Origin of the sequence: Phenylobacterium sp. (genome assembly GCF_041691455.1) — a bacterium.
Taxonomy (GTDB): domain Bacteria; phylum Pseudomonadota; class Alphaproteobacteria; order Caulobacterales; family Caulobacteraceae; genus Phenylobacterium.
The window spans coordinates 1-53628 of record NZ_JBEPUO010000002.1 but is presented as its reverse complement, the minus strand read 5'-3'; the positions used below and the strand labels follow the sequence as shown (position 1 = coordinate 53628).

The 53628-nt window shown below is 69.5% G+C and carries 58 protein-coding genes and 1 pseudogene (1 of these 59 only partly in view); 28 read left to right on the top strand and 31 right to left on the bottom strand.

Annotated elements, in window-relative coordinates; translation table 11 throughout:
* A protein-coding gene (locus tag ACESMY_RS03930) for a TetR/AcrR family transcriptional regulator (RefSeq protein WP_372782425.1) crosses the window boundary here: on the bottom strand, positions 1 to 5 show its 5' end (the start). The gene continues 649 nt to the left of window position 1, outside the view; only the first 5 of its 654 coding nucleotides appear in the window; it begins with the start codon at positions 3 to 5; its stop codon lies off the left edge, out of view.
* Between the two features lie 59 nt (positions 6 to 64).
* On the bottom strand, positions 65 to 712 hold the full coding sequence (locus ACESMY_RS03925; RefSeq protein WP_372782423.1) for a TetR/AcrR family transcriptional regulator: 648 nt from the start codon (positions 710 to 712) through the stop codon (positions 65 to 67).
* A 319-nt stretch (positions 713 to 1031) separates the two neighbouring features.
* Here ACESMY_RS03925 and ACESMY_RS03920 point away from each other — a divergent pair, with 319 nt between their 5' ends.
* Both ACESMY_RS03920 and ACESMY_RS03915 read left to right on the top strand, forming a co-directional pair.
* Positions 1032 to 1229 (top strand): twin transmembrane helix small protein, encoded by a 198-nt coding sequence (locus ACESMY_RS03920; protein WP_372782421.1) that lies wholly within the window; start codon positions 1032 to 1034, stop codon positions 1227 to 1229.
* 7 nt (positions 1230 to 1236) lie between these two features.
* Positions 1237 to 1812: a cob(I)yrinic acid a,c-diamide adenosyltransferase gene (locus ACESMY_RS03915; protein ID WP_372782419.1), complete on the top strand. Its 576-nt coding sequence runs from the start codon at positions 1237 to 1239 to the stop codon at positions 1810 to 1812.
* Here ACESMY_RS03915 and ACESMY_RS03910 read toward each other — a convergent pair.
* Positions 1809 to 2084 carry a hypothetical protein gene (locus tag ACESMY_RS03910; RefSeq protein ID WP_372782417.1) on the bottom strand — a complete coding sequence of 92 codons (276 nt, stop codon included), beginning with the start codon at positions 2082 to 2084 and terminating at the stop codon, positions 1809 to 1811. The genes ACESMY_RS03915 and ACESMY_RS03910 overlap by 4 nt on opposite strands.
* Positions 2085 to 2271: 187 nt before the next feature.
* On the opposite strand from ACESMY_RS03910, the gene ACESMY_RS03905 reads away from it, so the two are divergent.
* Both ACESMY_RS03905 and ACESMY_RS03900 read left to right on the top strand, forming a co-directional pair.
* Entirely contained in the window at positions 2272 to 3021 is a 750-nt protein-coding gene (locus ACESMY_RS03905; protein ID WP_372782415.1) for an electron transfer flavoprotein subunit beta/FixA family protein, read from the top strand.
* The gene (locus tag ACESMY_RS03900; protein WP_372782413.1) at positions 3021 to 3965 is read left to right on the top strand and encodes an electron transfer flavoprotein subunit alpha/FixB family protein; all 945 of its coding nucleotides are present in this window, start codon (positions 3021 to 3023) and stop codon (positions 3963 to 3965) included. The genes ACESMY_RS03905 and ACESMY_RS03900 overlap by 1 nt, the downstream gene beginning before the upstream one ends.
* 72 nt (positions 3966 to 4037) lie before the next feature.
* On the opposite strand, the gene ACESMY_RS03895 is transcribed toward ACESMY_RS03900, so the two are convergent.
* A complete protein-coding gene (locus ACESMY_RS03895) occupies positions 4038 to 4619 on the bottom strand; it encodes an RNA polymerase sigma factor (protein ID WP_372782411.1) in 582 nt (193 codons plus the stop codon).
* A gap of 122 nt (positions 4620 to 4741) precedes the next feature.
* Here ACESMY_RS03895 and ACESMY_RS03890 point away from each other — a divergent pair, with 122 nt between their 5' ends.
* Together ACESMY_RS03890 and ACESMY_RS03885 are read left to right on the top strand one after the other, a co-directional pair.
* Positions 4742 to 5653 (top strand): LysR substrate-binding domain-containing protein, encoded by a 912-nt coding sequence (locus tag ACESMY_RS03890; protein WP_372782409.1) that lies wholly within the window; start codon positions 4742 to 4744, stop codon positions 5651 to 5653.
* Between the two features lie 138 nt (positions 5654 to 5791).
* The gene (locus ACESMY_RS03885) at positions 5792 to 6670 is read left to right on the top strand and encodes a 3-hydroxybutyryl-CoA dehydrogenase (protein ID WP_372782407.1); all 879 of its coding nucleotides are present in this window, start codon (positions 5792 to 5794) and stop codon (positions 6668 to 6670) included.
* A gap of 135 nt (positions 6671 to 6805) precedes the next feature.
* On the opposite strand, the gene ACESMY_RS03880 is transcribed toward ACESMY_RS03885, so the two are convergent.
* From ACESMY_RS03880 to ACESMY_RS03850, 7 genes are all read right to left on the bottom strand, one after another.
* Positions 6806 to 7297, bottom strand: coding sequence for an SRPBCC domain-containing protein (locus ACESMY_RS03880; RefSeq protein WP_372782405.1), 492 nt, complete (start codon positions 7295 to 7297; stop codon positions 6806 to 6808).
* Between the two features lie 198 nt (positions 7298 to 7495).
* A complete protein-coding gene (locus tag ACESMY_RS03875; RefSeq protein ID WP_372782403.1) occupies positions 7496 to 8392 on the bottom strand; it encodes an alpha/beta hydrolase in 897 nt (298 codons plus the stop codon).
* Positions 8393 to 8445: 53 nt separating this feature from the next.
* Positions 8446 to 9129, bottom strand: a complete 684-nt coding sequence (locus ACESMY_RS03870) for a permease prefix domain 1-containing protein (protein WP_372782401.1) — start codon at positions 9127 to 9129, stop codon at positions 8446 to 8448.
* Positions 9113 to 9460, bottom strand: coding sequence for a PadR family transcriptional regulator (locus tag ACESMY_RS03865; RefSeq protein ID WP_372782399.1), 348 nt, complete (start codon positions 9458 to 9460; stop codon positions 9113 to 9115). Before ACESMY_RS03865 ends, ACESMY_RS03870 begins: the two co-directional genes overlap by 17 nt.
* A gap of 386 nt (positions 9461 to 9846) precedes the next feature.
* Positions 9847 to 11835 (bottom strand): PAS domain S-box protein, encoded by a 1989-nt coding sequence (locus ACESMY_RS03860; protein WP_372782397.1) that lies wholly within the window; start codon positions 11833 to 11835, stop codon positions 9847 to 9849.
* 219 nt (positions 11836 to 12054) lie between these two features.
* On the bottom strand, positions 12055 to 12975 hold the full coding sequence (locus ACESMY_RS03855) for a hypothetical protein (RefSeq protein WP_372782395.1): 921 nt from the start codon (positions 12973 to 12975) through the stop codon (positions 12055 to 12057).
* A 165-nt stretch (positions 12976 to 13140) separates the two neighbouring features.
* A complete protein-coding gene (locus ACESMY_RS03850) occupies positions 13141 to 13656 on the bottom strand; it encodes an arsinothricin resistance N-acetyltransferase ArsN1 family A (RefSeq protein WP_372782393.1) in 516 nt (171 codons plus the stop codon).
* 293 nt (positions 13657 to 13949) lie between these two features.
* Here ACESMY_RS03850 and ACESMY_RS03845 point away from each other — a divergent pair, with 293 nt between their 5' ends.
* The gene (locus tag ACESMY_RS03845; protein ID WP_372782391.1) at positions 13950 to 14513 is read left to right on the top strand and encodes a nitroreductase family protein; all 564 of its coding nucleotides are present in this window, start codon (positions 13950 to 13952) and stop codon (positions 14511 to 14513) included.
* Positions 14514 to 14555: 42 nt separating this feature from the next.
* On the opposite strand, the gene ACESMY_RS03840 is transcribed toward ACESMY_RS03845, so the two are convergent.
* Entirely contained in the window at positions 14556 to 15770 is a 1215-nt protein-coding gene (locus ACESMY_RS03840) for a PQQ-dependent sugar dehydrogenase (RefSeq protein WP_372782389.1), read from the bottom strand.
* A gap of 247 nt (positions 15771 to 16017) precedes the next feature.
* Between ACESMY_RS03840 and ACESMY_RS03835 the strand changes: the two genes are divergently transcribed.
* Positions 16018 to 16857 carry a hypothetical protein gene (locus tag ACESMY_RS03835; protein WP_372782387.1) on the top strand — a complete coding sequence of 280 codons (840 nt, stop codon included), beginning with the start codon at positions 16018 to 16020 and terminating at the stop codon, positions 16855 to 16857.
* Positions 16858 to 16899: 42 nt separating this feature from the next.
* Here the strand turns inward: ACESMY_RS03835 and ACESMY_RS03830 are convergent, their stop codons facing one another.
* Entirely contained in the window at positions 16900 to 18393 is a 1494-nt protein-coding gene (locus ACESMY_RS03830; RefSeq protein ID WP_372782385.1) for a flavin-containing monooxygenase, read from the bottom strand.
* A gap of 184 nt (positions 18394 to 18577) precedes the next feature.
* On the opposite strand from ACESMY_RS03830, the gene ACESMY_RS03825 reads away from it, so the two are divergent.
* Positions 18578 to 19831, top strand: a complete 1254-nt coding sequence (locus tag ACESMY_RS03825) for an EAL domain-containing protein (protein WP_372782383.1) — start codon at positions 18578 to 18580, stop codon at positions 19829 to 19831.
* A 34-nt stretch (positions 19832 to 19865) separates the two neighbouring features.
* Entirely contained in the window at positions 19866 to 21683 is a 1818-nt protein-coding gene (locus ACESMY_RS03820; protein WP_372782381.1) for a DUF885 family protein, read from the top strand.
* 54 nt (positions 21684 to 21737) lie between these two features.
* On the opposite strand, the gene ACESMY_RS03815 is transcribed toward ACESMY_RS03820, so the two are convergent.
* Positions 21738 to 22742, bottom strand: coding sequence for a hypothetical protein (locus ACESMY_RS03815; RefSeq protein WP_372782379.1), 1005 nt, complete (start codon positions 22740 to 22742; stop codon positions 21738 to 21740).
* Between the two features lie 155 nt (positions 22743 to 22897).
* Between ACESMY_RS03815 and ACESMY_RS03810 the strand changes: the two genes are divergently transcribed.
* The 6 genes from ACESMY_RS03810 (at position 22898) to ACESMY_RS03785 (ending at position 29509) form a co-directional block, all read left to right on the top strand.
* Entirely contained in the window at positions 22898 to 23761 is an 864-nt protein-coding gene (locus ACESMY_RS03810; RefSeq protein WP_372782377.1) for a TIGR01459 family HAD-type hydrolase, read from the top strand.
* Positions 23762 to 23810: 49 nt separating this feature from the next.
* Entirely contained in the window at positions 23811 to 24245 is a 435-nt protein-coding gene (locus ACESMY_RS03805; RefSeq protein ID WP_372782375.1) for a MaoC family dehydratase, read from the top strand.
* Complete coding sequence (locus ACESMY_RS03800; RefSeq protein ID WP_372782374.1) at positions 24242 to 25192, top strand: bifunctional riboflavin kinase/FAD synthetase; 951 nt, start codon at positions 24242 to 24244, stop codon at positions 25190 to 25192. The genes ACESMY_RS03805 and ACESMY_RS03800 overlap by 4 nt, the downstream gene beginning before the upstream one ends.
* A 228-nt stretch (positions 25193 to 25420) precedes the next feature.
* The gene (ileS, locus tag ACESMY_RS03795) at positions 25421 to 28360 is read left to right on the top strand and encodes an isoleucine--tRNA ligase (RefSeq protein ID WP_372782372.1); all 2940 of its coding nucleotides are present in this window, start codon (positions 25421 to 25423) and stop codon (positions 28358 to 28360) included.
* Complete coding sequence (lspA, locus tag ACESMY_RS03790) at positions 28357 to 28872, top strand: signal peptidase II (protein WP_372782370.1); 516 nt, start codon at positions 28357 to 28359, stop codon at positions 28870 to 28872. Before ileS ends, lspA begins: the two co-directional genes overlap by 4 nt.
* Positions 28873 to 28951: 79 nt before the next feature.
* A complete protein-coding gene (locus tag ACESMY_RS03785; RefSeq protein ID WP_372782368.1) occupies positions 28952 to 29509 on the top strand; it encodes a DUF3035 domain-containing protein in 558 nt (185 codons plus the stop codon).
* On the opposite strand, the gene ACESMY_RS03780 is transcribed toward ACESMY_RS03785, so the two are convergent.
* On the bottom strand, positions 29506 to 29721 hold the full coding sequence (locus ACESMY_RS03780) for a helix-turn-helix transcriptional regulator (RefSeq protein WP_372782366.1): 216 nt from the start codon (positions 29719 to 29721) through the stop codon (positions 29506 to 29508). The two genes, ACESMY_RS03785 and ACESMY_RS03780, sit on opposite strands and share 4 nt — an antisense overlap.
* A gap of 8 nt (positions 29722 to 29729) precedes the next feature.
* Complete coding sequence (locus tag ACESMY_RS03775) at positions 29730 to 30155, bottom strand: hypothetical protein (protein ID WP_372782364.1); 426 nt, start codon at positions 30153 to 30155, stop codon at positions 29730 to 29732.
* Positions 30156 to 30251: 96 nt separating this feature from the next.
* Here ACESMY_RS03775 and ACESMY_RS03770 point away from each other — a divergent pair, with 96 nt between their 5' ends.
* Entirely contained in the window at positions 30252 to 30641 is a 390-nt protein-coding gene (locus ACESMY_RS03770) for a hypothetical protein (RefSeq protein WP_372782362.1), read from the top strand.
* Position 30642: 1 nt separating this feature from the next.
* Here the strand turns inward: ACESMY_RS03770 and ACESMY_RS03765 are convergent, their stop codons facing one another.
* Complete coding sequence (locus tag ACESMY_RS03765; RefSeq protein ID WP_372782360.1) at positions 30643 to 31611, bottom strand: TraB/GumN family protein; 969 nt, start codon at positions 31609 to 31611, stop codon at positions 30643 to 30645.
* Positions 31612 to 31660: 49 nt separating this feature from the next.
* Between ACESMY_RS03765 and mutL the strand changes: the two genes are divergently transcribed.
* Complete coding sequence (mutL, locus tag ACESMY_RS03760; protein WP_372782358.1) at positions 31661 to 33499, top strand: DNA mismatch repair endonuclease MutL; 1839 nt, start codon at positions 31661 to 31663, stop codon at positions 33497 to 33499.
* Here mutL and ACESMY_RS03755 read toward each other — a convergent pair.
* From ACESMY_RS03755 to ACESMY_RS03735, 5 genes and pseudogenes are all read right to left on the bottom strand, one after another.
* Complete coding sequence (locus ACESMY_RS03755) at positions 33496 to 34860, bottom strand: MFS transporter (RefSeq protein WP_372782356.1); 1365 nt, start codon at positions 34858 to 34860, stop codon at positions 33496 to 33498. The two genes, mutL and ACESMY_RS03755, sit on opposite strands and share 4 nt — an antisense overlap.
* Positions 34861 to 35009: 149 nt before the next feature.
* Positions 35010 to 35114 (bottom strand): annotated as a pseudogene (locus ACESMY_RS03750) (MerR family DNA-binding transcriptional regulator); the annotation flags it as partial.
* Positions 35115 to 35167: 53 nt separating this feature from the next.
* Complete coding sequence (rsmD, locus tag ACESMY_RS03745; protein ID WP_372782354.1) at positions 35168 to 35749, bottom strand: 16S rRNA (guanine(966)-N(2))-methyltransferase RsmD; 582 nt, start codon at positions 35747 to 35749, stop codon at positions 35168 to 35170.
* A gap of 12 nt (positions 35750 to 35761) precedes the next feature.
* Complete coding sequence (locus ACESMY_RS03740) at positions 35762 to 36400, bottom strand: lysophospholipid acyltransferase family protein (protein ID WP_372782352.1); 639 nt, start codon at positions 36398 to 36400, stop codon at positions 35762 to 35764.
* Positions 36400 to 37365 (bottom strand): phosphatidate cytidylyltransferase, encoded by a 966-nt coding sequence (locus ACESMY_RS03735; RefSeq protein WP_372782350.1) that lies wholly within the window; start codon positions 37363 to 37365, stop codon positions 36400 to 36402. Before ACESMY_RS03735 ends, ACESMY_RS03740 begins: the two co-directional genes overlap by 1 nt.
* 96 nt (positions 37366 to 37461) lie before the next feature.
* On the opposite strand from ACESMY_RS03735, the gene ACESMY_RS03730 reads away from it, so the two are divergent.
* Complete coding sequence (locus ACESMY_RS03730) at positions 37462 to 37860, top strand: hypothetical protein (protein ID WP_372782349.1); 399 nt, start codon at positions 37462 to 37464, stop codon at positions 37858 to 37860.
* Positions 37857 to 38537, top strand: a complete 681-nt coding sequence (locus ACESMY_RS03725; protein ID WP_372782347.1) for a CDP-alcohol phosphatidyltransferase family protein — start codon at positions 37857 to 37859, stop codon at positions 38535 to 38537. Before ACESMY_RS03730 ends, ACESMY_RS03725 begins: the two co-directional genes overlap by 4 nt.
* Here the strand turns inward: ACESMY_RS03725 and ACESMY_RS03720 are convergent.
* Positions 38534 to 39535, bottom strand: a complete 1002-nt coding sequence (locus ACESMY_RS03720; RefSeq protein WP_372783380.1) for a pseudouridine synthase — start codon at positions 39533 to 39535, stop codon at positions 38534 to 38536. The genes ACESMY_RS03725 and ACESMY_RS03720 overlap by 4 nt on opposite strands.
* Positions 39536 to 39604: 69 nt before the next feature.
* Between ACESMY_RS03720 and tadA the strand changes: the two genes are divergently transcribed.
* The 5 genes from tadA to ACESMY_RS03695 all read left to right on the top strand — a co-directional run bounded on the left by tadA (position 39605) and on the right by ACESMY_RS03695 (position 43308).
* Positions 39605 to 40099 carry a tRNA adenosine(34) deaminase TadA gene (gene tadA / locus ACESMY_RS03715; RefSeq protein ID WP_372782345.1) on the top strand — a complete coding sequence of 165 codons (495 nt, stop codon included), beginning with the start codon at positions 39605 to 39607 and terminating at the stop codon, positions 40097 to 40099.
* A gap of 67 nt (positions 40100 to 40166) precedes the next feature.
* The gene (locus tag ACESMY_RS03710) at positions 40167 to 40613 is read left to right on the top strand and encodes a DUF6265 family protein (RefSeq protein ID WP_372782343.1); all 447 of its coding nucleotides are present in this window, start codon (positions 40167 to 40169) and stop codon (positions 40611 to 40613) included.
* Between the two features lie 69 nt (positions 40614 to 40682).
* Entirely contained in the window at positions 40683 to 41558 is an 876-nt protein-coding gene (locus ACESMY_RS03705) for an SDR family NAD(P)-dependent oxidoreductase (RefSeq protein ID WP_372782341.1), read from the top strand.
* Between the two features lie 65 nt (positions 41559 to 41623).
* Positions 41624 to 42532, top strand: coding sequence for an ABC transporter ATP-binding protein (locus tag ACESMY_RS03700; RefSeq protein WP_372782339.1), 909 nt, complete (start codon positions 41624 to 41626; stop codon positions 42530 to 42532).
* A complete protein-coding gene (locus ACESMY_RS03695; protein WP_372782337.1) occupies positions 42529 to 43308 on the top strand; it encodes an ABC transporter permease in 780 nt (259 codons plus the stop codon). Before ACESMY_RS03700 ends, ACESMY_RS03695 begins: the two co-directional genes overlap by 4 nt.
* On the opposite strand, the gene ACESMY_RS03690 is transcribed toward ACESMY_RS03695, so the two are convergent.
* From ACESMY_RS03690 to ACESMY_RS03680, 3 genes are all read right to left on the bottom strand, one after another.
* The gene (locus ACESMY_RS03690) at positions 43305 to 43889 is read right to left on the bottom strand and encodes a GNAT family N-acetyltransferase (protein ID WP_372782334.1); all 585 of its coding nucleotides are present in this window, start codon (positions 43887 to 43889) and stop codon (positions 43305 to 43307) included. The genes ACESMY_RS03695 and ACESMY_RS03690 overlap by 4 nt on opposite strands.
* A 167-nt stretch (positions 43890 to 44056) precedes the next feature.
* Positions 44057 to 44809, bottom strand: coding sequence for a TSUP family transporter (locus tag ACESMY_RS03685; protein ID WP_372782332.1), 753 nt, complete (start codon positions 44807 to 44809; stop codon positions 44057 to 44059).
* A complete protein-coding gene (locus ACESMY_RS03680; RefSeq protein WP_372782330.1) occupies positions 44809 to 45066 on the bottom strand; it encodes a hypothetical protein in 258 nt (85 codons plus the stop codon). Before ACESMY_RS03680 ends, ACESMY_RS03685 begins: the two co-directional genes overlap by 1 nt.
* A 94-nt stretch (positions 45067 to 45160) precedes the next feature.
* On the opposite strand from ACESMY_RS03680, the gene ACESMY_RS03675 reads away from it, so the two are divergent.
* Entirely contained in the window at positions 45161 to 46048 is an 888-nt protein-coding gene (locus tag ACESMY_RS03675; RefSeq protein WP_372782328.1) for a LysR family transcriptional regulator, read from the top strand.
* Here ACESMY_RS03675 and ACESMY_RS03670 read toward each other — a convergent pair.
* The 5 genes from ACESMY_RS03670 to ACESMY_RS03650 all read right to left on the bottom strand — a co-directional run bounded on the left by ACESMY_RS03670 (position 46045) and on the right by ACESMY_RS03650 (position 51719).
* Positions 46045 to 46569, bottom strand: a complete 525-nt coding sequence (locus tag ACESMY_RS03670) for a GNAT family N-acetyltransferase (RefSeq protein ID WP_372782326.1) — start codon at positions 46567 to 46569, stop codon at positions 46045 to 46047. The two genes, ACESMY_RS03675 and ACESMY_RS03670, sit on opposite strands and share 4 nt — an antisense overlap.
* A gap of 58 nt (positions 46570 to 46627) precedes the next feature.
* Positions 46628 to 48088: a tannase/feruloyl esterase family alpha/beta hydrolase gene (locus ACESMY_RS03665; RefSeq protein ID WP_372782324.1), complete on the bottom strand. Its 1461-nt coding sequence runs from the start codon at positions 48086 to 48088 to the stop codon at positions 46628 to 46630.
* A gap of 2 nt (positions 48089 to 48090) precedes the next feature.
* Positions 48091 to 49587, bottom strand: a complete 1497-nt coding sequence (locus ACESMY_RS03660) for a tannase/feruloyl esterase family alpha/beta hydrolase (RefSeq protein ID WP_372782322.1) — start codon at positions 49585 to 49587, stop codon at positions 48091 to 48093.
* A 95-nt stretch (positions 49588 to 49682) separates the two neighbouring features.
* Positions 49683 to 51002, bottom strand: a complete 1320-nt coding sequence (locus ACESMY_RS03655; protein ID WP_372782320.1) for an acyl-CoA dehydrogenase family protein — start codon at positions 51000 to 51002, stop codon at positions 49683 to 49685.
* A gap of 309 nt (positions 51003 to 51311) precedes the next feature.
* Positions 51312 to 51719, bottom strand: a complete 408-nt coding sequence (locus tag ACESMY_RS03650; RefSeq protein ID WP_372782318.1) for a hypothetical protein — start codon at positions 51717 to 51719, stop codon at positions 51312 to 51314.
* A gap of 234 nt (positions 51720 to 51953) precedes the next feature.
* Between ACESMY_RS03650 and groES the strand changes: the two genes are divergently transcribed.
* Both groES and groL read left to right on the top strand, forming a co-directional pair.
* The gene (gene groES, locus ACESMY_RS03645) at positions 51954 to 52244 is read left to right on the top strand and encodes a co-chaperone GroES (RefSeq protein WP_372782316.1); all 291 of its coding nucleotides are present in this window, start codon (positions 51954 to 51956) and stop codon (positions 52242 to 52244) included.
* 54 nt (positions 52245 to 52298) lie between these two features.
* Positions 52299 to 53628: chaperonin GroEL (gene groL, locus ACESMY_RS03640; protein ID WP_372782314.1), on the top strand; the 1330-nt coding region annotated here is incomplete at its 3' end.

Genomic DNA, 53628 nt, shown 5'->3' with positions numbered 1-53628 from the left:
GTCATGTCGTCGAGGCCTGGGAGATCACTCTGCGAAGTCATGCCAGTCTGACGGCGCCAACGGTCTAGCTCCTCCGCGCGCCCGCCAGCAGGATGGTGATCTGTTCGCGGGAGCGGGCCTGCAGGTCCTCGAGGCTCCAGTTCTCGAAGATCGCCTGCGGATAGTTGGACAGATAGGCTTCGAACAGCATCTCGGCCCGCAGCGTGGCCTGGACGTCCTGGATGAGTTCGCCGCGTTCCACGCCGCGCGTCAGCTGGTCGGCGATCAGGCCGCGGAGCACCTGGACAGGGGCGGCGTTGCGCAGGGCCGGGCCGTCCTGCGGCGACCAGCCGACGCTGAACGCCGCGCGGGCGAGCGGCAGTTGGGTCTGGTAGAAGCCATAGCCCGCCGCGAACATCCGCAGGAGCGCGTCGTCGACGCCGTTGGCGTGGACGGCGGCGTCCCGCATGGCGTCGGAGAGGGCGATCATGTCGGCCACCATGATCTCGCGGAACAGGTCGGACTTGTCGGTGAAGTTGGCGAACACCGCGCCCGTCGACATGCCCGCCGCGGCGGCGATGTCACGGATGGTGGCGCCTTCGTAGCCCTGTTCGCTGAACAGCCGGCGCGCGGCGGCCAGCACCTTGGCGCGGGTCTGCTGTTTGGCGAGCGCACGGCGCGTGGGCGCCTTGCTCGGGTTTTCGTCGACGGCTTGGATTTGAGCGAATTGCATCATGGGAATCGACGGCATAGGCCGTCCTCTCTAGGTTTGGTCGGTCGAACTCGCGGGTCACGCGCGGTTCGATGAACATGTTCACAGATCGCGTTACTCGACAAGGCAATGTCAGTTTTTGACGTTGATTTGAGCAAGTTGACTGCCGGTTGAATGCCCGTTGGGGAAATGAGAACCTCGTGTGTGACCCGAGTAGGGCCGAAATTCGACATTTTCAACGAATGAGGCTCGCTGAACATGCTCACCAATAGGCCTGGTTGGCCGCCCTTACCTTGCTTGACCGTAGCCCGCAACCCCGTCGTGGCATAAGATCCGCATAATGGACATATTCAGCTACCTGATACCAGTCGCCCTCACCGCCGTGGCGGCCGTCCTGGCGTTCGGCATCTACGCCCTGTTCCGCGGTGGGGATTTCGGCCGCTCCTACTCGAACAAGCTGATGCGCTTGCGGGTGCTCATGCAGGCGATCGCCATCGCCGTCCTGATGGGCGCGGTCTGGTGGCGGGCGAGGCACTGACTGCGGCATGGTGACGCTTAATCGCATCTATACCCGCACAGGCGACGCCGGCTCGACCCGGCTGGCCACCGGCGAGACCGTGAGCAAGGCCGACCTGCGCGTCGAAACCTATGGCGCGGTCGACGAGACCAACGCCTGCCTGGGCCTCGCCCGTGTCCATACGGCCGGCGTCGAGGCCTTCGACGCGATCCTCGCCCGTGTGCAGAACGAACTCTTCGACCTGGGCGCGGACCTGGCCCAGCCGGCCAAGGCGGACGAGGCCGAGGGCTCCAAGCTGCGGATCCTGGACAGCCAGGTCGCCCGGCTGGAGGCCGAGATCGACGCGCTGAACGCCGAGCTTCCGCCGCTCGCCTCCTTCGTCCTGCCGGGAGGAACGCCGGCCGCCGCCGCCCTGCACCTGGCCCGCACCGTCTGCCGCCGCGCCGAGCGCGAAGCCGTGCGGCTGGTCGAGGCCGGCGAGCCGGTCAGCGGCCCGGCCATGCGCTACCTCAATCGGCTTTCGGACCTGCTGTTCGTGGCCGCGCGCTACGCCAACGACCGCGGCGCAAGCGAGGTCTTCTGGACGTCCGGCGCGACCCGCTAGGGCTTGGGCGCGGCCGTCGCCGGCGGCGGGACCCGCCCGATGGCCCTCAGGGCTGCGTCTCGGGCGGCCTTGTTGGTGATCATCCGGCCGGTGATGTCGGAGGTCAGGATCGGCTGGGCGCACACCCTCTCGTAGCCATCCCACCAGCGATGAGCCTCCAGGCATTTCTGTTCGGGCATGGCCCAGCCCACGGTCCAGACCAGGGTGCCAATGTTGGCCAGGGCGAAAATGCCGAGGAAAATCAGCTTCAGACGTTCGATCGTCGGGTTCATATCGGTCTTCTTGGGGCGTCGGAGTTGCGCTGGCCCCCCTTCATACGGGATCGGGCGCGAGGCTGGCTAGCCGTGAGCCCTGGCCGAAATGCGGCGCCCGAGCGGGGCCGCCGGTTTGCAAACCGCGCCGGAAACGCTATTGCCCCCCACGATCCATTTTTCCCCGAGCAGATTTGAGAGCGCCCCGATGAAGGTGTTGGTCCCGGTCAAGCGGGTGATCGATTACAACGTCAAGGCCCGGGTGAAGCCCGACCAGACGGGTGTCGACCTCGCAAATGTGAAGATGTCGATGAACCCCTTCTGCGAGATCGCGGTCGAAGAGGCCGTGCGTCTGCGCGAAAAGGGCGTCGCCACCGAAGTCGTCGCCGTCTCCATCGGCCCGCAGCAGGCGAGCGAGACGCTGCGCACGGCGCTGGCCATGGGCGCGGACCGGGCGATCCTGGTGCAGACCACCGAGGACCTGGAGCCCCTGGCGGTCGCCAAGGTGCTGAAGGCGATCATCGGCGAGGAAAGCCCCGACCTGGTGATCATGGGCAAGCAGGCCATCGACGGCGACAACAACGCCACCGGCCAGATGCTGGCGACCCTGCTCGACTGGCCCCAGGCGACCTTCGCCTCGGCGCTGGAAGTCTCCGGCAAGAAGGCCAAGGTGACCCGCGAGGTCGACGGCGGCCTGCAGACGCTGGAGATCGACCTGCCCGGCATCGTCACCGCCGACCTGCGCCTCAATGAGCCGCGCTACGCGAGCCTGCCGAACATCATGAAGGCCAAGAAGAAGGAGCTCGCCGTGAATGAGCTCGCCTCGCTCGGCGTCGACACCGCGCCCCGGCTGAAGGTGGTCAAGGTCACCGAGCCGCCGAAGCGCGCCGGCGGCGTCAAGGTCGAGACCGCCGCCGACCTCGTCTCCAAGCTCAAGACCGAAGCGGGGGTTCTCTGATGGCCGTTCTCGTCATCGCCGACCACGACAATGCGACGCTGAAGGACAACACCGAAAAGACGGTGACCGCCGCCCTGAAGCTGTCCAGCGACATCGACATCCTGGTGGCCGGCAAGGGCGCCAAGGGCGTCGCCGACGCCGCCGCCAAGATCACCGGCGTGCGCAAGGTCCTGCTGGCCGAAAGCGCCGAGCTGGGCGAGGGCCTGGCCGAGAGCATGGAAGCCCTCGTCGTCCCGCTGATGGCCAATTACGACGCGGTGCTGACGCCGGCGACCAGCCAGGGCAAGAACTTCAGCCCGCGGATCGCCGCCAAGCTCGACGTGGCCCAGATCTCCGAGATCGTCGACGTGATCGACGCCGACACCTTCGTGCGGCCGATCTACGCCGGCAACGCGCTGGAGACCATCAAGTCCTCCGACGCCAAGAAGGTGATCACCGTGCGCCCGACCGTCTTCAAGGCGGCGGCGGACGGCGGCTCGGCCAAGGTGGAGACCATCCCCGCCCCGGCCGCTCCGGCCAAGACCCACTTCGTCGACCAGAAGCTGGTGAAGTCGGCGCGTCCGGAGCTCTCGGGCGCGAAGATCGTGGTCTCCGGCGGCCGCGCCATGGGCTCGGCGGAAGAGTTCCAGAAGGTCATCGAGCCCCTGGCCGACAAGCTGGGCGCCGCGGTCGGCGCGTCGCGCGCGGCGGTCGACGCCGGCTACGCGCCCAACGACTACCAGGTCGGCCAGACCGGCAAGGTGGTCGCGCCCGAGCTCTACATCGCCATCGGCATCTCCGGCGCCATCCAGCACCTGGCCGGCATGAAGGATTCCAAGGTGATCGTGGCGATCAACAAGGACGCCGACGCACCGATCTTCCAGGTCGCCGACTACGGCCTGGTGGCCGACTACAAGACCGCCGTGCCGGAGCTGATGGCCGCCCTGACCGCCGCCGGAAAGTAGCGCCTCGGCCAGGAAGAATGAAGCAGGGGGGGCCGGCGCCGCACGGGGCCGCCCCTTTTTCTTGCGCCGCCCCTAGGCCATCGCCTGCATCAGGGTCCGGAGCGCGAGGGCGACGTGCTTCTCCACGGTGTTTTCCGAGATCCCCATCCGCCGCGCCACCTCCCGCTGCGAGAGCCCCTCGACCTTGCGCAGGGTGAAGGCCTCGCGGCGCTTCGGCGGCAGGCCGGCGACCAGTCCGGCCAGCCGGCGCAGCTGCTCGCGCGCCGAGGCCTGCTGTTCCGGCGACGGCTCGTCGAGCGCATAGCGCGACCAGCCGGCGTCGCCGACGGTCTCGAACCTGGCGACCTGGGCGCGGCGCAGATGGCGCTGGATCAGCGAGTGGGCCGTCTGGAAGGCGTAGGCGCGGGGCGAGGCGATGTGCTCCACCGACGCGAGGCCCGCCAGCAGGGCATAGGTCTCCTGGACGATGTCATCGATCTCCAGGCCGCGGACCGCGCGGCGCCGCAGCCACGATCGCAGCATCGGCTCGTGGGGCAGGACGTAACGGCCGAGCCAGCGCGCGCGGTCCCAGGTCGGGAGGCTCGCGGCCTCAGGCTCCGGGCCGGCAGAGTCGTCAGGTCCCGCCGCGCCCGCCATGGCCAGGCGCATGAGCATCGATCTACACCTTTGATTTGGTTTCGTATTCGGACCGCCGATCTGCGGATGTAGAGAACCCGGCGCGGCGTTGCGAACGATAGATTTTGCTCAGGGTTGTTACTCGCGCTAACAGGCTGGATGTGAACCGCCTGCCCCCCTTCTTCGCGCTCCGCGCCCTCGAGGCCGCCGCCCGGCACGGGAGCTACAGCCGCGCGGCCGAGGAGCTGGCGGTGACCCACGGCGCGGTCAGCCAGCAGATCCGCCGCCTGGAGACCGGACTCGGCGCGCGGCTGTTCGAGCGGCGCGGCAACCGCATGGAGCCCAGCCCCCAGGCCCTGCGGCTGGCCGGCGAGGTCGGCCGCGCATTCGAGATCCTGCGCAAGGGCGTCCGCGACTTCACCGGCGCCGACGTGCGCGAACCCCTGGTGGTCAGCGTCGGCGGCTACATGGCCCGCCGCTGGCTGCCGGCCCGCCTGCCGCGGCTGATAACCCACCCGGCGGGCGCCAACCTGGATATACGCGTCGAAAACCGGCACGTCGACCTCGTCGCCGAGGGCGTGGACGTCGGGGTGCGCTCCGGCACGGGGCGCTGGCCGGACCTGGAGTCGCGCCACCTGTTCGGCGAGATCATGGTCCCGGTCTGCAGCCCTGCCCTAGCGGCCGCCCATCCGATCCGCACGCCGCGAGACCTGCTGAGCGTACCCCTGCTCCACTCCATCATTCGTCCCTGGAGCCTTTGGTTCGCCAAGTTCGGCCTGGAGAGCCCGCCGCAGGAAGGCGGCAGGTTCGACGATCCCCTGATGGTCCTGGAGGCCGCGGCGCAGGGGCTGGGCGTGGCGCTCGCCGTCGACGGCCTGATGGGCGAGCACCTGGAGGCCGGGCGCCTGGTCAAGCCGCTTGGCAGCGAGGTCGGCGCCGAGCGCGGCATGTTCCTGGTCTGGCGGGCGGACAACCCCAAGCTGGCGCGAATCCATGCGCTTCGGGACTGGTTCGTCGCCGAGGCAACGGAAGAGCGCGTGGCGGCGGGGGCCGCAACCCAGCCGGAGGCCTAGGCTGCGATGCAACCAGCCTGGCGCTACGGTCACGCTGCGGCGCAGCAAAAGCCTTGCGGCAGGACGGCACCGTTATGTTAGAACGCCGACACAAAAATGGCCGCCCAAGCTTACGGCCGATCATCGAGGCTCTGCTGAATGGTTCAGATTAAGTCGGTCGGCGTCATCGGCGCGGGCCAGATGGGGACCGGTATCGCCCATGTGGTGGCGCTGGGCGGCTACGACGTCCTGCTGCATGACGTGAGTCCCGAGCGGCTGGAGGCCGGCATGGGCCTGATCGTCCGCAACCTGACCCGCCAGGTGTCCCGCGGCATCATCAAGCAGGACGAGATGGACGCCGCCCTCGGCCATATCAAGCCGGCCCCGGAGCTGCAGGCGATCGGCGCCACGGACCTGGCCATCGAGGCGGCCACCGAAAACGAAGAGACCAAGAAGCAGATCTTCAAGGCGCTGGGCCCGCACCTCTCCGACACGACCCTGCTGGCGTCCAACACCTCGTCGATCTCGATCACCCGGCTGGCCGCGGCGACCGACCGGCCCGACCGGTTCATCGGCCTGCACTTCATGAACCCGGCGCCCTTGATGAAGCTCGTGGAGATCATCCGCGGCATCGCCACCGGCCCGGAGACCTACGAGACCGCCGTCCTGTTCGCCCAGTCGCTGGGCAAGACCACCGCCAACGCCGAGGACTTCCCGGCCTTCATCGTCAACCGCGTGCTGGTGCCGATGATCAACGAGGCGATCTACACCCTCTACGAGGGAGTCGGCACGGTGGAGGCCATCGACACGGCCATGAAGCTCGGCGCCAACCACCCGATGGGGCCCCTCGAACTGGGAGACTTCATCGGGCTGGATACGGTGCTGTCGATCATGAACGTGCTCTATGAGGGCCTGGCCGACAGCAAGTACCGGCCCTGTCCGCTGCTGGTGAAGTACGTCGAGGCCGGCTGGCTCGGCCGCAAGGCCGACCGCGGCTTCTACGACTACCGCGGCGAACACCCTGTCCCGACGCGGTAGCCGGCTGCAAGGTCCTTCGTCCCTTGTTCGAGAGGGACCTGGGGAGCGGACCTTGTCGCTCTGTGAAAACCGACGCGGCTCCAAGCTCGCCTAAAAACGGACCTTCCGAACGTCAGGCAGGGGTGGATTACGGACCTAAGCACGCCACACTGCGGCGTACCTGCGGTAGTGCATGGCAGCCTGCTCAGCGTCGAATGGAGTGTGCTTGTCGAGGATTGCAGTCGGGAGGGCATCAAGGTGCGTGTGCCAACCGGCGGCGACATCCGGCACATGCTGGGTCGGCAAGTCAGTCTGCACGAGGGTCAGTCGAGATCTCTCACGGTCGAGCGCGACAATCGTGATCTCTACCTGGGAACGCGGATGGTCAGGGTGGGGCCAAGTCCAAATCAACATCGAGCCGGGCGTAACCTCCAAGATAACGCCGTCGACATTGCACTGTCCGCGAAGGCGGAACTCACCCCCGGGCTCAAGCTTCACCTCTGCTTCTGACAGCCAGTGTCCGAGAGCTAGCGGCGAGGTAACAGCTCTCCAAACGTCCTGTGACGGGTGCGGCAGCTCTCGTTCGAAACGTAGCTCGTTTCGACCGTCAGGTAAGGTGCGCACCGCGCCCAGCGGAGCTTCTTCCATTGCTCGTCACCGCTTAGGGCCGGTGGGCTTGACGATACGGCTTTGGAACGCGCCTTCCAAGCCAGTGTGCGCCAAGGGTCGAAGGGGGTCGTCGGCGTTCCGCCTGCAAGCCGACCTTCGGCCACACGGCCCGACACCGGACGCTGCGAACGTCACCTTGGGGTGGTTAGCGGACGTCAACGAACCGGGTGATGAAACCTAACTGCCAAGCTTTAGGCGGAGCCATCCTGAAATTCTCGAGAGCACCTCGGACAGGTGCGAGACGCCGCTGCTGTCGACCATCGCGTGGTCGTAGTCGGGATACTCCCAGTAGGTGAGATTGCCTCGATGACGCGTCGCGAACTGGTCCCGAAACGCTCTCGCTGAGGATACGGGGTTGGATCTGTCGCGCGCGCCCTGGACCACCAGCAGAGCGCCCCTGGCTCTCAGGGCGTCCTCCCACAAAGGCCGGTCGGCGATGTCCGCCCACCACCGCAGGGAATTCCCGCTCCAGACCTCCGGACTCAACGGATTGCGGCGAGCCCGTTCGAGCTGTGATGGCGCTTGCACCGCCAGCTCGGGCGGGATGACCTGGACGAACGCGTCCCGGAACGGAATGCCGGTCGCGGACGAGAAGATGACGGAGGCGTCCGCGTTCACCCTGGCGGCGAGGATCTGGACGACCGCACCGCCCTCGGATCCGCCGAAGAGGACGAGCTTGCCGTTCCACCAAGCCGCCTTCTTCAGGCGCCCGATCACCTCGGAATAGTCTTCGACCCGCTGGGTGACCGTGTGGTGAGCCCAATAGGCCTGCGAACAATCGTCCTGACCGCCTGGCGCCGCACTTGAGGCCACTCCGTACTTCTCGACCGTGACGACCGTGAAGTCCGGCAGCAAGCTCTTCGCCGCCTCCACATTTCGATTGTTCACAACCGAAGCGCAGCCGGACCCCTGGGCGATGACCAGGATCCCCTGCTTGCCAGAGGCGCTCTGTCTGTCGAGGTACCAGTCAACGGGGGGACCGCTTGGCCGCCCCAGCGTGAAATGCGCGGGCGCGGCGGTCGCGCATGACGCGACGGCCGTAAGGATCAGTGGCAGCCACGACAGTCGAGACATTGTTCATCGGCGCTCCTGGAGCTCAATAGGCTCGGCGGCAAGCGTGGCCTTAGTCAGCCGGTCTGGCGCTCCCGCGCGCTGCGCCAGACCAACAGCGCCGCGTAGGGCAAGGCCGCGACCGCCAGCAGCACCGCGAACCCGGCGATCCCGTCCGGCGAGATCGAGACCTCGCCATGCGTCGTGGCGGTCGGCAGCGTCAGCGTCGGGTGGACGGTCTCGCCCAGGGCCACCAGGGCGACGATCCCCAATGCCGGCCAGAGCGGCGCCGAGCGGCTGCGGTAGGCGACGACGCCCAGGGTCCAGGCCAGCAGCACCGGCAGGATCGCATGGCTGAAGAACATCATCCCGGCGGCGAACTCACTCAGCCACGCCGGCAGCGCGGCGGCCTGGCCGGCGCCATGCACCTGTTTCACGGTCATCACCACGCCCACCACGGTCAGCGCCGTGGTCACCGCGAGCGCGAGCGCCGGCGCGATCAGGTAGGTCGCGAAGGGCGCCTTGTGCGCCCACGTCTGGAACTCGCGGCGTTCAATCATAGCGTCGGCCAGCATGTCGAAACTCCCTAGTCTGGAAAGCGCCCGGGTCTCCGCCTCGCGCGGATCTGTCATCGCCCGGCGCTCTTCGGCGATGAGGTCGTCCAGATGGTCCCTCAGCTCGGCAAGGTAGCGGCGGGCCGGCCGGCGGCGCACCCCGCCGTGCAGCAGCCGCCGCCATAGGGGGTCAAACGAGGCCTGCACGCCCGCCTCCCACCAAGACCTGCTGCACGGCGCCGGTGATCTTCGACCAGAGCTCGGTGAGCTCGGTCAGCCGCGCCGCGCCCTTGGGCGACAGCGCGTAGTAGATGCGGCTGCGGCCCCCGACCGGGCGGCGCTCGGAGGTTATCGCGCCGCTGCGCTCCAGCGCGTGCAGGACCGGATAGACCACGCCTTCGCCGAGGCTGACGACGTCGCCGGTCTCCTCGCGTATCGCCTGGACGATCTCGTAGCCGTACATCTCGCGGCCCCACAGCAGGCGCAGCACGAGCAGCTCCGGCACGCCGTTCATGAAACTGGGATTGCTCGTCGCCATTGTCGCGCGGCTTTATGCCTAGAACCGAGAGGTATAATGCCTAGAACTACGAGGTATGCAAGTCCGCTCTAAAGTCCGGCCGTCGCCAGCAGGGCGTCGAGCGCGACCGGATCGTTGAACACCGCGCGCACCGGCCAGGCGGCGACCCTGGCGCGCCAGGCGGAATGTCCGCAACGGGTGGAGGCTGTGTAAAAACTCGGAGCGCGTAGTTTTCAGCGCAACATTTTGCCTCCGAGCGCGCGCATCAGATCAGTTGGCGAACGACATTTCTGGGAAGGCCGGTTCTGGCAGCAGAACCTTGCGCGAGATTGTCGCCGAGGCGAGTTTTTACACAGCCTCGGTGGAAAGCGGACGCTTCTTCGTTCGCGGGCAGCCCGCCGTACGCGTCAGCTCCTTGGCCCGGCGGTCGGCTCGTCAATAACTTCGCGCACTCTCGCCGCTAGCTGATCGAAGGTGAACGGCTTTTGCAGCAGGTTTACTCCGGCGTCGAGGCGGCCGTGATGCACGATCGCGTTGCGTGAATAGCCGGTGGTGAACAGCACCTTCAGGCTCGGCCTGAGTTGGCGCGCTTCCTCGGCGAGGACGCGTCCGGTCTGCCCGGGCAAGACCACGTCGGTGAACAGAAGGTCGATCTTCTGGTCGGAGCGCAAGATCACCAGGGCGCGTTCGGCGTCCGACGCCTGCAGCACGTCGTAACCGAGCTCTGACAGGCACATGACGCTGAATGCGCGCACGTCCGGATTATCTTCGACGACCAGCACGACCTCCTCTTCGCTGGCCTGCGCGAATGCCTCCTCAGGCCCGTCTGCGGACTCCTCCTGTTCGGAGTAGTGCCGGGGGAAGTAGAGCCGCACCGTCGTGCCCTGGCCTTCTTCGCTGTAGATCGTCACATGGCCGCCGGACTGTTTGACGAAACCATAGACCATGCTGAGGCCAAGGCCGGTGCCACGGCCGACCTCCTTGGTGGTGAAGAAGGGCTCGAAGACACGGGCGAGGGTCTCAGCGGGCATGCCCGACCCGGTGTCGCTGACGCTGACCGCCACATACTGGCCGGGCCTGACCTCGGCGTCCTTCGCGATGTAGCTCTCGTCGAGATAGGTGTTCTCCGTCTCGATGGTGAGCTTGCCGCCCTCCGGCATCGCATCGCGCGCATTCACCGCGAGGTTGAGGAGCGCGCTTTCCAGCTGGTTCTGGTCGACCTCAATCGTCCAGATGCGCGGTGACAGCACGCTCTCCAAGTCGATCTGTTCGCCAAGCGTCCGATAGAGCATGTCGGCCATGGTGCGGACGAGGTTGTTGAGGTTGGCGGGGGTCGGCGCCAACGGCTGCCTGCGCGAGAAGGCCAGCAAACGGGAGGTGAGGCCAGCAGCACGTTCGGCGGCATGCTTGGCCATTTCCAGGGCGCGTTTCATCCGAGCCGCGTCCGTGGGTTTGCTACGGCCAATGGTGTCCAACCCGCCAATGATCACTGTCAGCAGATTGTTGAAGTCGTGGGCGACGCCGCCGGTGAGCTGGCCCACGGCTTCGATCTTCTGGGTTTGGAAGAGCGCCTGGCGCGCGGCCTCCAGGTCCTCTTCCGACTTCTTCTTTTCCGTGACGTCCCGAGTCACCTTCGCGAAGCCGATGTGTTCGCCATCGTCGTTGCGGATTGCGTCCACCACGACATGCGCCCAGAAGCGGCTGCCGTCCTTACGGACGCGCCATCCCTCAGTTTCCCAGCGCCCTTCGGCAGCTGCGCATTCCAGGCCCTTCTGGGGAACGCCGGCCTCCCGTTCTTCCTCGGTATAAAAGCGGGAGAAATGCTGACCTAGAATCTCGTCGCGGGTGTAGCCCTTGATGCGCTGGGCGCCAGCGTTCCAGCTGCTGACGCAGCCGTCGAGATCGAGCATATAAATCGCGTAGTCGGTCACGCCTTGGACGAGCAGCCGCAGCTGCTCCTGGCTCTCGCGAAGTTGCCGCTCCGCCTCGCGCCGCTCGGTGAGATCGCGGGTGATCTTCGCGAAAGCGACCACGTTGCCGTCGGGGCCGCGGATGGGGTCGATTACCACGTGCGCCCAAAACCGGCTCCCGTCCTTCCGCAGCCGCCACCCCTCGCGTTCGAACCGGCCCTCCTCCGTGGCGGTCCGCAGGGCTGTGGCGGGTAAATCTATCGCCCGGTCTTCTTCCGTATAGAAGCGCGAGAAGTGCTCACCGATGATCTCGTCGGCGGTGTAACCCTTGAACCGTTCGGCCCCGGGATTCCAACTCGACACCAGGCCGCTCGGGTCGAGCATGTAGATGGCGTAGTCGCTGATACCCTCGACCAGCATGCGGTAACGCCCGTCTGGCGTTTGAGCGTCGGTGAAGCGGGCTCCCGGCGAATCGTCAACTGCCACTCGATCGCTCCCTTATTCCAGCGACTGCGGCATGCTCACGCCGGGTAAGGGAGTCGAACGCTAGTCGCAATTGTTAGTTTCCGCCAAAGCTTGGCCGAGCGGGTGGTCCGCGTGGAATGTCCGCAACGGGGTCGAAAGCGGTCTTGCCGAACTCGTCCCAACGCGGACCCCCAGATTGGCGGAGGCCGCCGTCCGCCAAGCTGCGGATTGTACCCGAACTCAGGCTTTCTCGCCCGCAGGGTCACCCGAACGCTCGATGCGAAAAGGGCGACCTGACCCAGGCGGTTTGCGTTTCGGCGGCCTTGACGGGTCGCGCAGACGCGAGAGCTGTTGTTTCAAGGCCCCGATGCTGTGCCGCCTCTCCGGCAGCGGTCCTTCCCGCGCGCCCTGCGCGATCATCAGGATCTGGTCGTGGTACCACTCCTTGCGGAACTCGCAGGCCTGCGCCACCTCCTCGGCGAAATGCGGGTCGCGCAGCCATTTACGGAGGGTCCCCGGCCAGGGCGCGCCCGGGAGACGGCTATAGCTCGCGAACGAGCCGCCCTCGACGATGTGCTCCACGATGTCCTGAACCAGCACCTCCGGCACGGGCTTCGCCGCACCACGGCGCGCCGCAAACATCGTCCGCAGCACCGCGTCGAACTCCGGCTCCTGGCGCCGCCACCGCGCCAGGGTCACCGCGCCGGGCATGTCCGGATCCTCCGCCAGCACGTCCGCCAGCGTCAGCCCGCTGTTCATCCGCACGATGATCCGGTCCGCCAGGGCGGGGTCGAAATCCCGCCGCCGGGCGAGGCCCCAGGCGCGGGCCCGCGCGTTGCGCCGTTGCAGCAGGGCGAACGTCGCCTCCGCGAAGGGCGGCTGGGAGGTCCGCCAGCGGAGATATTGCTCCCGCGACGGCATCCCCGGACGCCCGCACAGCGACTTGATGGGCTCTCCCGCCCGCGCCCGGGCCAGGAAGGCCGCCGCCTTCGCCTCGTCGAAGGCCCACAGCCGCCGCCAACGCCCGCGCCGCCGCGCCGCGGCCAGGGCCTCGCCGAACGCCGCATCATCCCTGGCCCAGGCCCGCACGGAGTCCACGCCGGGCAGGCCCGGCGAGGCGCAGACCGCGCTCAGAGCCTCACCGGCATCTGAGCGCGCCACGATCTCCGCTTTCAGGCGCGCGGCGTCACGGCGGTAGCGGCTGGCATTGGGGGGAAGATAGCACGGCCAGGCCGGAAATAGAACAAATAGCGAACACTTCGAAGGCCGCGGAGGCCACACCGGCTAGACCGCAGCAGCGTCCGCACGGGTGGACAGCGGGCATTGCTAGTCGAGGTTCTCCGGGATCACGCGCTCCACGATGACACAGTCCCGCCAGACGCCGTCCAGCTTGCCGTGCTTCTCATGCAAACCGATTTCCTTGAAGCCCGACCACGCCATGAGGTTCAGGCTCGAGCGGTTCTCGGGAAACACGCGGGACAGCAGCTTCCAGAGGCCCGCCGCCCGCGACGCATCCACCAACGCGGCCATGGCGACGCGGCCGACGCCAGCGCCGCGCCGGTCGCGACGGACGTAGACGGAGAACTCCCCAATTCCGGCGTAGCAACAGCGATCGGCATAGGGATGGGCGATGGCATAGCCCACCACCTCGCCCGTGGCGTTCTCGACCGCCACGAAGGCCTTGGCAGGGTCGAACCACGCCTCGATGTCGGCCACGGCCCGCGGCTCGGTCTCGAAGGTGCCGATCCGATCCTCGATCCCTTGATTGTATATGGCGGTGATGGCGGCGGCGTCCGCCAGCCGAGCGGTGCGTGCAGCCAATGCTGTTGAACTGATCGGCATAAGAGAACTCCCCCGCCGCGAAGCGAAACACGCGACCGCGACGCCCGCAAGGGGTCGAACCGGACCTTGCCCCCACCTCTCGAAGCGGACCATCTGAACGTCGGATGGTGGAAACCAGCCTACGCCGATCGCGCGACGACGGGGCGGACGCGTCATGCCCATTCCCAGTCGCCCGAAGGCCCCCACACGTCGTCCCGCCCAGGCCTGGAACCGCCGTCAGAATTCCTGAGTCCAATCTCTATTCGATTGGTAGGAATATGGGCGTCGCATACTCCAGGAGGCGCAGAACGGTCATGAACGCGTTGTTCGAGGGCGGAGGCGCGCAGCAGGGGCTGCCGGCACTGGAGCGCCTGCTCCGGTCCTCGGCGGACGCGCCGAGGTTCTCCGAAGGCGCGGTGTCGCTGGAGGTCTTGGAGGAACTGCACGCGCTGATGGCGGTCGGGCCGGGGATGAGCGGGGCCTCGCCGACCCAGGTGCTGTTCATCGCCACGCCCGCGGCCAGGGCGAGGCTCGCCCAACGCCTCGCGCCTCGCGCCCGGACCGCCGCGGTCGTCGCCCCGGTCTGCGCCGTCGTGGGCTATGACCGGCAGTTCGCCGAGCAGTTGATCGCCTTCGTGGGTGATGGCGTCGCCGGCGTCTCATGCTTCGACCGGCCGGGCGCGCTCCGGGCCGCGGCGATGCGCAACAGCGTGCTGCAGGGCGCCTATCTCACGCTCTCGGCCCGCGCGCTCGGCCTCGAGGTCCAGTTCCTGCACGGGTTCGACGGCGCCGCAGTGGCCGGGGAATTCTTCCAGGACCCGAGCGTCACCGCGATCTTCGTGGCTGCCCTCGGTTACCCCTGCGACCTGGACGCCTAGCCAGGGAGCCCGACCCGGCGGCCGCCGCCCGAAGCGCGGAGCCTATTTCGGCGTCACGCGGAACAGCCCGCCCGGCCTGGCGTCTTCCAGCATCCAGAGCGCGCCGTCAGGCCCCACTTCCACGTCACGAATGCGATGGCCGACGTTCCAGCGCTCGGCCGATTTGGCGGTGGCGCCGGTGATGACGATGCGGTTGAGCGACAGGCTCGCCAGGCCGCTGACCAGGGCCGAGCCCTTCCACTGCGGGAACAGCTTGCCGTCGTAGAAGACGAGGTTCCCCATGGCGATGACCGGGGTCCAATAGAGCACGGGCCTGGCCAGGTCCGGACGCGTGTCCGGGCTCGGTATGGGCACGCCGTCATAGTTGACCGCGTAGGAGGCCAGCGGCCAGCCGTAGTTCTTGCCGGGCTCGATCAGGTTCAGTTCGTCGCCGCCGCGCGGGCCCATCTCGGCCTCCCACAGCTTGCCGTCGGGCGCGAAGGCCAGGCCATAGGGCGTGCGGTGGCCGGAGGTCCAGGTCTCGGCCGGCGTCAGGTTCGGACCCGGGAAGGCGTAGGTCCGGATCACCGGAGCGGTCTTGGCGGTTTCGGTATCCCGCGGCGGGTCGATGATGGGCACGCTGGCCGCCCCGGTCTTGCCGGCCATGGGATTGCCGGGGGCCGGCTTGCCGTCGAGGGTCAGGCGCAGAATCTTGCCGAGTGGCTGGTTGGGGTCCTGGGCGGGCGTCATCCGCTGCCGGTCGCCGACCGCCAGGAACAGGTATTTCTTGTCCGGCGAGAAGGCGATCTGGGCGCCGAACTGCCCGCCCCGGCCGCGCTCGCCGTCGCGCCAGATCACCTTCAGCCCGTCGAGGCTCGCCGCGCCCGGGGTGATCGACAGCCTGGCCCGGGCCAGAGCCAGGCTGGAGCCGCCGTCGCCGGGCTCGGAATAGGTGAGGTAGACGCTGTGATCGCTGGCGTAGTGCGGCGAGAGGAAGACGCCCAGCATGCCGCCCTGCCCCTGCGCCAGCACGGCCGGAACGTTCGCCACCGGGGTCTTCTCGCCGGCCTGGGTGACCAGCCAGATGGGGCCGGGCTTCTCGGTGATCAGCATCCGCCCGTCGGGCAGGAAGGCGATGCGCCAAGGCTGGTTGAAGGTCGCCACCGACGTCATGACGAACGGCAGGCCGGGCTCGGGCGCCTGGGAGCCGATATTGGTCTGAGCCTGCGCCCCCGTGGCCGCCAGGGCCGCAAGCACGGTGGTTTTCGCCAGGTTCATACGCGATCCTCCAGGGGTGGCAGGCCTGCCGCCGGTCCATTCGCCAACACGCCAATTCCCCGCGCCGTTGGTTGGCGCGCGGCTCGCCCGGCAGCTCTGCTGATGACCCTACAGAGGCGAGACTGGCTCGTCGACGGCTCCGCAAACAGGCTTGACCGATAGGCTGGCGCGCTATGGACTTGCGTCCGATCCGGCGCGCCGGAGCTTGCGGTCCAGACCGCGCCGGTGGCGCCGCTGAGGGGATGCGATGGCTTTCAACCTTCTGGCGGGCGTCAGCGCCGCGGCGAGCCTCGCCCTGGTGGAGGCGGCGGCCCTGACCCCGACAACCGCGCCGACGGCCAGCCTCATGCGCGTCGAAAGCCCCACGACCTGGAACCGCGACGTGCAGGTCGCCAAGCCGAGGCAGGAGTTGCTGAGCCAGACGGCCCATGTGACGCGCGCGGCGCGGCTCGACGAGGACATCAGCCTGCGGGGCCGGCTCGCCAACGGCTTCGCCAAGAAGAACCTGAAGCAGGGCCAGGCCCTGTTCGCCGCCCACGACGGCTCAGACGCGGTCTTCTGTGCGCCGACCAGCTACAACTCCTGGTCGGGCGGCGACTTCTACTGCCTGTACGACACCGATGGGGACGGCGCCTTCGACCGGATGGGCCACGGCGTCGTGGACATTCCGGGAGCGCCGCAGCTTGCCGGCATCCTCGAGGACGGCGAGGTGAGAGGCTTCGTCGTCGTGGACGACAAGGCCCTGCCGCACCCGGTGAAGTACACGCCCATCCCAGCCGAAGAGGGTCCCAAGACCCTGGTCCGCTTCCTGTGGAAGGCCACGACGTCGCCGGCCACCGCCTCGGCGCCGGCGTCCTACTCCGTCCAGGTCTGGTCCGAAATCGGCGGGCAGGCGGGCCGCCCGGTCAGCGCGATCCCCGACGCCGACGGGACGGGCCATGTGGAGTACGACGGCGCGCGGTTCGCGATCCTCGGCCTGCAGGCGGACGGGTCTCTCCGCTATCGGATCGAGGCGCCTATGCCCGCGAAGGACCAGAAGGTCACGCTCCGGCGCGGCTACCAGGCCCCCATCATCATCGTCTTCTAGGCCGATGGCCGCCTGCCACGCCCGCGCGCGCCGGGCCCGCAGTCAGGCCGCCACCGTCTCCCGCGCCTTCACCTTCGCCGGCTGGGGATTGGAGAACTTGAGCGGCCCGTCCTCCAGCTTGGCGTACTTCAGGCTCATCAGGTCGAGCGCGTAGTTCTGGTGCAGTTTCCAGGGCGCCTTGGAGCCCTGCTTGGGGAATTTCTCCATGGCCCGCTGGACGTAGCCCGACGAGAAGTCCAGCCACGGATGGCGCTCGATATCGGGGTCGTCGTTGTGCGGCGTGACCTGGCGCAGGCCGGTCTTCTGCATGTGGTTCAGGAGCCGGCAGACGTATTCGCAGGTCAGGTCGCACTTCAACGTCCAGGACGCATTGGTGTAGCCGAAGGCCGAGGCGAGGTTCGGCACGTCCTCGTACATCATGCCCTTGTAGGAGAGCGTCTTGCCCGGATCGACGGGCCGGCCGTCGACGCTGATCGCCAGGCCGTTCATCACCTGTAGCGTCAGGCCGGTGGCGGTGACGACGATGTCGGCGGGCAACGTGGCGCCCGACGTCAGCTTGATCCCCTTGGCGGTGAAGGTCTCGATGTGGTCGGTGACCACCTCGGCGCGGCCGGCCTTGATCGCCTCGAAGAGGTCGGCGTCGGGCACCAGGCACAGCCGCTGGTCCCAGGGATTGTAGCTCGGCGTGAAGTGCTTGCCGACGTCGTAGTCCGGTCCGAGCTGGGCGCGCACCATGTCGATGATGTTCTTCTTCACCGCGGCCGGCTTGTTGCGCGCCAGGCGGAAGAACCACATGCCGAACAGCACATTGCGCCAGCGGATCAGGCCGTAGGCCAGCATGGCCGGCAGCCATTTGCGAAGGCGGTTGGCGAGCGCGTCCTCGGCCGGCCGCGACACCACATAGGTCGGCGAACGCTGCAGCATGGTGACCTTGGCCGCGGTCTTGGCCATCTCCGGCACCAGGGTCACCGCCGTCGCGCCCGAGCCGATGACCACCACGGCCTTGCCGGCGTAGTCGAGGTGTTCCGGCCACGTCTGCGGATGGACGATCTCGCCCTTGAATTTGTCCGCGCCCGGGAAGTCCGGGGTGTAGCCGCCCTCGTAGGAATAGTAGCCGCCGCAGAGGAACAGGAAGTTGGCGGTGAGGCGCACGGTCTGGCCGTCGCTGCGCAGCGCCTCGACCGTCCAGTGGGCGGCCTCGCTCGACCAGGCGGCGGACTTCACCTGGTGGCCGTAGCGGATGTGCCGGTCGATGCCGAAGTCGCGGGCGGTGTCGCGGACGTACTTCAGGATCGAGGGGCCGTCGGCGATCGCCTTGGCTTCGCGCCACGGCTTGAAGGCGTAGCCCAGGGTGTACATGTCGCTGTCGGAGCGGATGCCGGGATAGCGGAACAGGTCCCAGGTGCCGCCGATCGCCTCGCGGCCCTCGAGGATCACATAGCTGCGGCCCGGCGCGCTCGCCTGCAGGTGCCAGCCGGCGCCGACGCCCGAAAGGCCGGCCCCCACGATCAGCACGTCGAAGTGTTCGTCGGCCATCTTTGTCAGGTCCCCGAAACCCGCCGCCGCGGGCCTATCTGAACGTTGATCACATATTTCGGGGCGCGACGCCACCGACGCAACCGCAGAGCGCATCCGCGCCATCGCCGCAGGCGCGTTAATCCATTCGACTTCAAGCGCCGCCGCAGCGGATACTCAGACGACTGATTCGGATGGCGGGACCATGCGACGGCTCACCCTCGGGCTCCTCTTAGCCATCTATCTCTGCGTGTCGCTGAGCGTCGCGCTCACGCTGTGGCGGAACGGCGGCGGCTGGGGCGCCGGCGTGGCCGCCCTGGTCGGCGGACTGGGGCTCTGCCTGGCCTTCCACGGCCTGATCGAGCGCGCGCTGGAGACCGGGACGATCAAGGGCGACATCGCCGCGGTGCGCGAGGCGCACGCCATCCTGCTCTCCCAGGTCGAGGCGCTCGACGCGCGGCTGGGCGAGGTGCTGGAGACCGTCGCCGACGACGCCCAGCGCTCAGAGGTCCTGCTGGACGAGGTCCATATGCTGGAGGGCCTGGTCCAGCGCATGCAGCATCGGCTGGACGACCACGGCGACGCGCCGGCCCCCTTCGCCGCGCCGTTCGGCGGCGACGCGGTCCAGTCCCCGGCCCTGCTCGACACCGTGCGCGCGGCCCTGACCGATAACCGGGTCGACCTCTACCTGCAGCCCATCGTGGCCCTGCCGCAGCGCCGCACCCAATACTACGAGAGCTTCTCGCGGCTGCGCGACGAGACCGGCCGGGTGATGATGCCGGCCGAGTACTTGAGCGTCGCCGAGCCGGGCGGCCTGGTCACCGCCATCGACAACCTGCTGCTCTTCCGCTGCGTGCAGATCGTGCGGCGCCTGGCCCGGCAGGAGCGGCGGATCGGCATCTTCTGCAACATCTCCATGGCGAGCCTGGCCGACGAGAGCTTCTTCCCGCAGTTCCTCGAACTGCTCACCGAGAACCGGGACCTTGCCGGCGCCCTGATCTTCGAGATCGGCCAGGCGGCCTTCGACGCCCGCGGCTCGGTTGAGGCCCGCAACATGGGCAAGCTCGCCGACCTCGGCTTCCGCTTCAGCCTCGACAAGGTCACCGACCTCGACCTTGACCTGCAGGACCTGTCGCGCTCGGACGTGAAATTCCTGAAGATCGCCGCCCAGTTCCTGCTGGACGAGCTGCAGGAGACCGAGGGCGGGCTGGTGCTGCGCTCGCTGCCCGACCTCGCCGCCGAGGACTTCACCACGCTGACCCGCCGCTACGGCGTCGAGGTGGTGGCCGAGAAGGTCGAGGCCGAGCGCCAGGTGGTCGACATCCTCGAGCTCAACATCGGCTTCGGCCAGGGCCATCTGTTCGGCGAGCCCCGCGCCATCAAGGAAGCCGTGCTCACCGAAGCCGGTCCCGCGCCGGCGATCGCGCGACAGCCCTTCCCGCGCCGGGCCTTCGGCTAGGTCGCGCCCACCCGCTATCCGCGCCGGAGTCCCCATGCTTGATCGCCGCCAACTGCTGTCCGCCGGCGCCGCTGCGACCGCGCTCGCCATGGCGCCGGGCGCCCGCGCCGCGGTGGGCGAGCCGGCGCGGCTGACCACCCTGCTCGACGCCTTCTTCCAGGAGGGCCTGGAACGGCAGCCCGAGAACGCCACCGAGCTCGGCCTCGACAAGGGCCGCAACGCATCGCTGAAGGCGAAGCTGGAGGACGTATCCGCGGCCGGCATGGTCGCCGAGCGGGCCGCCAACCTCAGCCAGATCCGCCGGCTGAAGGCCATCGACCGCACCAAGCTGAGCGGCATGGACGCGGTCAACTACGACACCGTGCTCTATGTGGCCGAGTCTACCCAGCCGCTGCTCGACCTCGACCTCGGCGGCCGCGATGGCTTCTCGCCCTCCTGCTATGTGCTGTCGCCGATCACCGGCGCCTATCAGCGCATGCCGAACTTCCTGGACGAGAAGCATTCCGTCGCCACCGCGGCGGACGCCGAGGCCTATCTGGCGCGGTTGGACGGCTTCGCCGCGGCCCTCGACGCCAACACCGATCGCTTCCGCCACGACGCCGGCAAGGGCGTGGTCCCGCCGGACTTCCTGCTCGACATCACCGTGGGCCAGCTCGCGGCCTTGCGGACCACCGGCGAAGGCTCCGACCTCGTGAAATCCCTCGACCGCCGGGCCCGCGCCAAGGGCCTGGGCGAGGCCTACGGCAAGCGCGCCGCGCAGGTCTATGACGCCAAGGTCGGCCCGGCGCTCGACCGCCAGATCGCCGCGCTGAAACAGGCCCGGCCGGGCGCCGTGCACGACGCGGGCATCTGGCGCTTCAAGGACGGGCCGGCCTTCTATGCGGCCAATCTGAAATACACGACGACCACCAAGATGACGCCGGAGGAGGTCCACAAGCTGGGTCTCGACCAGGCCCAGGAATATGGCGCGCGGCTCGACGTCCTCCTGAAGAAACAGGGGCTGACGCAGGGCACGGTCGGCGAACGGATCAAGCAGCTCTACAAGGACCCCAGCTACTATTTCCAGAACACCGATCCGGGCCGCGCGCAGCTCCTGGCCTATCTGCAGGACCGGCTGACCCAGGTGAAGGCGCGCCTGCCCACCATGTTCCATCGCCTGCCGACCCAGGCGATCGAGGCGAGGCGCGTGCCCCCGGCCATCCAGGACGGCTCGCCGCTGGCCTATTCGGAAAGCGCGCCGCTCGACCGCTCGCGGCCGGGCTGCATCTACTTCAACCTCAAGGACACCGGCGAGTGGCCGAAGTGGAACCTGCCCTCGACGCTCTACCATGAGGGCCTGCCGGGCCATCAGCTGCAGGGCGGCCTGGCGCAGGAGAGCCAGGGCATCCCGATCCTGCGGAAGAACATGTACTTTTCAGGCTATGGCGAAGGATGGGCGCTCTACGCCGAGCAGCTCGCCCAGGAGCTCGGCATGTACGAGGACGATCCGCTGGGCGAGATCGGCTGGCGCAAGGCGCAGATCTTCCGGGCCGGGCGCTGCGTGGTCGACACCGGCATGCACACCATGCGCTGGAGCCGCGAGCGGGCGATCGAATATCTGATGGGCCTCGACGGCGACGCCGAAGGCTCCACCACGCGGGAGGTGCAGCGCTATTGCGCCATCCCCGCCCAGGCCTGCAGCTACAAGATCGGCCACACCTTCTGGAACACCCAGCGGGAGCGGGCCAAGGCGGCGCTGGGGCCGAAGTTCGACCTCAAGGCCTTCCACGACGCGGGCCTGCTGTCCGGCGCCATGCCGCTCGACGTCCTGGCCTCGGCGATTGGCGGCTACATCGCGTCCGCCAAGGCCTGAGGCCCATCGACATTCCACGGCTTGCCGAGGATGGCGCCGCCTGGCCGGTCCCCGCTACTCCCGGCCGCCACGGTCGCGCAGGCGGATCAGGTCGTCCGGCGACAGGCGCTTGCCGCCGGCGTTGGCGACCTGGATGAAGCCGACGCTGATCCCGTGGTCGCGCAGCCGCATGAGGTCGTCGGGCGCCAACGCCGCATAGCCCGCGGCGTGGAGCCCGGAGATGAAGCCGACGCTGACGCCGTGGTCCCGCAGCCGCGCCAGGTCGTCGGGCTTGAGGCCGGAATAGCCGCCGGCCTTGAGCTCGGCGATGTAGGTCTCACTGACCCCGTGATCGCGCAGGCGCTGCAGATCGGCGGCGGAGAGCCCGGTATAGCCCTGGGCGCGCAGCGCCTCGACGTAGCGGGCCGAGACGCCGTGATCGCGGAGCTGCACGAAGGTCGCCAGGTCGCCGAAGCGGTAGCCGGCGGCGTCCATGGCGCGCAGTTGCCGAAGGCCCGCGCCGTGGGTCCCGGCCTTCACCAGGTCGTCGGCGGTCGGCGTCGCATAGGCTTCGCGCTTCAGCTCATCGAGATAGGCCAGGCCGATGTCGGACATCGCGAGCCGGAACTGCTGGATCGGCGCCAGCTCGCCGGTGACGCCGCGCCGGGCGAGCGCGGCGGGGAAGCCGGGGTTGGCCGCGTAGACGCAGGTCCCGACGCCACGGCCCTCGCCGGCGACGCCGTGGCACCGGAACTCGCCCGCGTCGCGACGCATGACGAAGGACACCGGCTGGCCGGGAGCCGACAGCTGGCCCGGCGACAGGCCGTCCAGAGTGGAGAGCGCCAGGCTCTCGCCCCACATCGAGGAATGGCCCGGTGAGTGATAGCCGATCTCGACCTGCACCAGGCCGGCGGTCGCGCCCGCGTCCGCCGGCTCGATCCGCCAGTCGAGCGAGGCGGGTATTTCGTCGGGCCAGCCCGCATAGGTCCCGGTCGCGGGTGCGGCCGGTGTCGCCGGAGCCGCTTGCGGCGCAGCGAACGCCAGGAGGCCGAGCGCGGCCAGGGTGACGGCGTTGAGCATCTGAAGTTCTCCCCAAACCGACGCGGACACGCGCGCCGCGGATCGCCATGGCGCGATGGGAAGCGAGGCGGGCCAGCGGGTCACGTTAATTTATGGACAGGCGCGGCGGGCCAAACGCGTTGACCGCATCGGACCGCCCCGCTACCGCCGCCCTCATGACCGCTCCCAAGCTGGCCGCCGGCCTCTCGCAGCTTTCCGCCGACTACGACGTCCTGCTCTGCGATGTCTGGGGGGTGATCCACAACGGGCGCGAGCGCTTCCCGGCGGCCTGCGCCGCCCTGGCGCGCTTCCGGGCCGAGCGCGGGCCGGTGGTGTTGATCTCCAACTCGCCGCGGCCCATGGGCCCGGTGATCGAGCAGCTCGACGGCCTGGGCGTGCCGCGCGAGGCCTGGAGCCACATCGTCACCTCCGGCGACGCCACGCGCCTCTTGCTCGCGCAGCGCGCGCCGGGCCCGGCCTGGCTGATCGGCCCGGAGCGCGACGCCCCGCTCTACGAAGGCCTCGGCCTGGAAACCGCCGACCTGGAGCACGCCGCCTTCATCTCGGTGACCGGCCCCTACGACGACGAAAACGACGAACCCGGCGACTACCGCGACCGCTTCTGCCGCGGCGTCGAGCGCGGCCTCGAGCTGATCTGCGCCAACCCGGACATCGTCGTGCAGCGGGGCGAAAAGCTGATCTACTGCGGCGGCGCGCTCGCCCAGCTCTACGAGAGCCTCGGCGGCCGCGTGACCATGGCCGGCAAGCCCTATCCGGCGATCTACGAGCTTTCGCTGGCCAAGGCGGCGGAGGCGGTGGGCCGGCCGCTGGACCCCCGCAGGGTGCTCTGCATCGGCGACGGCCTGCCCACCGACATCCGCGGCGCCAACGCCCGCGGCCTCGACGTGCTGTTCGTGGCGAGCGGCATCCACGGGGCCGAAACCATCGGCCCGGACGGGCTGAACGTCCCGGCCGTCGAGGACCTGCTGCGCCAGGACGGGCTTTCCGCCGCCTACGCCATCGCCGACCTGGTCTGGTGACACCCGGCTTTCATCGCTAAGGGAAGCCAAGAAGCCAGAGGGACGATCGGTGCAGGGGCTCTATTTCGACGAACTGAGCGTGGGGCAGTCCGCGGAAGTCACCCACGTGGTGGGCGCCGCCGACATCGAGGCCTTCGCCGCGGTCTCCGGCGACGTCAATCCGGTGCACATGGACGAGGCCTATGCCCGGACCACGACCTTCGGGGGGCGGATCGCCCACGGCATGCTGGCGGCCGCCTATATCTCCGCGGTGCTGGGCAACCGATTGCCGGGGCCGGGCGCGATCTACCTCTCGCAGTCCCTGCGCTTCCGCCGGCCGGTGAAGATCGGCGATCCGGTGACCGCGCGGGTGACGGTCAAGGCGCTGGACGACGCCAAGGGCCACGCGACCTTCGAGACCGTCTGCCTGGTGAACGGCAAGACGGTGGTCGAGGGCGAGGCGCTGATCATGGTGCCGCGCCGGGACGCGCCCCGGAAATCATGAGGCGGCTTCGGGTCATCCGCGGCTGGAAGGACCTGCCGGCCGGCGACCGCGAGGCGGCTGTGGCCATGGGCAGTTTCGACGGCGTGCACCGCGGCCACCAGCAGGTGATCGCGCTGGCCGCCAAGGCCGCGGGCGAGCTGGGCTGCCAGCTCGGGGTCATCACCTTCGACCCGCATCCGCGCGTCTACTTCCGCCCTGACGAGCCCGCCTTCCACCTGATGAAGGCCGACCAGCAGGCGCGCGCGCTCGAGGCCCTGGGCGTCGACGTGCTCTACGTCCTGCCGCTGACCCCGGAACTCGCCGGCATGACCGACCGGGAGTTCGCCGCCCGCGTCCTGCACGAGGGCCTGGGCGCGCGGCACGTGGCCGTGGGCTTCGACAACTCCTTCGGCAAGGACCGCACCGGCAGTCCGGAGACCATGCGCGCCTATGGCCGGGAGATGGGCTTCGGCGTCTCGGTGGCCGAGCCCGTGGAAGATGGGTCCGGCGAGAAGTTCTCCTCGACCGCCGTGCGCGAGGCGCTGCGCGAGGGACGTCCCGAGGGGGCCGCCAAGATCCTCGGCCGGCCCTTCGCCATCGAGGGCGCGGTGCAGCGCGGCCGCCAGCTCGGCCGCAAGCTCGGCTTCCCGACCGCCAATGTGGCGCTGGGCGACTATGTGATCCCGAAGTTCGGAGTCTACGCCACCCGCACCCGCCTGCCGGACGGCCGCGACATCCCGGGCGTCGCCAACATCGGCATCAACCCGACCATCGAGGGCGTGCGCGCGCCCCTGCTCGAGGTCTGGCTCTTCGACTTCGACGAGGACATCTACGACCAGGTGATCGAGACCGACCTGATCGCCTTCCTGCGCCCGGAGCTGAAGTTCGACGGCCTGGAGACCATGACCGTGCAGGTCATGAAGGACGCCAAGGCCGCCCGCGACCTCCTGATGCCGGATTTCGGCTAGGCCACCGCCACCGCTCGTCACCGCTGTCCGGACGAGATCGCTCCAGAGCGGTGCTGCGTCGGGACACGGCGGCCCTTGGGTTCGCGCCGGTCGTCTGGTATCCCCTCGGCTCATGACTTCGGTTCGGACGAGCTCGCGAATTATCCGCCCGGCGTGACGCTGGACGAGACGTCTGCGCGCGCCGGGTTTGCCCCGCACCTCGAAAACCCGGACCCATTGGACAGAGTAATGGCCGACGACGCCGAAACCCCTTCGCGCGATTACCGCGAAACCGTCTTCCTCCCCGACACGCCCTTCCCCATGCGCGCAGGCCTGCCGCAGAAGGAGCCGCTGATCCTGCAGGCCTGGGCCAAGGCCGACCTCTACAACACCATGAGGAAGGCCCGGCAGCACGCTGGCGCGCCGCTGTTCGTGCTGCACGATGGGCCGCCCTATGCCAACGGCGCGATCCACATCGGCCACGCGCTGCAGAAGACGTTGAAGGACTTCGTCGTCCGCTCGCGCTTCCTGCTCGGCTACGACGTCGACTACGTGCCCGGCTGGGACTGCCACGGCCTGCCGATCGAATGGAAGATCGAGGAGGAGCTGCGCGGCCAAGGCCGGCGCAAGGACGAGGTCTCCAAGGCCGAGTTCCGCACCCGCTGCCGCGAATATGCCGAGACCTGGATCGGCGTGCAGATGGCCGGCTTCAAGCGCCTGGGGGTGATCGGCGACTGGGAGCACCGCTACGCCACCATGGACTATCCTAGCGAGGCCGCGATCGTGGCCGAGTTCCACAAGTTCGTGATGTCCTGCCAGCTCTACCGCGGCTCCAAGCCGGTGATGTGGAGCCCGGTCGAGCGCACCGCCCTGGCCGACGCCGAGGTCGAATATCACGACCACACCAGCCCCACGGTCTGGGTGAAGTTCCCGGTGGTCGAGGGCTCGGACGCCGCGCGCAAGGCCAGCGTGGTGATCTGGACGACGACGCCCTGGACCATCCCGGCCAACCGCGCCGTCAGCTACAATCCCGACATCGCCTATGCGGTCTATCAGGTCGAGGCGATGGAAGAGGGCCTTGAGTTCGAGCCCTGGGCCAAGGCCGGCGACCGGCTGGTGATGGCCGAGAAGCTCGCCGCCGAGGTCATGGCCGCGGCCAAGGTGGCGAAATACAGCAGGGTCGAGGCGGTCGACTGCGAGGGCATGGTGCTGGCCCACCCGCTGGCCGCGCTGGATTCGGGCTACGGCTTCCAGGTGCCGATGCTGTCCGGCGACCACGTCACCGACGACGCGGGCACCGGCTTCGTCCACACCGCGCCCGGACACGGCGCCGACGACTACCTGGTCTGGCTGGCCCACGGCCACCGCGACATCCCCGAGACCGTCGATCCGGACGGCGCCTACTACCCCACCGTTCCGCTGTTCGGCGGGCTGAAGGTGCTGGAGACCGAGGGCAAGAAGTCCGGCAAGTTCGGACCCGCCAACGGCGCGGTGATGGAGAAGCTGATCGAGGCCGGCCACCTCCTGGCCCGCGGCCGGCTGGAGCACTCCTACCCGCACTCCTGGCGCTCCAAGGCGCCGGTGATCTTCCGCAACACGCCCCAGTGGTTCATCCGCATGGACGAGCCGCTGGAGGATAAGGCCCATGGCGGCCGCACGCTTCGTGAGACGGCGCTGGAATCCATCGAGGCGACCGCCTTCTATCCCGAGCCGGGCAAGAACCGCATCCGCGCCATGGTCGAGAGCCGCCCCGACTGGCTGATCAGCCGCCAGCGGGCCTGGGGTTCGCCGCTGGCCATGTTCGTCGACAAGGAAACCGGGCATCCGCTGCACGACCCGGCGGTCAACGCCCGCATCGTCGAGCTGATCCGCGCCGAGGGCGCCGACGCCTGGTTCACCCGGCCCGCCTCCGACTTCCTGGGCAAGCACGATCCCGAGCGCTTCGAGAAGATCGAGGACATCCTCGACGTCTGGTTCGATTCCGGGTCGACCCACGCCTTCACCCTGGAGAACCGGCCGCACACCCACTGGCCGGCCGACCTCTACCTGGAAGGCTCCGACCAGCACCGCGGCTGGTTCCAGTCGAGCCTCTTGGAAAGCTCCGGCACGCGGGGCCGCGCGCCCTATGACGCGATCCTCACCCATGGCTTCACCATGGATGAGGCCGGCGAGAAGATGTCGAAGTCCAAGGGCAACGTCGTCGACCCCGAGGTGGTGATCCGCGAGTCGGGCGCCGAGATCATCCGGCTGTGGGCGGCGATGATCGACTATTCGGACGACAGCCGGATAGGCAAGACGGTGCTGCAGACCACCTCGGACGCCTACCGCAAGCTCCGCAACACCGTGCGCTACATGCTGGGCGCGCTCGCCGACTATGCGCCGGACGAGGCGGTGGAGCTGGAGGAGGCGCCGCCGCTGGAGCGGTTCATCCTGCACCGGTTGTGGGAGCTCGATGGCCAGGTCCGGGCGGCCTACGAGGGCTATCTCTTCCAGGACGTCATCCGGCCGGTGACCGAGTTCTGCCAGAACGAGCTCTCGGCGCTGTTCTTCGACATCCGCCGCGACGCCCTCTACTGCGACCGCCCGGACTCGGTGCGCCGCCGGGCGGCGCGCACGGTGATGCAGGCGGTGTTCGAGCGCCTGACCGCCTGGCTCGCGCCCCTGATCCCCTTCACCATGGAAGAGGCCTGGACGACCCGCTATCCGGACGCCCACTCCAACTGCCTGCGGGTGATCCCCGAGACCCCCGCCGCCTGGCGCAATGACGCCGAGGCCGCGCGCTGGGCCAAGGTCCAGGCCGTCACCTCGGTGGTCACCGGCGCGCTGGAGGTCGAGCGCCGAGAGAAGCGCCTGGGCGCCGCGCTGGAGGCCGCGCCGAAGGTCTACATCGCCGATGCGGACCTGATGGCCGCCTTCGCGGGCCTGGACGCCGCGGAGGTGTTCCGCACCAGCCAGGCGACCCTGGTCCAGGGCGACGGCCCCGCCGCGGCCTTCCGGCTGGCCGAAGCCCCAGGCGTCGCGGTCGAGCCGCTGCGCGCCGAGGGCCGCAAGTGCGCCCGCTCCTGGCGGATCCTGCCGGAGGTGGGCACCGACCCGCGCTATCCCGACCTTTCCCTGCGCGACGCCGACGCCGTGGCCGCCTGGGACGCAACCCACGGCAAAGCCCAGACACCGGTAGGCATGGCATGAACGGGATGACCAAACTCGGCGGCATGGGCCTCGCGCTGGCGGCTCTGGTCGTCGTCGCCGACCAGGCGGTGAAGGCCTGGATCCTCACCGGCCTCAACCTGCCGCAGATCGCGACGCTGAAGGTGCTCGGGCCCTTCTACCTGACCATGGTCTGGAACCCCGGGGTCAGCTTCGGCTTCCTGCAGGCCCAGCATGACCTGGTGCGCTGGGCGCTCGCCGCCTTCTCGATCGCCGTCGCCGTCATGCTGGCGGTCTGGGTCCGCCGGACCGAGCGGCCGCTGTTCGCCGTGGCGGTCGGCCTGGTCATGGGCGGCGCGGTCGGCAACGTCATCGACCGCATCCGCTTCGGCGCCGTGGCCGACTTCGTGGACGTTTCCCGGATCGGCTTCTTCCCCTGGGTGTTCAACGTCGCCGATTCGGCCATTTCGATCGGCATCTGCCTGCTCCTGCTCGACATGCTGCGCCAGGACGGGCGCGAGCGTGCGGCGAAGACCGCGGGGGATGCGGCTTGATGCAGCGTTGGCGGCGGCTTTGGTTTACGCTATCCACTCTTCCTTCGCGGCCGGGGGCGGTCTTGGGAGCTACTGGTACATGAGCGTCAACCGAGTGATCGTCGCCTCCGCCCTGATCGCGGCGACGGGCCTCGCCGGATGTCAGTCGACGCGCAACGCGCTCGGCATGACCAAGGTGACCCCCGACGAATTCCGCGTGGTGACCAAGGCCCCGCTGGTGGTGCCGCCTGACTTCGCGCTGCGCCCGCCGGCCCCGGGCAAGCCCCGCCCGCAGGAACTGCAGCCGGAAAGCGCCGCCCGCACCGCCCTTCTGGGCGCGCGCGAAGGCGAAGCCCGTTCCGATGGCGAGAAGCTGCTGGTCGCCAAGGCCGGCGCCGAAAAGGCCGATCCGCTGATCCGCTATGTGGTCGACGACGAGTTCGGCGACGTGTCGCACAAGGAGAAGAGCTTCGCCGACAAGGTGATGTTCTGGCGCGGCGACAAGAAGGCCGCGGCCACGCCGAGCGCCGCCGGCGCCGACACGGCCACCCCGGTCGACGCGGCGGCCGAAGACGCCCGCATCGCGGCGCTGACCGGCGGCAAGTCCGTGGTCATCCAGCGCGAAGGCCCGCACAAGATCAAGCTGCCGGGCCTCTAGGCCTCCGACCACTGGAATACCTCGTCCAGCGTCGCCCCGAACACGTGGGCGATGCGGAAGGCCGCCTCGAGCGAAGGTGAGTACTTGCCGGCCTCGATGGCGGCGATCGTCTGGCGCGTCATCCCGATCTTCCCGGCCAGCTCCGACTGGGTCATCTCGCCGTGCTCGAACCGCAGACGGCGGATCTGGTTGACGATCGGCAGGCGCGACATCGCCACCCTCAGGCGCCGCGCCGGAACATGACGATCTGGGCGATGGAGACGGTCAGGGCGGCGATCACCACCGCCAGCAGCGCGAAATTGGCCATCTCCACGCCGCGGTGGCCGAAGAAGGCCGGCGCGAACAAGCCGACCGCCAGCACCATCAGCACATGGTAGCCCAGGCTCTGCGAGCGCCACTGGATCATCTGCTCGCGCTCGTCGGCCGGCGCGCGTCCATCCTTGGGCGTGGTCAGGGCCGCGATCATCGTCAGCGCGATCTGCAATCCCGCCAGGGCCAGCACCGACAGCAGGAGCAGGTGCAGCGAGCCCAGACCCCCGAAATGACGGTCTCCCACCAGCCCGCTGAACAGCTCGACGAAATAGGCGCCGAAGCAGACCAGGACGCTCACCAGGGTGATCCAGGCGGACTTTTCGCGGAAGGACATGGCGGCCCCTGTCTAGGAAGGCGATGGACACGATGTCAAATATCTTTTACATCGTGTCAGAGTTTCTTGTCATGCCTAGCAGCCCCGGAGCGCCCCGTGAACCGTCAACTTCGCACCCTTGTCCTCGCCGCGATGGCCGCCGCCGGCGTGGCCCTCGCCCCCACCGCCTTCGCCGAGCCTGCGCGCGCCACGGGCAATCTGCAGGGCGACCAACGGCCCTGGATCAACGATCCCCACATGCGCATCTGGTATGAAACCACCAAGGCCGCCTTCGCGGCCGGCCCGGCCAAGGTCGACGTGGATGGCTACGAGCAGAAGGCCTTCGCCATCTTCCGCGATTTCGCGCCGGCGATGCACATGTCGCCCGAGGGAATGGTCGATCACCTGAAGCTCATCCCGCGCCAGATCGTCCAGATCGTGAAGGAGGACCCCAAGGTCCTCGACAGCTACGAAAACTTCGTCGCCGCGACCTTCGGGCCGCAGTAGCTCATTCCTCGCCCGGGGTCTTCACGACGTAGCCCTTCGACCGCAGCTGATCGAGCACCCCGCCCTGCGCCAGCAGGGGCCGCAAAGGCACCACCGCGACGGCATGGCCCGGGGTCTTCAGCGCGCGCTCGATGTCGGCAACCAGGTCGGCCTTGACCTGGGCGTCGAAGGTCTGGGCGCCGGGGACCGAGGCGATGCACCGCTCATAGGTCCGCTCGTTGGCGAGCGCGCCGCGCACGTCCCCCTGCGCCCAGGCGCGGGCGGCGGCGAGGGTCACGCCCGGACCGGCTTCCGTCTGGGCCAGGACCTCGTCGAAACAGGCGCGCCCCGCCGCCGCCGGAGTCCGAAGGATCGCCCCCATCAGCGGCCCGAGGTTGTAGCTCTTCTGGGTGACCCGGACCTTGTCGCGGGCGGCCAGGATCTTGATCAGCTTGGTGGGGTCGGAGTTGGTCAGGCCGGTGCGGTCGCGGTAGTCGGTGGCGAGCCGCAGGCCGGCCGCCAGGGGATTGCGCGTGGCGTAGTGGTCGGCGGGCTGGCCGAGCCGCGTTCGGACCGCCACGAAGCGCGCGCGGGCCGCCGGGTCCAGCGTCGCCTCGAAGGGCCCGCCGCCTCTCAGGCGCATGAAGTTGAAGGCCGCGCCGAGCGCGCCGGTCACGGTCACCTTCACGTCCTGAAAGGGCAGGATCACCACGCTCGCCCCGGTCAGCCGCCGCTCGAAGACCGCGCGGTCCCAGTCCATGTGCTTGGGCGCGAGCGAAGGGCTGCCCAGGACGTAGACCGTGGTGTCGCCGTCGGAGACGGTCCACCAGGCCGGCCCCGGCAGGCGGCCGGTGACCACCAGCTCCTCCACCAGCACCCCGTCCGGGTCGGGCGTGGCCGCGGCGGCCGGGATCGGCGGAACCTGGGCCCAGGCCGGCGCCGCGAGGGCCGCGGCCAGCACCAAAGCCCGCAGGCCATTTCGCACGCTCATCCGCCGCTCCGGAATCGTCCTATATTGGTGGACCGCTGAAAGCCTCGCCATGCCGATCCGTCGCCTGCCGCCCGAAACCGTCAACCGCATCGCCGCCGGCGAGGTGGTGGAACGGCCGGCCAGCGCGGTCAAGGAGCTGGTCGAAAACGCCCTGGACGCCGGCGCGGCCCGCGTCGAGGTGCAGGCCGACGGCGGCGGTCTCACCCGCATCCTGGTGGCCGACGATGGCCAAGGTTTGTCGGCCGAAGAGCTGCCGCTGGCCATCGAGCGGCACGCCACCTCCAAGCTTTCGCCCGACGACGCCGGCGACTACGACCTGCTGCATATCTCGACCCTGGGCTTCCGCGGCGAGGCCCTGCCCTCGATCGGCTCGGTGGCGCGCCTGTCCATCGCCAGCCGCGCGCGCGGCCAGGCCGACGCCCACGCGATCTTCGTCGAGGCCGGCGCGGTCGGCGCGGTCTCGCCCGCCGCCTTTCCGGATCCGCACGGGGCGCGGGTGGAGGTGCGCGACCTGTTCTACGCCACCCCGGCGCGGCTGAAGTTCATGAAGTCCGAGCGGGCCGAGGCCATGGCCATCGCCGAGGAGATCAAGCGCCAGGCCATGGCCCACGAGGCGGTGGCCTTCAGCCTCGACCTGGACGGCCGCCGCACGATCCGCCTGCCGGCCGAGGCCGCAGGGCCGGACGGACGCCTGGCGCGACTCTCGGCGATCATGGGCCGCGAGTTCTCCGAGAACGCCCTGGCGCTCGACCACGAGCGGGAAGGCGTGCGGCTTTCGGGGTTCGCGGGGCTGCCGACCTACAACCGCGGCAACGCGGCCCACCAATATCTGTTCGTCAACGGCCGGCCGGTGCGCGACCGGCTGCTGCAGGGCGCGCTCCGCGCCGCCTATGCCGATTTCCTGGCCCGCGACCGGCACCCGCTGGCCGCCCTCTATGTCGAGCTCGACACCGCCTATGTCGACGTCAACGTCCATCCGGCCAAGGCCGAGGTGCGGTTCCGCGACCCGGGCCTGGTGCGCGGCCTGATCATCGGCGGCCTGCGCCATGCCCTGGCGAACGCCGGCCACCGCGCCTCGACCACCGTCGCCAGCGCCGCCCTGGGCGGCTTCCGGCCCGGCGGCTATACGCCTCCGTCGTCGGCCGCCGGCTACTCGGCCTGGCGCCAGGGCGGCTGGCAGCCCTCTGCGTTGGCGACGGCGGTCCAGTCGATCCCCGGCCTCACCGAGGTCTCGGCCCGCGCCGAACCCGCCTGGGAGCCCGGCCTCGCCGAGGAAGGCGCGCCCGCCCCGGTCTTCGACCCCGTCGACTATCCTCTGGGGGCGGCCCGCGCCCAGGTCCACGAGACCTATATCGTCGCCCAGACCCGCGACGGCGTGGTCATCGTCGACCAGCACGCCGCCCACGAGCGGCTGGTCTATGAGCGAATGAAGCACGAGATGGCCGAGGGCGGGGTCATGCGCCAGGCGCTGCTCCTGCCCGAGGTCGTCGAGCTCGACCCGGCCGAGGCCGAGCGGGTGGGCGCCAAGGCCGAGGAGCTGGCCGCGCTCGGCCTGATGCTCGAGCCGTTCGGCCCGGGCGCCGTCCTGGTGCGCGAGACCCCGGCCCTGCTCGGCGAGACCGATGTCCAGGGCCTGGTCCGCGACATCGCCGACGATCTCGCCGAGAACGGCCAGGCGCTCGCCCTGAAGGAACGGCTGGAGGACGTCTGCTCGACCATGGCCTGCCATGGCTCGGTCCGCGCCGGCCGCCGGCTGACCGCGCCGGAGATGAACGCCCTGCTCCGCCAGATGGAGGCGACGCCCCACTCGGGCCAGTGCAACCACGGCCGCCCGACCTACGTCGAACTGAAGCTCGCCGACATCGAGCGGCTGTTCGGGCGGCGTTAGGCCTGACGAACCCAGGCGAGCGCCAAGGCGGAGCCGGCCAGCAGCAGACCCACCGAGACCGCGGCGGCCGCATGCAGCCCGCCCACCGGGCCGAAGGCGCCGCCCAACACCCCGAAGGCCGCAACCCCGATCGCCCCGCCCGCCTGCCGCGCGGCGTTCAGCACGGCAGATGCCGTCCCCGACCACTCCCGCTCCACCGAGGCGAGGATCGCCGTCGTCATGGCCGGGACGCCCAGGCCCATGCCGCCGGGGATCAGCAGGAACGCCGGCAGCATGGCCAGGAACGGGCTCGTCGCGGTCAGGCCGACAAGCAGGAAATAGCCCACCGCGGCGATCGCCGCGCCCAGCGCCATCGGCGCGCGCGAGCCGAACCGCGCCACCATCCGGCCGCTGATCAGGTTGGAGACAATGAAGGTCGCGGTGAGCGGTAGGAAGGCCAAGCCCGCCTGGACCGGCGTCCAGCCGTGGGCCTCCTGCAGATAGAGGGCGAGCACGAAGATCACCCCGTAGTAGGCGAGGTTGACGATCACGCCGAAACCGACCGCGGCGCTGAATCCCGCCCGGCCGAAGAACCCCAGCGGCAGCATCGGCGCACGCGCCCGCCGCTCCACGGCGACGAACCCCAGGCCGGCGGCGATGAACAGCCCCAGGCCTGTGAGCACCAGCGGATCGGTCAGGCCCCGCGGCCGAGCTTCGATCACCGCGCCGATCAGGCCGGTGAGCGCGAGCGCCGCCAGCGCCTGGCCGGGCAGGTCCAGCGCCCGTGGCTTGGCGGGCAGGCGGTCGTGCGGGGCGACCCACAGGGTCAGGGCCGCGCCCAGGAGGCAGACCGGCAGGTTGACCAGGAAGATGCTCCGCCAGCCGAGGCTCGCCAGCAGCAGGCCGCCAAGCACCGGCCCGAGCGCGATGGAGACGCCGCCGGCCGCCGTCCAGACCCCGACGGCCCGCGCCCGGCCCGCTGGATCGCCCCCGTGGGCGTTGTTGAGCAGGGTCAGCGAACTCGGCACCAGCAGGGCCGCGCCGACCCCCTGGACCGCGCGGGCGGCGATCAGCCAGCCGGGACCGGGTGCGAGCCCACAGGCCAGGGAGGCGATGGCGAACAGGCCGAAGCCGGCCAGGTAGGCGCGCTTGGCCCCGAACCGGTCGCCCAGCACGCCGGCCGTCAGCAGCAGCACCGCGAAGGCGAGCGTGTAGGCGTCCACCACCCATTGAAGGCCCGCCACGCCCGCGGCGAAGCTGTGGGCCAGCCGCGGAAGGGCGACGTTGACGATGGTGACGTCGAGCTGGACGACGACGAAGCCGAAACAGGCGGCCAGCGTCGTCAGCCCGGTGGCGGCCGGGCGGGATGGGGATGCGGTCATGAGGCGGAGGATGTCACATCTGGACGCCGGGACGATTCGACGGTGCTCGAACCTTCCCGGCGCCGTCGGCGACCAGCCTAGCAGCAATCCTTCCGCCGTTCGCGGGCGGCCGGACTCGTCCGGTGCGCTTTCGGCGCCGCCACCCAGTCGAAGCCGCCCGCGTCCAGCACGCGCCCGATCTCGTCATAGTGGCGCAGCGCGCGGACCGAGACGCCCGAGAGCGTCGCCACCTGGTTCACCTTATAGGCGCTCACGATCGTCCTTCCTCGTCGATGGCCTCTTGATCAGGCCTTCCGAGGCGGGCGGGTCAAGCCTCGTCGAACCGCAGGAAATGCACCCGGGCCGCGCCGTAGTCGCGGATATCCAGGGGCTCGAAGCCCTCGACGCTGAAGTCAGGCTCAGCCGCGCCGCGCTCGAAGACCACCAGGGCGCCGGGGGCCAGCCAGCCGCCCTCGGCGAGCTTGCGGAGCGAGGCCTCGCCCAGGCCCTTGGCATAGGGCGGATCGAGGAAGGCGAGGCCGAACGCCGGGCCGTCGGCGCCTGGCCTGACGCCGAGATCGGCGGCGTCACGGCGGTGGACGCGGGTCTTGCCGAAGAGGCCCCCGTTCGGGCTCAGGCCCTCGGCGTTCTCGCGGATCGCGCCCCGGGCCGCCTCATCGGTCTCCACGAACAGGCAGAAGGCCGCGCCCCGCGACAGGGCCTCGAAGCCGAGCGCGCCGGAGCCCGCGAAGAGGTCGATCACCCGGACGTCGCGCAGGCCGGGCGACCAGGCGGCGTGCTCCAGGATGTTGAAGATCGCCTGGCGGGCGCGGTCGGAGGTCGGGCGCGTGGCCTCGCCCTTGGGCGCGGCCAGGGTCTTGCCGCGGAAACTGCCGGAAACGATACGCATGAGCCGCGTGTCTTAGGCCCAGCGCTGCGGCGGGGCGAGCGCCTTCAGGCCCTCCAGCCGCACCCGCAGTTCCTCCATGAAGGCCACCCGGTCGCCGCCCCAGCGGACCGGGTCGCCCACCAGCACCGTGCAGTTCATCGGCACCGGCATGTGCGCGCCCTTGGGCAGGACGCGGCCGGCGCCCTGCAGCCAGACCGGGGTCACCGGCGCCTCGGGAAAGGCCGCGGCGAGCCGGGCCACGCCGCTCTTCAGCCGGGTCATTTCCTCGCCGTCGCCGCGGGTGCCTTCCGGGAAGATCAGCACGATGTCGCCGGCCGCCAGCGCCTCGCGGGCCGGGGCCAGGACGTCCTCGCCGGACCCGGCCCGATCGCGGGCCACCGGCACGATGGCCAGGATGTTGCGCGAGAACCAGCTCATCAGCCGGCCCTTCAGGAAGTAGTCGGCCGCCGCCGCCGGCCGCACCCGGTCGAGCGCCTTCGACGGATAGATGGTCAGCAGCAGGACAGTGTCGACGTGGCTGGAATGGTTGGCGACCAGGATCGCAGGACCCTTCAGCGGCAGCTTCTCGCGGCCCACGACGTCGGCGCCGGTGAACATCCGTGCGATCGGCCGGGCGAGCAGGACGATGACCGCCTGCCGAAGCCAGCGCATCAGAAGTCCCTCAGGCAGAAGAAGATCAGGATGTGGAAGTAGAGCGGCGCGGTGAAGATCAGGCTGTCGGCGCGGTCGAGCAGGCCGCCGTGGCCGGGGATCAGGGCGCTGGAATCCTTCACCCCGATGTCGCGCTTGATGGCGCTCATGGTCACGTCGCCGGCGAAGCCCGCGACCGGCAGGGCCAGCGCCGTGATGGCGAGGCCGAGGCCCGAGAGCGGGGTGAACACCGGGCCCAGGAACCAGATCAGCGCCGCGGTGGTGGCCCAGCCGCCGAGGAAGCCTTCCCAGGTCTTGTTGGGGCTGACCTTGGGGATGATCTTGCGGCGGCCGAGCAGCTTGCCCCAGACGTACTGCATGACGTCGTTGGCCTCGGTCGCCACCAGCAGGAAGAACACCAGGCCCGCCGGCCCCGCCGGCAGGTGGTCGGTGAGCGGCGCGCGCATCAGGAAGGCGGCGTAGCCGAGGTTGTAGACGCAGGTGACCAGGCCCCAGTGGAAGGTCGCCGCCGTCGCCAGGAAGGCCCTGGTCTGGCCGATCCAGGTCATGGCGAAGGGCAGGAACATGAAGACGTAGACGGGGATGAACACCAGATACATGCCGTACCGGTCGATCGCGATGAAGGCGTAGCTGATCGGGATGCAGAGATAGGCGAGGAGCACGATCAGCCGGTCTTCCGGCCGGATGTGGGCCAGCGACAGGAATTCCCTGAGCGCGATGAACGAGATCACCACGAAGAGGATCGTCACCGCGATCCAGCCCAGGAGCAGGGCCGCGGCCAGGAGCGCGATCATCACCCACCAGCTGTTGATCCGCTGGCGCAGGTTGGTGAAGTCGCCGCCGGGCCTCAGCCGTGGCAGGGCCGCGGTGATGGCGACCGCCAGGGTCAGCACGCCCAGGACGCCGCCGAGGCCCCACAGCAGGGCCGGCGGCTGAGCGGCGAAGAAGCTCGCGATCACGTCCATGGAACTCCCGACCCCGTCCGCGAACATGCCCGGGCCAACCGGGCGGTCAAGACGCTTTGCTTGACGGTGGAATGCGGCGCGGGCGAGGTTCGCGGCGTGACAGCCGTCCAGCGCCTCGCAAAATCCACCGCCGTCCACGTGGGCTTCGCCTTTGTCGCCATGGGCGGTTGGACGCTGTGGGCCAACCACGGCCACGGCCTGGCCGCCGCCTGGACGCCGGCGCTGGCGCAGGGCGCGATGTCCGGGGCGATCACCCTGGTCCTGAAGCGGGCGCTGGAGGCCATGGTCGCGCGCCTGCCGGGCGCGGCGGCCTATGTCGTCCCGCCGGCGGTGACCGCGGCGGTGATCCTGGCGGTGCTGATCGGCGTCCACCGGCTGATCGGCACGCCGGAAATCGCCCGCACCATCGCCGTGCCCTGGTCGGTCTCGACCCTCTATGCGATCGTCTACGCCGCCGTTGTGGCGCGCGGACGGCCGGGAGCCGTGACCCCATGACCGAGCCTTCGCTAGAGAACCGCCGCCCGATCAAGAGCCGCGCCAGCGGCTGGGCCCAGGGCTCGGCGCGCGTGCTGGCCAAGGCCGGCGCCAGTCCGAACATGATCTCCGGCGCCAGCGTCGCCTTCGCGGCCCTGGGCGGGGCGCTGATGGCCCTGGCCGGCGTGAGCTCGCCCGGCGCGCGCGGGGCGGCGCTGATCGCCGCCGCCGCCTGCGTCCAGCTGCGGCTGGTCTGCAACCTGCTCGACGGCCTGGTGGCCGTGGAGTTCAAGCGCGGCAGCACGTCGGGGCCGATCTGGAACGAGCTTCCCGACCGCTTCTCCGACGCCCTGTTCCTGGCCGGCGCCGGGGCCTGCGCCTATGGCTCCATCCACCCGCAGATCGGCGTCAGCCTGGGCTGGATCGCCGCGGTCCTGGCCGTGACCACGGCCTATGTGCGCGAGCTCGGCCGAGGCCTTGGCCTGCCCGCCGACTTCTCCGGCCCGATGGCCAAGCCGCAGCGGATGGCGACCCTGACCGCGACCTGCGTGATCGCGGCCTTCGAGCCGCTGTGGGGCGGGCGCGGCGAGATCGTGCTCCTGGGCCTGGCCGTCATCGTGGCGGGAACCGCGCTCACCATCGCGCGCCGCACCCGCACCATCGCCCGCGCCCTGGCCGAGCGCGGCAGGGCCGCCTAACCCCGCTTGGGGCCGCCGGGACGCGGGGTCTTGCGGGCGCCGGAGTGGCGTTTCGGCGCGCCGGTCTTGGCGATGACCGGCTTGGGCTTCGGCTTGGCCCAGCCGGGCTTGTATTCCTTCTTCGGCGGCGGCTCGCCGGGCGCGGTCATGCGGGCGCGCCGCTGCGGCTTGCCGGAGCGTCCGGCGGGCTTGCCCGGCCGATCGATCTCCACCGCGCCCCGCCGGGGCCCCGCGACCACGGCGGCGGCCTTCTTCCAGAGCGGGCGGTCGCCCTTGGGCAGGTTCTGCGGCGCGATGTGCTGGGCGAGCTGTTCGCGGATCACCCGCGGCCCCACCTCCTCGACCTCGCCGGGCAGGAGGGTGGAAAGCGCGAAGGGTCCGTAGGAGAGCCGGATCAGCCGATTGACCTTCAGGCCCAGCGCCTCCAGCACCCGGCGGACCTCGCGGTTCTTGCCCTCGGCCAGCACCACGGTGATCCACAGGTTCGCGCCCTGCGGCCCCTCCTTGGCCTTGTCCAGCGTCGCCTCGATCGAGCCGTAGTGGACGCCCTCCACGGTGATCCCCTTCGTCAGGGTGTCGAGCTTCTCCTGGGTGACCCGGCCGCGGGCCCGGGCGCGGTAGCGGCGCACGATCCCGGTGGTCGGCATCTCCAGCGCGCGCGCCAGGCCGCCGTCGTTGGTCAGCAGCAGCAGGCCCTCGGAATTGATGTCGAGCCGGCCCACCGAGATCAGCCGCGGCAGGCCGGGCGGCAGGGCCTCGAACACCGTCGGGCGGCCTTGCGGATCCTTGTGGCTGGTCACCAGGTCGATGGGCTTGTGGTAGCGGAAGAGCCGCGCCGGCTCCGCCTCGGTGACCACTGCCCCGTCCACTGTCAGGATGTCGCCGGGCTCGACCTTGACCGCCGGCGTGGTCAGCACCTTGCCGTTCAGCGCCACCCGCCCGGCCTCGATCAGCCGCTCCACCTCGCGGCGCGAGGCGACGCCGGCGCGGGCCAGCATCTTGGCCACGCGGTCGCCGCCGGGCTCTTGGGCGCCTCCGGGAGCGGCTTGCGTTTGCGGCGTGCGGGCTTGACCGGAGGGGCGGGCGCCGGTTCGGTGCGGATCGTGGACCATGACCATCGCACCATGCGCATCGCCCTAGACGCCGCGCAAGCCGCCGCCGAGCGCGGCGAGACGCCGGTGGGCGCGGTGGTCGTCGACCCCGAGTCCGGCGAGATCGTCGCGGTCGGCTCCAACAGCCCGATCGGCAGCCACGACCCCACGGCGCACGCCGAGATCGTGGCGCTGCGCGAGGCGGCGCGGAAGCGCGGCAACTACCGCCTGACCGGCCTGACGCTGGTGGTCACGCTTGAGCCCTGCGCCATGTGCGCCGGCGCGATCAGCCATGCGCGTATCGCACGCCTGGTGTTCGGGGCCGAGGATCCCAAGGGCGGGGCGGTGGTCAACGGCCCGCGGTTCTTCGAGCAGCCGACCTGCCATTCCCGGCCGCTCGTCGCAGGCGGCGTGCTGGCGGACGAAAGCTCTGTCATGCTGAAGACCTTCTTCCGCGAACGAAGGGGCTAGGGATGGTCAAGGCCGACGATTGGGCGCGCACGCTGACCCCGCGCCATCTGAAGGAAAGGGGACCCGCATGATCCTGGCGATCCTGGCCGCGGCGGCGGCGGTTTCCGGCGCGCCGTCCGACGTCGCGAAGCTCGGCTGGATGGCCGGCTCGTGGCGCGAGCTCAAGGGCGGCGTCACCACGCGCGAGATCTGGCTGGCCCCGGTCGGCGGCGCCATGGCCGGCGCGACCCAGACCAACCGGCCGGGCAAGCCGCCCACCGCCGAGTTCAGCGCCATCACCACCCAGCCGGACGGCCACGCGGCCTTCACGCCGTTCATGAAGGACGTGATCCCGACGCCCTTCACCCTCTTGCCCGGCAAGGACGGCGAGGCGGTGTTCGAGCGGACCAGCGACGACTTCCCCAAGCGGGTGATCTACCGCAAATGCGGCCCCGACCTCTGCGCGCGGATCGAGGGAACGGTGAAGGGCAAGCTCGAACACCAGGACTGGCGCTACAGCCGCATCAAGCCCTGAGGGCTTGCCAACCGCCGAGCCGCGGCCGGAAGATGCTCCCATAAATTCAGAACACATTGGGAGGTCGACATGGCGGGATTGCTGGACGGCAAGGTTGCGATCATCACGGGCGCCGGCAACGGCCTGGGCGAGGCCTATGCGAAGCTGTTCGCCAAGGAAGGCGCTTCGGTGGTGGTCAACGACCTGGGCGGCGCCCGCGACGGCTCCGGCGCGGACAAGTCCGCGGCTCAGAAAGTGGTCGACGCCATCGAGGCCGCGGGCGGCAAGGCGGTGGCCAACGGCGACGACGTCTCCAGCGTCCAGGGCGGCGAGAACATCCTGAAGAGCGCGCTCGACGCCTTCGGCCGGGTCGACATCCTGGTCTGCAACGCCGGCATCCTGCGCGACAAGAGCTTCGCCAACACCTCCGAGGCGGACTGGGACGCGGTGATCAAGGTCCACCTGAAAGGGACCTACTGCACCGCCCTGCCGGTCTGGAAGTGGATGAAGGACAACGGCGGCGGCTCGATGGTGCTGACCTCGTCCACCTCCGGCCTCTACGGCAATTTCGGCCAGACCAACTACGGGGCGGCCAAGGCCGGCATCTATGGAATGGTCCGGGTGATGTCGATCGAGGGCCGCAAGTACAACATCCGGGTCATGGGCCTGGCGCCCGGCGCCTACACCCGCATGACCTCCGACCTGCCGGGCCGCCAGGGCCGCGAGCCCGATCCGCTGAGCCTGCCGGAGAACGTCGCGCCAGGCGTGCTGTTCATGGTCTCCGACCTCGCCGCCGACCATTCCGGCAAGATCCTCGGGGTCTCCAGCCGTGGCGTGCGCGAGATCAAGATGCTGCAGACCAACGGCTTCCAGCCCGGGCGGCCCTACACCGCCCAGGAGGTGGCCGAGCACGCGGCGGACGTCTTCTTCCCCAACGCCGAGGAACGCACGGCGGCGACCGCCTAGCGCGCCCGCCGCATCCGATCGGCGGGTCCGCGGCGACTAGGGTCAGACACGACGCGGGGGCGGGCATGGCGGACGGCGGCGATCGGGCAGGACTGCTGGCCCGGCTGAACGGGGCGCGAAAGCGATACGGCGACACCGTCGCGCTCGACGGGCTCGACCTCGAGGTCCGGCCGGGCGAGTTGCTGGCCGTGCTCGGCCCCAACGGCGCGGGCAAGACCACCGCCATCGGCATCCTGCTGGGCCTGCAGGAGCCGGACGGCGGCGAGGCCGTGCTCTTCGGCCGCTCGCCGCACGACCTGGCGGCGCGGCGCGGCGTGGGCGTGATGATGCAGGAGGTCACCCTGCCGGATGCGCTGCGCGTCCACGAGCTGATCTCCATGACGCGGGCCTACTATCCGCAGCCGCTGACCCTTGCGGAGGCGATGGCGCTGGCCGGCGTCGAGAAGCTGGCCGCCCGGCCCTATGTGAAGCTCTCCGGCGGCCAGAAGCGGCAGGTGCAGTTCGCGCTCGCCATCTGCGGCCGCCCGCGGCTGCTGTTCCTCGACGAGCCCACCACCGGCCTCGACGTGACGGCGCGCGAAACCATGTGGGGCACCCTGCGCCGGATCGTGCGCGACGGCGCCTCCATCGTTCTGACCACCCACTACATCGAAGAGGCCGAGGCCCTGGCCGACCGCGTGGTGGTGATGGCCAAGGGCCGCCGCATCGCCGAGGGCACGGTGGCCGAGATCCGCGCCCTGGTGGTCCGCAAGCGCGTCGAATGCGCGACCGCCACCAGCCCGGCGGCCGTCGAGGCCTGGCCCGACATCACCGCGGTGACACTGGAGGGCGGGCGGCTTTCGATCACCACCACCGACGCCGAGGGCACGGTGCGCCGCCTCTTGACCGCCGACCCGGCGCTGGCCGACCTCGAGGTCCGCCGCGCCGGCCTCTCCGAAGCCTTCACCGAACTGACCCAGGAGCCCGCGGAATGACCGACGCCACCGCACCTGTGCAAGTCCCGAACATGCCGCTCAGCCGGATCCTCGGGGCCTATGCCTCGGACGCCAAGTACGAGTCCCTGCGCCTCTTGAGGACCCCGGCCTTCTCCATCCCGATCCTGGCGATGCCGATCCTGTTCTACAGCTTCTTCGGCATCATCCTGGCCGGACGGGCCACGGTCGGCGCGCTCGCCAACAACCTCTTCGTGGGCTGGACGGTCTACGGCGTCATGGGCCCGGGCCTGTTCGGCTTCGGCATCCTGGTGGCCGTGGAGCGCAACCAGGGCCTGCTCACCTTCAAGCGCGCCCTGCCGATGCCCACCGGCTCCTACCTCGCGTCCAAGCTGGTCATGGCCTTCGTCTTCGCCGTGGTGGTGATGGCGATGCTGGTGACGGTGGGGGTCACTCTGGGCCGCGTCACCCTGCCGCCGCTCACCCTCCTGACCATGGCCTCGGTCATGGCGCTGGGCGTGTTCCCGGCCTGCGCCGTCGGTCTCTTCATCGGCTCCTACGCGCCGGCGTCGAGCGCCGCGGCCTTCGCCAACATCACCTACCTAGGCATGGCCTTCCTCTCGGGCCTGTTCTTCCCGCTGTCCGGCGTCATGCACGACATCCGCCCGATGTGGCCGACCTATCACCTGTCGCAGCTGGCGCGGGAAGCGGCCGGGCTGCCGGCCGAGGGCTCGCCGCTGGTCCACGTGGCGGTGCTGGCGGCGGTCACCGCGGTCCTGACGCTGCTGGCGGCCCGCAGGCTCGCCCGCCGCGGCTAGGCGACCTGCGCCAGCCTGGCGTCGAGCCCGTCGCGCACCGCGGGCCACTCGTCGGCCAGCACCGAGAAGACCACCGTGTCGCGCACGCGGCCGGTCCAGGTGATGCGGTCGTGGCGCAGGATGCCTTCCTGGACGGCGCCCAGCTTCAGGACGGCGGCGCGGGAGCGGGCGTTGATGGCGTCGACGCGGAATACCGCGCGGTTGCAGCCGGCCTCGAAGGCGTTTCCCAGCATCAGCCGCTTGGCCGCCGGGTTCACCGCCCCGCCCCGGAAGTCCGGCGCGTAGTAGGTCCCGCCGACCTCGACCACGCCGTTGGCGGCGTCCGGGGCGATGTAGCAGGTCATGCCCTGGCAGCGCCCATCGGCCATCACCGCGAAGGGCAGCAGCCGGCCGGCCTCGACGTCGCGGGACATCCGCGACCAGCTCGCATCGAAGGCGTCGCCCAGCATCGAATAGGGATAGAGCTCGGTCCAGGTCCCCGGATCGGCGGCGCAGGCCGCGCGCAGATCCTCGCGGTGCGCCTCGCTCAAGGGCTCCAGCCGCACGAAGCGGTTCTCCAGCGCTTTCGGCTCCAGCTGCATTTTTCGTCACTCGCCGTCAAAAAACTTGGTCGCGGCCCTTGTACAGCCTGCAAGCGCACATACCTGTGCTTTGCCCTTTCCTGGGCGTTTCCTCCCCAACTTTCTAAGGCCGGGCCTTCGGGTCCGGCTCTTTTTTTGCCTTGAGCCCCCCTCAATCCAGGAAGGGGTCAGGCCAGGAGGAAGAGCCGGGCGGCCTGGACCAGATAGGCCAGGCCGATCACCGTCAGGATCAGGCGCAGGTAGCGCTTGAAGTCCACATCGCTCAGCCGGTCGAGCACGATGCCGCCGGCCGCCGTGCCCAGCATCGAGAGCGGTATGGCCAGGGCGAAGACCCAGAGCGGCGGAATGCCCTTGCCGCCGGACGCCAGCAGCGGCGCGCCATAGACCACGATCTTCATCAGGTGGCTGAAGACCTGGGTCGCAGCCTTGGTGGCGACGATCTGGTGCCGCGTCAGGGCCGTCCGCACGAAGAAGACGTCGAGCAGGGGTCCGGCCACGCCGGCCGTCAAGTTCATGCCGGTGACGCTGAGGCCGCAGATGTAGGCCTGGGACGGCCGCGAGGCGTCGACCTTGATCCAGCCCGGCGGCAGCCAGATGAGGCCGGGCACCAGGCCCATCAGCAGGAACAGGGTGGCGCGGGTCGGCTCGTAGACCACCAGGCCGATCAGGCCGCCGGCGGTGAAGGCGCCCAGCGCATAGATGCCCACGATCCGCCAGGAAACGTGCTTGCGGTGCAGGATCGCGCGCCAGCCGTTGGCCACCAGCTGCAGCAGGCCGTGGACCACGAAGGTGGCCGAGACCGGCAGGACAAGCGCCAGCGCGCCCTTCAGCATCAGTCCGCCGGCCATGCCGAACACGCCGGAGATGGCGGCCGTGAGGAAGGCCGCGACGATGATGAAGGCGCCGGTGGCGAGGGTCATCAGGCGGCTTCCAGGAAGGCGCGGCCCCGCGCGGTGAGCTGCACGGGCCGGTCGGACAGCCGCACGGCCGGCGGAGCGGCGACCTCGATCAGGCGGAAGTCGACGGCGTCTTCCCAGACCGGCAGGCGCGGGCAGGAGGTGCGCCAGGCGTCCATCGCCTCGCCGTAGGTCCGGGGGCGTTCGGCGACCCAGGCCAGCAGCTGGCGGACCAGGGCCTCCGCGGGCGGGCTGACGGTCAAGGTGGCGATTTCTGACATCGGACGCTCCCGGTTGAAGCGGAGCCATAGACCTGGCAGGTCAGTGCGTCCAATATATGCTTTCGTCGATTTCAATACCTTGAGAGTATCCCACATGGACCTGCGGCGCCTGCGCTACCTGGTGGTCGTGGCCGAGGAAGGCCACATCACCCGCGCGGCCGAGCGGCTGGGCATCCAGCAGCCGCCGCTGACCCGGCAGATCCGGGCGTTGGAGGAGGAGCTGGGCGTCCGGCTCTTCGAGCGGCTGCCGCGCGGCATGCGGCTGACCGACGCCGGCCGGGCGGTGGTCGGAGAGGCCCAGGCGATCCTCGAGCGGGCCGGCCGCCTGCCCGACCTCGCCGCCCGCGCCGCGCGCGGCGAGCGGGGCCGCCTGGCGGTGGGCTACACCAGCTCCGGCGCCTTCCATCCCTTCGTCGCCCAGCAGATCCGCGCCTTCCGCGCCGCCAGCCCGGGCGTCCTGCTGGCGCTCGCCGAGGACGGCACCCCGGAGCTGGTGCGCGGGCTGGAGGAGGAGCGGCTCGACGCGGCCTTCGTGCGGTCCGGCGGGACCCACGGCTCGGACCTGCTGGTCGAGCCGGTGCTGGAGGAGCCGATGGTGGCGGCGCTTCCGACCGGCCATCCGCTGGCGCGGCTGAAGAGCGTCGCGCTCGCGGCCCTGGCCGAGGAAACCTTCGTCTTCTATCGCCGGCCGACCGGGCCCGGCCTGCATGACGCCATCGTCGCGGCCTGCCTGCGCGCCGGCTTCAGCCCGATGGTCGGCCAGGAGGCGCCCAGGATGTCGTCCACCCTCGGCCTGGTGGCGGCGGGCCTGGGCGTCTCGATCGTGCCGGCCTCGATGCAGCGGATGAACGTCGAGGGCGTGGCCTTCGTCCCGTTCGGCGGCGACCCAGGCCTCACCGCACCCTTGCTGCTGGTCAGCCGGCGGCGCGGCCGCTCGGCGATCCTCGAGCGGTTCAGGGCGCAGGTGAAGGCGGCGGCCTAGCCCCTCAGGTCCTTGCAGAAGTAGGTCGTGGCGCATGGCGCGCCGTCCGGCATCAGGGCGTAGTTGTCGATCACCCCCACCTTCGTCCAGCCGACGCCGGCGTAGAGACCCTCGGCCGCTCCGCCGGTCACCGTGTCCAGCACCAGCAGCCAGCGCCCCATGGCCCGGGCCTCCGCCTCGATCGCGATCATCAGCGCCCGCGCCGCGCCCAGCCGCCGCGCCCGACGATGCACCAGCATCTTGGCGACGTCCGCCCGGTGCGGCTGGTTGGGCTGCCAGGGCGGAATCAGTTGCACGACGCCGAAGATGCCGTCGGCGTCCTCGGCCACCAGGATCGCGCGGCCATCGCGCGCCTCGGCTTCCCCGCGCCAGAAGGCCGTCGCCTCCGCCCGCGTGAGGCTGGCCATGAAGCCGATCGAGGCTCCGCCATCGACGCAGTCGAGCAGCACCTCGCCCAGGGCCGGCGCAGCGGCGATGGCCTCGGCCTCGGAAAGGCGTCGGATGCGAAACGGCGCGCTCATCGCCGTGCGCCTACCGGGTCAGCCACGCCCTTCCAACCCGCAAACTGCAGCTTGGCGCTCAGCCCTTCTTCTTGCCTACCGCGCAGGCAAAGCCGTCGCCGGCCTTCCGCGCGACGCCCGGATAGGGGCAGAGGCGTTGGCTTGCGCCGTCGGCGCCCGTGGCGGTGAGCTCGCCCGGCGCGGCCTTGGCCTCGACCCAGTGGTCCAGCAGGTCCAGCCAGTCCACGGTCCCCGGCCCCGCGCCGCCCTGGCAGTGGAGCATGCCGGGGATCATGTAGAGCCGGTAGAAGGCCGAGGTGTCGCCCATCTTCGCCGCCACCTCGTCATGGTAGCGGATGCTGCCCAGCGGCGGGATCGCTGGGTCGTTCCAGCCATGGTACTGGATCAGCTTGCCGCCATGGCTCTTGAAGGGCGTGAGGTCCGGGTTCACCGCGTCGAGCACAGCCGCGGTCTTGCGGCGGTCCTGGTCGTACCTGGGGCCGAGGTCCATCTTCAGGAAGTCGAAGTTGGGGTCTTCGTAGACGAAGTACTTCAGGAACTGCGACGAGATCGCGTGGCCGGCGGACTGGGCGTAGGTCTCCTGCGAGGTCCCGGTGTTCCAGGCCTGCCAGCCGCCGCGCGCCGCCTCCGCGCCCGGCATGTAGCCCGGGAACATCGACTTCCCGGCGACCATCCGCCCGCCATAGATCGCCTTGGCGGACGCGATCTGCGGCGCGGTCAGGCAGCCTTCGCTCTGGCCCGGTTTGCACTTCAGCGACGCCGGATCGAAGTGGCAGGCCATCTGGTCGCGGATGAAGGCCTCGCCGTGGGCGCACTGCCTCAGGGCCGCGGCCTGCAGCAGCTCCAGTTGCGGCGGCGCCAGATAGCCGCCGGGCCTGGCCAGCGCCTGCTGCATATAGGCCCGCCCGCCGGTCGACAGCGTGTTGTAGTTGGCCGTGGCGCCGGCGACGATGCCGTCGAAGTCGTTGGGGAAGCGCTGGGCCTCCATCAGGGCTTCGCGCCCGCCCGCCGAGCAGCCCACGAAGTAGGAGCGTTTCGCCGGGCTTCCCTTCTGGGCGACGATCAGCGCCTTGGCGGCCTCGGTGGTCTCCTTCAGCGAGCGCGTGGCGAAGTCGACGATCTTCTCGGGGTGACGGTAGGCCCATTCCGCCGTGCGGCCGTCGCCCCCGTGTCCGTCGTCGGTTCCGGCGGCGGCATAGCCGCTCTCCGCCCGGGCCTTGATCGCCGCCGAGGGGATCGAGCCCGCGAGGCCGCCGTTGCCGACCTGCACATATTTGCCGTTCCAGGCCTGGCCGACCGGGATCATCACCTCGATCCTGATCTCGGAGTCCGCCGTCGGACGGCTGGTGACGGAAAGCCGGCAGGCCTCGCCCGACTTCAGCGCCTCGACCCTGGCCGCGGTCACCTGGGCGTGCGGCAGGGTGGCCTTGGCGAGGTCCGCGCAGGCGGTTTCCGCGCGGGCGGCCAGCGGCGCGGCGAGCGCCAGCGCCGCGCCCGTGGCGAGCAGCAGGGGCCGCATGCTCAGCCCTTCTTCTTGGCGGCGACGGCGCAGGCGTAGGTCTCGCCGGTCTTCTTCGCGACGCCCGGATAGGGGCAGAGCACCTGGCTCGGAGGGCCGCCCGCGGCCTGGCCCGGGCCGCCGGTGGCGGTGACCTCGCCGGGCGCCTTCTTGTCGCTCACCCAGCCGTCGAGCAGCGACAGCCAGTCGACGCCGCTCGGGCCCACGCCGCCGCCGCAGTGGAGCATGCCGGGGACCATGTACATCCGATAGAAGCCGCCGGTGTCGCCCATCGTCTTGCGGACGTCCTCGTAGTAGCGGATCGAGGAGCGCGGCGGGATCGCGGGGTCGTTCCAGCCATGGTACTGGATCAGCTTGCCGCCATGCTTCCTGAAGGCCGCCAGGTTCGGATCCGGCGAGTCGATCACCGGGGCCATCTTGGCGTGCGCCTGGGCGTACTGGGCGCCCATGTCCATCTTCAGGAAGTCGAAGTTGGGGTCCTGGAAGCCGAAATACTTGAAGGCGTTGGATGAGAACTGGTGGCCGGCCGCCTTGGGATTGAGGTCCTGGGTCGGCCCGGTGATCCAGGCGTTCCAGCTGCCGTTCAGCGCCTCGGCGCCGGGGCTGTAGCCCGGGAACAACACCTTGCCCTTGGCGTCCAGGCGGCCGTTGTAGATGGCCTTGGCCGAGGCCACCTGCGGCGCGGTCAGGCATCCATCGGCCTGGCCGGCCTTGCAGGCGAGCTTGCCCGGATCGAAGTGGCAGGCGGCGGGATCGCGGATGAAGGCCTCGCCGCCGCACTGGCCCAGGGCCGACTTCTGGAGAAGCTCGCGCTGCGGCGCGCCGAGATAGCCGCCGGGCTTGGCGAGCGCCTGCTGCTGCACGGCCGACAGGCCGAACAACTCGCTCATGTAGTTGGCCGGCGCGCCCGCGACGATGCCGTCGAAGTCGTCCGGATAGCGCTGCGCTTCCATCAGCGCCTCGCGCCCGCCGTCGGAGCAGCCATAGAAGTAGGACCTGGTCGCGCCCGAGCCCTTCTGGGCGGCGATCAGCGCCTTGGAGATCTGGGTGGTTTCCTTCAGCGACCGATAGCCGAAGTCGACGACCTTTTCCGGATGGCCGAGCGCCCAGCTGGCGTTGGTGCCGACCGGGTCCTGGTGGCCATCGTCGGTGCCCGCCACTGCATAGCCGGCCTTGACCGGACCGTTGAACGACATCCGGGGGATGGCGCCGGCGAACCCGCCGTTGCCGACCTGCACGAACTTGCCGTTCCAGGCCGCGCCGACCGGGATCCAGACTTCCAGGCGGATGTCGCTATCCTTGGTCGGCCGGCTGGTGACCGCGATCTGGCAGACGTCCTTGCCGGCCACCGTCGCGGCCTTGGCCGAGGTGATCTCGGCGTGCGGCAGGGCCGTCTTGACGAGATCCGCGCAGGCGGTCTCGGCATGGGCCGCAGCCGGCGCGCCCAGCGCCAGCAGCGACACGGACATGGCGGCCAGCGCCAGTGTGGTCGGATTCATCTCAAGCCCTCCCAAGCTCTTTCTTTGAGCTCAGTGTAGGCACAGCCCGGCCAGCGGCAAAGCGCCGATCGGCCGGGCTTCAGGGAGCCTTCCCGCTAGTTCCGGAACACCGCCGCGGTCGAGGGATCGTGCGGCATCTCACGGTACTGGCGCAGCTCGTTGCGGCCCACGACCATGTGGTGGACCTCGTCCGGGCCGTCGGCGATCCGCAGGGTGCGGGTCGAGGTGTACATCCGGGCGAGCGGGGTCTTCTGGGAGACGCCCAGCGCCCCGTGCATCTGGATCGCCTGGTCGATGATCTCGCAGACCCGGACCGGCACCATGGCCTTGACCATGTGGATCCAGACGCGGGCCTCGTGGTTGCCCAGGACGTCCATGGCCTTGGCGGCCTTCAGGACCATCAGGCGCATGGCCTCGATCTCGATGCGGGCGCGGCTGATGATCTCGATGTTGCCGCCGAGCTGGACCAGCGGCTTGCCGAACGCTTCGCGGGACAGGCCGCGGGTGACCATCAGGTCGAGCGCCTTCTCGGCCGAGCCGATCGCGCGCATGCAGTGGTGGATGCGGCCGGGGCCCAGGCGAAGCTGGCTGATCTCGAAGCCGCGGCCCTCGCCCAGCAGCATGTTCTCCTTCGGCACGCGGACGTTGTCGAAGATGATGTGCATGTGGCCGTGCGGCGCGTCGGGATCGCCGAACACGTTCATGGGGCCGACGATCTTCACCCCCGGCGCGTCGGTGGGCACCAGGATCTGCGACTGGCGCAGGTTCGGCGGTCCGTCGGGCGTGGTCTGCACCATGGTGATCATGATCTTGCAGCGCGGATCGCCGGCGCCGGAGATGTAGTGCTTCTCGCCGTTGATGACGTATTCGTCGCCGACCAGGGTGGCGCGGGTGTTGACGTTCTTGGCGTCGGACGAGGCCGCATTGACCTCGGTCATGGCGAAGGCCGAGCGGATCTCGCCGCGCAGCAAGGGCTCCAGCCACTGCTTCTTCTGGGCCGGCGTGCCGACGCGCTCCAGCACCTCCATGTTGCCGGTGTCGGGCGCGGCGCAGTTCATGGTCTCGGACGCCATGCGGTTCTTGCCGAGTTCGACGGCGATATAGGCGTAGTCGAGGTTCGACAGGCCCTCGCCGGTCTCGGCGTTGGGCAGGAAGAAGTTCCAGAGGCCTTCCTTCTTGGCCTGGTCCTTGGCCTTTTCGAGCACTTCCAGCTGGCCGGGCGCGTAGGACCAGATGTCGGGATTGCCTTCGCCGAGGCGATGGAATTCCTCGCTCATCGGCTCGACGGTTTCCTTGATGAAGCGCTTGACGTGCTCCAGCAGCGGCAGGGCCTTGGCCGACATCCGCAGATCGTTGAGCTCGTCCATCGGGTTCAGCGCGAAGCTCGATTGCGCCTTGGTCTGGGTCTCGCTCATCTGGTCTCTCCCAAGCGGATTTCTTGGCCGCGATCTTTGGCGCCATCGGGGAAATCAAACAAGCGTTTAAATCATGGCCAAGCCACCGGCGCCCACGAAAAAGCGCCTGCGGGATGCAAAGGAGCCTGCCGCGCGTCGGTGGAAGTGACCTATGTCAGGCGTAGAGCGAGCCGCGCGCGCTGAGCATGATCAGCGCGGCGACGAGGGCGAGCGCGCCCATGGACGGAAGAAGTTTCAAGAACAGTCCCATGACGCTCAGATAGGAACGGCGCCCGGGATTTTCCAGTTAAGCTTTGGACAGGTGCGGCCCTACTTCACCGGCACGTGGTCGATGTGCGGGCAGACCGCGGCGAACAGCGCCTCGTCTTCCGCGCCGCCCGCCTTCTTCGGCGTGGCGCCGCGCCAGTTGTCCGGGATCGCGAACGGGGCGGAGGGCTTGTAGGACGTGACCACGATCACGTTGTGCTTGGCGCAGTCCAACGCATAGACGTTGCCCACGCCGGTCCCGGGACCGCCCGGCGCGATACTGGCCGAGGGCTTGGAGATCGCCTGCATGATCACCAGGCGTCCGGTCTGCTTGTCCTTGTAGCTGTAGTCCCCGTCGTAGGACCACTCGGTGCCGTTGGCCCCGTCCACGAACTTCGTCCAGTGTTCGGCATAGGCCGCGCCGGCGGTCGACGAGGCGATAAGGGCGGCAAGCGCTAGGGCGCGTCGCATGAGGCGTTCTCTCCAGACTGAAGTCGTTCTTCGGACGCGACCCTAGCGGCGCGAGTGTGGCGCCTCCAGCATTTTCCTTCCGGCGTGCGCGGGGCGCGTCCTTGACTCCCCGCACCGACTTTCTTACTTGCAGCGCGTCCTTAGCACTCAAGGGCCGCGACTGCTAACACGCGGCTATTGGGCGCTTGGCGCTGTCACAAATCCAACCGTCGTCTCGAACGGAGAAAGAGCATCATGGCGTTTCGTCCCCTGGGAGATCGCGTCCTCGTCAAGCGCGTCGAGGAAGAAGAGAAGACCAAGGGCGGGATCATCATCCCCGACACCGCGAAGGAAAAGCCGCAGGAAGGCGAAGTCGTCTCCGTGGGTCCCGGCGCGCGTGACGAGTCCGGCAAGATCCAGCCCCTCGACGTCAAGAAGGGCGACAAGATCCTGTTCGGCAAGTGGTCCGGCACCGAGGTCAAGCTCGACGGCAAGGACCTGCTGATCATGAAGGAAAGCGACATCCTGGGCGTCCTCGAAGCCTAACGGCCGAGCCCCAGCTTCCTTCCCCCCAACCCATTCAGAAAAAGAGAACCCAACATGGCTGCGAAAGACGTCTATTTCGCTTCTGACGCCCGCGACCGGATGCTGCGCGGCGTCAACACCCTGGCCAATGCGGTCAAGGTGACGCTCGGTCCCAAGGGCCGCAACGTGATCATCGAGAAGTCCTTCGGCGCCCCGCGCTCGACCAAGGACGGCGTGTCGGTCGCCAAGGAAATCGAACTGGCGGACCGCTTCGAGAACCTCGGCGCCCAGCTGATCCGCGAAGTCGCCTCCAAGACCAACGACAAGGCCGGCGACGGCACGACCACCGCCACGGTGCTGGCGCAAGCCATCGTCGTCGAGGGCCTGAAGTCGGTGGCCGCGGGCATGAACCCGATGGACCTGAAGCGCGGCGTCGACAAGGCGGTCGCCAAGGTCGTCGAGGAGATCAAGAACTCCTCGCGCAAGGTCACCACCAACGAAGAAATCGCTCAGGTCGGCACCATCTCCGCCAACGGCGACGTGGAAGTCGGCGCGATGATCGCCAAGGCCATGGCCAAGGTCGGCAACGAAGGCGTCATCACGGTTGAAGAAGCCAAGACCGCCGAGACCGAACTCGACGTCGTCGAAGGCATGCAGTTCGACCGCGGCTACCTCTCGCCCTACTTCATCACCAACGCCGAGAAGATGGAGGCCGACCTCGAAGAGCCGATGATCCTGCTCTTCGAAAAGAAGCTCTCCTCGCTGCAGCCCCTGCTGCCGGTGCTGGAAGCGGTGGTCCAGTCGGGCCGTCCGCTGCTGATCATCGCCGAGGACGTCGAAGGCGAAGCGCTCGCGACCCTGGTCGTGAACAAGCTGCGCGGCGGCCTCCGCGTCGCGGCGGTCAAGGCGCCGGGCTTCGGCGATCGCCGCAAGGCGATGCTGGAAGACATCGCCATCCTCTGCGGCGGCCAGCTGATCTCGGAAGACCTCGGCATCAAGCTCGAGAACGTCACCCTCGAGATGCTGGGCAAGGCCAAGAAGGTCACCATCACCAAGGACGACACCACGATCGTCGACGGTTCGGGCGACAAGGCCGGCATCGAAGGCCGCATCTCCCAGATCAAGAAGCAGATCGAGGACACGACCTCGGACTACGACAAGGAAAAGCTGCAAGAACGCCTGGCCAAGCTGGCCGGCGGCGTTGCGGTGGTCCGGGTCGGCGGTTCGACCGAAGTCGAGGTGAAGGAAAAGAAGGACCGCGTCGACGACGCGCTCAACGCGACCCGCGCGGCCGTGGAAGAAGGCATCGTCCCCGGCGGCGGCGTCTGCCTCCTGAAGGCCTCCAAGGTTCTGGACGGCTTCAAGGGCGACAATGACGACCAGGAAGCCGGCGTGGCCATCGTGC

Coding starts and splice junctions, on each gene's coding strand:
- ACESMY_RS03925 (WP_372782423.1), bottom strand. CDS start 712: ATGCAATTCGCTCAAATCCAAGCCGTCGACGAAAACCCGAGCAAGGCG.
- ACESMY_RS03920 (WP_372782421.1), top strand. CDS start 1,032: ATGGACATATTCAGCTACCTGATACCAGTCGCCCTCACCGCCGTGGCG.
- ACESMY_RS03915 (WP_372782419.1), top strand. CDS start 1,237: ATGGTGACGCTTAATCGCATCTATACCCGCACAGGCGACGCCGGCTCG.
- ACESMY_RS03910 (WP_372782417.1), bottom strand. CDS start 2,084: ATGAACCCGACGATCGAACGTCTGAAGCTGATTTTCCTCGGCATTTTC.
- ACESMY_RS03905 (WP_372782415.1), top strand. CDS start 2,272: ATGAAGGTGTTGGTCCCGGTCAAGCGGGTGATCGATTACAACGTCAAG.
- ACESMY_RS03900 (WP_372782413.1), top strand. CDS start 3,021: ATGGCCGTTCTCGTCATCGCCGACCACGACAATGCGACGCTGAAGGAC.
- ACESMY_RS03895 (WP_372782411.1), bottom strand. CDS start 4,619: ATGCTCATGCGCCTGGCCATGGCGGGCGCGGCGGGACCTGACGACTCT.
- ACESMY_RS03885 (WP_372782407.1), top strand. CDS start 5,792: ATGGTTCAGATTAAGTCGGTCGGCGTCATCGGCGCGGGCCAGATGGGG.
- ACESMY_RS03880 (WP_372782405.1), bottom strand. CDS start 7,297: ATGGAAGAAGCTCCGCTGGGCGCGGTGCGCACCTTACCTGACGGTCGA.
- ACESMY_RS03875 (WP_372782403.1), bottom strand. CDS start 8,392: ATGTCTCGACTGTCGTGGCTGCCACTGATCCTTACGGCCGTCGCGTCA.
- ACESMY_RS03865 (WP_372782399.1), bottom strand. CDS start 9,460: ATGGCGACGAGCAATCCCAGTTTCATGAACGGCGTGCCGGAGCTGCTC.
- ACESMY_RS03850 (WP_372782393.1), bottom strand. CDS start 13,656: ATGCCGATCAGTTCAACAGCATTGGCTGCACGCACCGCTCGGCTGGCG.
- ACESMY_RS03845 (WP_372782391.1), top strand. CDS start 13,950: ATGAACGCGTTGTTCGAGGGCGGAGGCGCGCAGCAGGGGCTGCCGGCA.
- ACESMY_RS03840 (WP_372782389.1), bottom strand. CDS start 15,770: ATGAACCTGGCGAAAACCACCGTGCTTGCGGCCCTGGCGGCCACGGGG.
- ACESMY_RS03835 (WP_372782387.1), top strand. CDS start 16,018: ATGGCTTTCAACCTTCTGGCGGGCGTCAGCGCCGCGGCGAGCCTCGCC.
- ACESMY_RS03830 (WP_372782385.1), bottom strand. CDS start 18,393: ATGGCCGACGAACACTTCGACGTGCTGATCGTGGGGGCCGGCCTTTCG.
- ACESMY_RS03825 (WP_372782383.1), top strand. CDS start 18,578: ATGCGACGGCTCACCCTCGGGCTCCTCTTAGCCATCTATCTCTGCGTG.
- ACESMY_RS03820 (WP_372782381.1), top strand. CDS start 19,866: ATGCTTGATCGCCGCCAACTGCTGTCCGCCGGCGCCGCTGCGACCGCG.
- ACESMY_RS03815 (WP_372782379.1), bottom strand. CDS start 22,742: ATGCTCAACGCCGTCACCCTGGCCGCGCTCGGCCTCCTGGCGTTCGCT.
- ACESMY_RS03810 (WP_372782377.1), top strand. CDS start 22,898: ATGACCGCTCCCAAGCTGGCCGCCGGCCTCTCGCAGCTTTCCGCCGAC.
- ACESMY_RS03800 (WP_372782374.1), top strand. CDS start 24,242: ATGAGGCGGCTTCGGGTCATCCGCGGCTGGAAGGACCTGCCGGCCGGC.
- ileS (WP_372782372.1), top strand. CDS start 25,421: ATGGCCGACGACGCCGAAACCCCTTCGCGCGATTACCGCGAAACCGTC.
- lspA (WP_372782370.1), top strand. CDS start 28,357: ATGAACGGGATGACCAAACTCGGCGGCATGGGCCTCGCGCTGGCGGCT.
- ACESMY_RS03785 (WP_372782368.1), top strand. CDS start 28,952: ATGAGCGTCAACCGAGTGATCGTCGCCTCCGCCCTGATCGCGGCGACG.
- ACESMY_RS03780 (WP_372782366.1), bottom strand. CDS start 29,721: ATGTCGCGCCTGCCGATCGTCAACCAGATCCGCCGTCTGCGGTTCGAG.
- ACESMY_RS03775 (WP_372782364.1), bottom strand. CDS start 30,155: ATGTCCTTCCGCGAAAAGTCCGCCTGGATCACCCTGGTGAGCGTCCTG.
- ACESMY_RS03765 (WP_372782360.1), bottom strand. CDS start 31,611: ATGAGCGTGCGAAATGGCCTGCGGGCTTTGGTGCTGGCCGCGGCCCTC.
- mutL (WP_372782358.1), top strand. CDS start 31,661: ATGCCGATCCGTCGCCTGCCGCCCGAAACCGTCAACCGCATCGCCGCC.
- ACESMY_RS03755 (WP_372782356.1), bottom strand. CDS start 34,860: ATGACCGCATCCCCATCCCGCCCGGCCGCCACCGGGCTGACGACGCTG.
- rsmD (WP_372782354.1), bottom strand. CDS start 35,749: ATGCGTATCGTTTCCGGCAGTTTCCGCGGCAAGACCCTGGCCGCGCCC.
- ACESMY_RS03740 (WP_372782352.1), bottom strand. CDS start 36,400: ATGCGCTGGCTTCGGCAGGCGGTCATCGTCCTGCTCGCCCGGCCGATC.
- ACESMY_RS03735 (WP_372782350.1), bottom strand. CDS start 37,365: ATGGACGTGATCGCGAGCTTCTTCGCCGCTCAGCCGCCGGCCCTGCTG.
- ACESMY_RS03725 (WP_372782347.1), top strand. CDS start 37,857: ATGACCGAGCCTTCGCTAGAGAACCGCCGCCCGATCAAGAGCCGCGCC.
- ACESMY_RS03720 (WP_372783380.1), bottom strand. CDS start 39,535: ATGCTGGCCCGCGCCGGCGTCGCCTCGCGCCGCGAGGTGGAGCGGCTG.
- ACESMY_RS03710 (WP_372782343.1), top strand. CDS start 40,167: ATGATCCTGGCGATCCTGGCCGCGGCGGCGGCGGTTTCCGGCGCGCCG.
- ACESMY_RS03705 (WP_372782341.1), top strand. CDS start 40,683: ATGGCGGGATTGCTGGACGGCAAGGTTGCGATCATCACGGGCGCCGGC.
- ACESMY_RS03700 (WP_372782339.1), top strand. CDS start 41,624: ATGGCGGACGGCGGCGATCGGGCAGGACTGCTGGCCCGGCTGAACGGG.
- ACESMY_RS03695 (WP_372782337.1), top strand. CDS start 42,529: ATGACCGACGCCACCGCACCTGTGCAAGTCCCGAACATGCCGCTCAGC.
- ACESMY_RS03690 (WP_372782334.1), bottom strand. CDS start 43,889: ATGCAGCTGGAGCCGAAAGCGCTGGAGAACCGCTTCGTGCGGCTGGAG.
- ACESMY_RS03685 (WP_372782332.1), bottom strand. CDS start 44,809: ATGACCCTCGCCACCGGCGCCTTCATCATCGTCGCGGCCTTCCTCACG.
- ACESMY_RS03680 (WP_372782330.1), bottom strand. CDS start 45,066: ATGTCAGAAATCGCCACCTTGACCGTCAGCCCGCCCGCGGAGGCCCTG.
- ACESMY_RS03675 (WP_372782328.1), top strand. CDS start 45,161: ATGGACCTGCGGCGCCTGCGCTACCTGGTGGTCGTGGCCGAGGAAGGC.
- ACESMY_RS03670 (WP_372782326.1), bottom strand. CDS start 46,569: ATGAGCGCGCCGTTTCGCATCCGACGCCTTTCCGAGGCCGAGGCCATC.
- ACESMY_RS03665 (WP_372782324.1), bottom strand. CDS start 48,088: ATGCGGCCCCTGCTGCTCGCCACGGGCGCGGCGCTGGCGCTCGCCGCG.
- ACESMY_RS03660 (WP_372782322.1), bottom strand. CDS start 49,587: ATGAATCCGACCACACTGGCGCTGGCCGCCATGTCCGTGTCGCTGCTG.
- ACESMY_RS03655 (WP_372782320.1), bottom strand. CDS start 51,002: ATGAGCGAGACCCAGACCAAGGCGCAATCGAGCTTCGCGCTGAACCCG.
- ACESMY_RS03650 (WP_372782318.1), bottom strand. CDS start 51,719: ATGCGACGCGCCCTAGCGCTTGCCGCCCTTATCGCCTCGTCGACCGCC.
- groES (WP_372782316.1), top strand. CDS start 51,954: ATGGCGTTTCGTCCCCTGGGAGATCGCGTCCTCGTCAAGCGCGTCGAG.